This window comes from Nocardiopsis sp. NPDC006198 (assembly GCF_040613895.1).
Lineage (GTDB): Bacteria > Actinomycetota > Actinomycetes > Streptosporangiales > Streptosporangiaceae > Nocardiopsis > Nocardiopsis tropica.
On sequence record NZ_JBEXSY010000037.1, the window covers coordinates 1 to 57,671 of the forward strand.

Genomic DNA, 57,671 nt, shown 5'->3' on the forward strand with positions numbered 1-57,671 from the left:
GGCGGCGGTGAGATCAGGGCCGAGATCGCCGCGATGACCCTCAAGGACAACGGCCTCGTCGCGGCGCTGGAAGCCGCCCTCGACCACCCCCGTTGCTTCTGCCGCTGCGAAGGTCTCTCGGTCACAGGAAAGAAGTGATCGTGATGGAGCCCTCCCGCTGGTCACGGGCAGTGACCATCGCTGCTGTGCTGATGCTCGCGGGCATCGCCGCGGTGGTGTCCTACTCCCACATGTACGAACTCGCTCTACGCCACGGCGAACCCCCGTGGAGAGCAGCCCTGTTCCCGCTCTCGGTGGACGGCATGATCGTCGGCGCCTCCATGACGCTGCTCAGCGACGCCCGCTACGGACGCAAGGGCGGTCTGCTGCCATGGGGTTTGTTGATCACCGGCTCGGCCGCCTCCTTGGCGGCGAACGTGGCGGTCGCCGACCCCACGATGTGGTCGCGGATCATCCATGCCTGGCCCTCGTTCGCACTGATCGGTGCGTACGAGTTGCTCATGAGGGAGTTCCGCACGGCCGCGCGCACCGTACGCAGTGTGTCCGCAGACGATGAGCAGGATTCGAGGGGGGAGTTGGACCCTTCTCAGGGAGCCGCTCTGCACCTTGTGGATGCGTCGGGGCACAAGAAGGTTCCTCAACCCCACTCACCGTTCCAGGCCCGAGCGTGGGCGTGGGCTGAAGAGTGGGAACAGGAGCACGGAGAGCTGCCCGACGGGAAGAAGATCGGTGAACGCTTCGGTCGAAAGGAACGCTGGGGTCGTCTGGTGAAGGAACGCGGTCTCTATGAGCGTGGGTCCTCTTCACGGAGGACCGTCAAGGAAGTCACGGAGACCGGCGGCCACGTGTGCAAGCGCCACACCGAAGTGGCCTTGTTGCAGTGAAAAGGGGCGGTAATCTCCGGCCTATCTCTGCTGCTGGCAAGGGCCGGTAGCTGTGAAGGCTTTTTCGGGTGTGAACTGACCGGGGTGGGACAGGGCGAGTTCGGCCTCCCACCGGCCCTCAGGGACTACCCCGCAGGCGCGGGGACGAGTTTACGTGGTGTACCTGCGTACGGGGGAGCCCGGGACGGGCCTTGACCCTGGATCTTGGACACACTCTCCTTGGCGCTAAACACCAGGCGGTCCCACGCCGTTCCGGCCGATCCGCGACCGAGGGAGCAGTGGTAATCGCGTTCCCACTGGTCGGTGATCAATTCCAACACCCCGTCCGGTAGGGCGTCATCGGGCTCGGCATCGATTCCGATAGATCGAGCCCGCTCGACGGAGGCCACGGCTGCCGCCGAGTAGCCGTCCGTGTGCGTCGTTGAGCCGACCACGGAATCCGGCCATGGCGGGGCGCCTCCGACGCCGGGGACCATAGGCGGCCGGTCCAGCCAGAAGGGCGCAAGGGCTCTGCGAACACACGCGCGCGCCGTGGTGAACTCCCTCCGGCGTACCGTGACCGCTCGGCTGAGGTAGGCGCGTTCTTCGTCGAACAGGGCTTCGTCCACGTGCACCGTGGTCTCCACCCATTGCACGAACTCAGGAATGATGCCGATGGCGATCGCCGCCGTGTGCGGATCCGGCGGCTGCCGCACGCCACCACGCCTGCCCGCTGGGCGGCAGCAGGTGGACCGGGTCGTAGTAGGGAAACGCCTCCGTTTCATCCTGATCACTGCCAGTCGGCCCGAAGGACGTTTTCCAGTAGGAAATCCCGCGTTCCTCGTCGTAAAGGCTCACCTGGTGCACCCACTTCTTTCCTGCGTACGGCACATCACAGATCAACCGAGGGGTGGCAAATCCGGGCAGGTGACCCATGATGGCCTCTTGGATCTCGATGGCCCTCGACAACGTGGTTCGCCAGTGCTCCGCGTTCGGGATCATGTCGCACAGGTAGAAGTAGTAGGGCATAACCTGCAGGTTGTCGAGCAGGCCGTAGCAGAGGTCCAGCACGTCTTCGGTGGTGTCATTCACCCCCGCCATCAGCACGCCTTGATTGCGCACATCGCGGACTCCCAGCGACAAGAGCTCGGCCACGGCTTCGGCAGCCAAGGGGCTCATGGCATTGCCATGGTTGACGTGGGTGTGGACCGCGAGCATCGTGTCACGCTCACGCGCGGCCTGAGCCAGGCGGGACATGGTCTGCCTGGCCTTGTCGGTGAGCCAGTGTTGGGGCATGTCGACAACCGCCTTGCTGGCCAGCCGGATGTCGCGCACGTGCGGGATCCTGACCAAGTCGGCGACGAACGACTCGAGCCGCGGCCACGGCACGTTGGCCACGTCACCGCCCGACACCACTACATCACGGACCTGAGGGTGCTCGGCGATGTGGGACAGCATCTCCTGCCATCGCTGACCGGGGCGGACGATCATCCGGCGCTTGTCGACCTGCGGGGTGGACTGACCCACGAGGTCCATCCGCGTGCAGTGCCCGCAGTACTGCGGGCAGGTGCTCGTCAGCTCCGCCAACACCTTGGTCGGGTACCGATGGGTGAGGCCCTCAACCACCCACATCTCTGCCTCGTGCAGGGAGTCTCGCTCCGCCATCGGGTGCGAGCGCCACGGCCCGGTGAGCCGATCGCTGGCAATCGGCAGCATGTAACGCCGTCGTGGATCCACCTGCCAGGCATCGGCGCCCGGCAGGTCGTCGGGAGCGAATGAGTTGATCACATGAGGCGGCAGCAGCAGCGACATCGTGGCGTGGTCGCGTTGGTCACGAACCAGGTCCTCCAGGAAAGTTTCGCCCAACCTGCCACCAGTCACCTCCTCCAGGTCCGCCGGACTCTTGACGCAGTTCCGACGCTGCCACTTCACATCGCGCCATTCCGCCTCGGTCACGTGTCGCCAAGCAGGGAAACGGCGCCAGTCTGGATCCACCACAGGTCGCTGCTGGTAGCGGTAGTCGGATGCACTCATTGAGCCCCCCAGGGCTCCGGCGCATTTCCCGCCACCCGAGGGTGCACCAACAGTCGCGGTTCTGACGTCGCCGGACCCATCTGCGGTACCGCGTTGTACCGTTGGCGAAGGAGTGGGTGTCGCGTGGTCTGCTCGTGAACGGCCACGCTCTGTACCTCGGGAATCAAGCTCCCCAAAGAACTCACGAGTGCGCGTGGCACACCGAGGAGTGACCCGCTGGCCATCTCGGGCGGAAACAGATCTGCCAGCACGATGTGGCGGGGGCCGTCACCGACCGTCATTCCTTTGGCCAGCCCCACCGTCTCGACGAAGGTCTCTAGGTCAGGAAGGAACTGTGCCACGCTGGCCAAGAGCGCCACCGTGCGATCCCTGAGCAGCTCTGGGACTATCTCGAGGATGCTCGTCACCTCACCGACAGCCGCAATTCCTTGGTCGGCAAAGTGGTCCCGGGTGCGGCGGACACACTCATATGAGGGATCGACGCAAACCACCGAGGAGGCCAGGTTGGCCACCCTCGCGGCGAGAGTCCCCGGTCCGCATCCCAAGTCGATCAGTCGGAGCTCGCGATCGTTTGTCAGCAGTTCCAGCAGACCCCAGACGGTCCGGTGGTAGTCGTCCATGTCCGTCATGCTGGAGTCCTCGCCGCCACGGACGACGAAGCTGTTGGCCACAAGCGGGTCCTCCTCCAGTGCCAATTGTTCGAAGAGGTCAATGACGTTGTCAGCTGACCCAACCATCGTCGCGCGCGGTTCGGCACACACCACCTCGATCGACCGCTCGCTGCGCAACTGCACCGCTTGAGCGACCTCGAGGGCACTTCCGTCGCAGCCGATGTGCCGGATGCGGAGCTGTTCGATCAGGGAGACGAGCCGGTCTAGCGGCCACCGTGGGTCCAGCGGAACGTACTGGGCACCGGCACGGAGGGTTGCCAACAGAGAGCGTAACTCACCACAGACCGATCGATGATCAGGGCCACCCGATCGCCTGTACGCACGCCAGCCGAACGCAGCAGGGCCGCAGTCTCGTCCGACCACCCGTCCAGGTCGGCGTAACTCCGCGTCTCGCCGTGCTGGTTCCGCAGGGCCACGGACGTCGGCCGAGTCCATTCCAGTGCGAACGCGTTCTACAACGCTGCCGAAAGCTGTGGCATCACCGCCCCCGGCCCCAGCACGGTGAACGGGCAGTCGATCGTCAGGCGTGTGGTGCCCTGGTGCGGTGAGGGCACTGCCTTGGGCTCGCCGGTGGTTCCGGAGGTGAAGAAGACCATCGCCGGATCCAGGACCGAGTAGGCGGCGCCCAGCTTCAGCAGTGCGAGCAAAACGCCGATCAGCGTCGGCGAACGTGCGATGACGACCGGGACCACCTGGCCGGGCTGAACACCCTGTTCCGCCAGCGCGTCGGCTAAGGAATCCGACTACCTGTCGAGGTCGGCATAAGTCAGGGTCGCATCACCGGTGACGACGGCCGGTGCGTCCGGCCGCAGCCCGGTCCAATATCGGAAACGTCCGTGTTATCAGGCCTGATTCGTCAGGAGGTGCGTCGATGATTTCCTCGCCATCATGGCACTGAGCCAGGAAAACTGGATTATTTAGCACGCGGTCACCGGTTGATTATATGTTAGTGTGTGGCACGTCGGCGGTTCGATCTCAATCACAGACTCAGACGATGGCCGAGAGACTGGATGAGCTTGTTAATATGCGGAGTCAAGGCGTCCCACGACGGCGGCGTTGCTGTGATCGAAGATGGCCGACTGACGTTCAGCGTCGAAATGGAGAAGCTGGCGAACGGTCGCCGGTACAGCCCCCTCGGCGATTTGCGGCAGGTGGAACGAATCCTTTTCGGCCGAGGGCATCGCGCTCGCCGACGTCGACCGTTTCGAGGTCAACGGCTGATGGACACCTGGGGCGGCAGGCAGCACCGCGATCGACGACCAGCCGGTGGACACCGCGGTCGCGCCGAGACCGGTCCGCGTGCGCTCGGGAACCGCAGCATCCTGGCCCCGGCGACGAGCGCGAGCATGAAGGACCGACTCCACGAGATCAAGGATCGCGCGCCCTACCGGCCGGTGGCTCCACTGAGCCTGTCCAGTCGCGCCGCCGAGGTCGTCACCCCGGGATGTGATGATCGCTACATGCTGTTCGAGCACCGGGTTCGGCCCGAGTGGCGGGACCGCGTGCCCGCCGTGGTCCACCTCGACGGCACCGCCCGGCTGCAGACCATCGACGAACGCAGCGGTTCGGCCTCGGCGCGGCGCATCCTCGCCGTCTACGAGCACTTCGGCGGCATTCCGATCTTGCGCAACACCAGCGCGAATCTGAACGACCGGGGTTTCTTCCCGGACGTCGCTTCGGCCGCCGAGTGGGGACGCACCCGGTACATCTGGTCCGACGGCCTGTGCTCACGAACTCCGCACCGGCGGGCAGCGGCCGATGAACCGTCACCGGCAGGAAGGAACATGTATGGAGTCCTTGGAAGCGGAAGCCGCCTAGGCGGGCTCGGTCGAGTTGGCGCGCAGCCGGCTGATCACACTGTTTACCGAGGAGCTCCGGCTGCCGGAGGCGGACGTCGACCCGGCGGCCGAATCTGGCACAACCGTGCGTACTCGATCGGGCCGGACGATCGAACGTTGCACACGGCGAGTCTGGACTTCGACGCCGCGGTGTGGGAGATCTGGCCGTACCTGGCGGCCGCGGCCACCGTCGTCGCGTGCCCCGACGAGGACCGCGTGGTCGCGGACTTCGCTGCCGAGCAACTCGCCGACCAGCGCTGCACCATCGCCTTCCTGGCCACGCCGCTGGCGGAGGAGGTGATCCGGCTGGCCCCCGGTCTGCCCGAGTTGCGATTCCTGCTCACCGGCGGTGACACGTTGCGGCTGCCCGCGCCAGTCACCGGTCCGTGGCGTCTGGTGAATCACTACGGTCCAACCGTGACCACGGTCGTGACCACGGCGCACACCGTCGTCGACGTCACGGCTGGCGCGATTCCGCCGATCGGGCGAGCGATCCACGGGGTGCGCATCGTGCTGCTGGGCGCCGACCTGCGGCCGGTGCGGGCGGGCACGGAGGGCGAGATTTTCGTCGGGGGGCGCGGGCTGGCGCTGGGCTACCTAGGTGATCCGGAACTGACCGCCGCGCGATTCGTCGCGGTGCCCGGCCGGTCCGGGCGCTGGTACCGGACCGGCGATCTGGCGGTGAGCGAATCCGGCGTCCTGACCTTCCGCGGACGCGTGGACCTGGAGCAACTGAAGGTTCGCGGGGTCCGGATCGAGGCCGCCGAGATCGAGGCCGCGCTCATGGCCTGCCCCGGGGTCGACGTCGCGGCCGTCACCATGCTCGGCACAGGCGCGGACGGCCTTCTGGTGGCGGCGGTGGCGACGGCCCGGCCGCCCGTTTTGGCCCAGCTGCGCGCGTTTCTCGCCGCCCGACTGCCGACCGCCGCGATCCCCAACTGCTTCGTCTTCGTCGACCGGTTACCGCTCACCGGCAACGGCAACGGCAAGATCGACCGTCGGCTGGTCATGCAGCTCGCGTCGGCGTCAAACCCCGACGAGATCGAATCGGAGAGAGTGTGGTGCGCGAGATGAACGCCGAGCCCGTTACCACGGCGGCCCTGTGCCGGCTGTTCGCAAAGGTCCTCAACCTCGACTCCATTCGACCGGACACGGATTTCTACATGGCCGGCGGGCACAGCCTCGCCGCGTTGGAACTGGCGGTGGCCATCGAGGCGGAGTCCGGGCTGCGGGTCGGGGTGGTGGACATCCTGGATTGTCCGACGCCGCAAGCGCTGGCGGCACGGCTGGGCCTGCCCGGCCGCGGCACGGCGGCAGCTGCCCCACCCGCGTCGGCGGGCGCGGTCGTGGGCGGGCTTGGCCACGAAGGGCGCTGGTTGTGGCTGGAGCGGCAACGCACCGGGCTGCTCTCGGACGCCTACAGCGTGTCCTGCCTCCTCGACGGGCACGGAGACGTGGATCCTGACGGCTTCGCACGCGCGGTGGCGGTGGCGGTACGGCAGCACCCGGCGCTGTGCTGCGTGATCCGCGAGGTTGACGGCGAGCCCCGGGTGGACATGGTCGAACCGCGCGGCTTCTTCGACGTGCTCCGCTCGCCGGAACACGACATCGAGCGACTGGCCGCCGTGGCGTTCGACCCCGCCGTCGGGCCGCTGCTGCGGATTCGGCTGCTGCTCGGGTCCGGGCCGAGCTGGCAGGTGCTGATCGTCGCGGACCACCTCGTGTGCGACGGGCGGAGCCTGGAGATCCTGGCGCGCGACATCGTCGATGCTTACGGCGCCACGGCGCGCGATTACCCCGACGCCCCGATCCCCGACGCGGTCGCGGCGCCGGCAGCGCCCGCGCGCGTCACCGAATCCGCGCGGAAAGCCGCTCTAGACTACTGGCTGGACCGCCTCACGCCCCCGCCCCCGACCCTTCCCCTGCCGGTCGCGGCCCCGCGCGAGGGACCGGTCGGTTCCGCCTCCGCGCTGGTCACGCGGGACGTGCCCGCCGCGGCCGTGCTGGCGCTGGCCAAGGCCGGGCACCCATCGTTGTTCGTGCCCGCCGCCGCCGCCGTGGTGCGGACCCTCACGAACCTGGCTGGGCTGCGCGATGTCTGCGTCGGAACGGCCGTCGACCGGCGCGCGCGCACCGGCACCGAGGGCGTGGTCGGATGCCTGGTCACGACGGTCCCGGTCCGGGTGCGGGTCCCGGTGGCGAACCACCCGGACGCGCTCATGGCGGCCGTGTCGGCTGCGGCCGCCGAGGCGGTCGACCACTGCGATGTGTCGTTCGACGAAATCGTGGCGGCTGTGAACCCGCCGCGCCCACCCGGCCGCACGCCACTGTTCGACGTCTGGGTCGCCGTGTTCCCGCCTGTGGACGCCCCGTCGGCCGGTCCGGGCGGCATCGCGTTGCACGGGAGTTCGCTTCCGGTGCGCAGCGCCGTCTTCGAGTTGTCCTTCCAGTTCGTGCGGCACGCCGCGGGCATGCGGCTCGCCCTGCTCTACGACGCCACGCGCTATGACCAGGACACCGTCGATCGGATCGCGGACCGCACCGTGGCGGCGATGGTCGCGATCACCGACGGCGTCGAGGCCGACGGTGACGGTGCGGCGCTGGAACCCGCGCCAACGCTGTTCTCCGGATTCAGGCTGGAGGCGTAGCCGATGGCCAGGGCCATCTTCGAACGAGTCGCCGCACTGCCCGCACCGGAACGGGACCGATTCCTACGACGCGCGCTGAGAGATCCGGCGACCCGGCGACAGCTGGCGCTGTCCCCGGCGCAGCGGCGGCTCTGGCTTCTGCACCGCTTCGCCCCACACAGCGCGGTCTACAACGTGCCTGCCGTCTTCCGCTTCCGCGCCGCGATCGACAGCGAGGCGCTGCGGCGCGCGCTCACCGATGTCTGCCAACGCCACGAGGTGCTGCGCTCGCGCTTCCTGGAGATCGACGGGGAGCCGGTCGCGCTACTTGCGGAGGCAGGGCCCGACTTCAGGGCGGTGGCCCGGCCGTCGGCCGACGCGGCCCATGACGGGACCTACAACCGGCTCGTCGCGGAGGAGGTCCGACGACCGTTCGAGCTGGCGACGGAGCCACCGGTTCGCGGGCTCGTGATCACCGCGGCCGCGGACGATCACCTGGTCGTCGTCACCATGCAGCACATCGTGACCGACGCCCGGTCGCTGGCGATCGTACTGGCCGAGCTGTCCTCCTGTTATGACGCCCAGCTCGCCGGGCGGCCGACGGCACTGCCGCAACCCCAGCTTCAGTACGCCGACCACACCGCATGGCTCGCGGACCCGGCGCGACGAGGCCGGCTGGACGCCGACCTCGAGCACTGGCTGGCCGCCCTGTCTGGCGCACCGGCCGAGCTCGACATACCCCTGGACTTTGAGCGCCCGGCCACGCAGACGCTGCGTGGCGGCACGGTCTCGGCAACGATCCCGGCCGGCTCCGTCCGACGCCTGCTGGAGATTGCTAGGCAGCACGGCGCGAGCCCGTTCATGGCCTTCGCGGCGGTCTACGCAGTGCTGCTGGGGCAGTACAGCGGGCAGGACGACATCCTGATCGGCTTTCCCGAGGCCGGCCGGAGTGGATCGGCGTCGGAGTTGGTCGGGATGTTCGTGAACACGGTCGTCCTGCGGTCGGATCTGGCCGGCGACCCCTCGTTCGACAGCGTGCTGGAGCAGACCCGCGGCGCGGTGCTTGCGGCGCGTGAGCACGCGTCGGTCCCCCTGGAGACCGTGGTGCGAGCCTTCGGCGCCGCCGGGGTTCGGGATCGCAACCCCCTGTTCCAGGCGTTCTTCGCCTACCACCCCGACGACCAGAGCACGTTCGAGCTCGGCGGGGCCACGGGGGTGCCGTGGCCCACCGAGGTGGCCACCGCGGCCTTCGACCTCGACCTCGCGGTCGAGGCCATGCCGAACGGTTCGGCGCGGGTCACGCTCACCTACGCCACCGACCTGTTCGCCCGGGTCACCGGCGAACGCATGCTTGGCCACCTCGGGCGAATCATCGAGGCGGTGACGAGGGACGCGACGGCCCCCGTCAGCGCGGTCCTCGTTCCGGACGCGGCCGAGCGCGCCGCGCTCGCCACACCGGCCCGACCGCCGCTGCCGCCGACAGCCGACTGCCTGCACGACTTCGCCGATCGCGGTATCCGCGAACACCCCGACGCCGTCGCGGTGACCCATGCAGGCCACCGGGTCACCTATCGGGAACTGGACGAGCGGGCGAACCGGCTGGCCTGGCGGCTGCGCGCGCTCGGCGTGCGGCCGGACACCCGGGTGGCGCTGTGCCTGCCGCGCGATCACCGGGTGCTGTGGGTGATGCTGGGCATCCTGCGTTCCGGCGGAGCCTACGTGCCGCTGGATCCGACACTGCCTGCCGAACGGCTGCGATTTCAGGCGACGGACTCCGGCGCCCGGATCGTTGTCACCGACCAGGTCGGGTTGGCGCTGCTCGGCAGCTTGCCCGGGTCCGCAGTCTGCCTGGACGAACCTGCGGAAGCGCTCGCGCTGGCCGGGTGCCCTGCCACGGCGCTCCCACCGGCCGCTGGCCCCGGGAACCTGGCCTACGTGCTCTACACGTCCGGATCGACCGGACAGCCCAAGGCCGTCGCCGTCGAGCACGGGAGCGTCGTCGGCCTGATGGAGTTCTACCGCACGGTGTTGCGGCCCGGTGACCTGGCCGCGGTGTTGGGCTGCACGCCGATCGGGTTCGACGCGACGATCCTGGAGTACTTCGCGACCATGTTCTTCGGCGGCACCGTCCACATGGTCGAATCCGTGTTCGACCGCGCCTCGTTGCCCGATCCCGAGGCCATCACCCTGATCCAGATCGCACCGAGCCTGCTCGCCCGGCTGCTCGACCACGGCCCGTTGCCCGCCAAGCTGGCTCTGGTGCTCATCGGCGGCGAGCCGTTGTCTGCCGCGCTGCCGGAACGCATCCACGCCGCCCGGCCGACCGCGCGCGTGTTCAACATCTACGGCGTCACCGAATGCACCGTCGACGCCACGTGGGCGCTGATCTCGCCTGGCGAGCATCGGCGCGGTCTCGGTGACCCGTTGCCGGGCATGCGTTGCCACATCCTGGACCGTCGGGGCAACCCGGTCCCGGCGGGCGCCCGGGGAGAGCTGTTCCTCGCCGGTCCGGCCGTCGCCCGCGGCTATGTGAACCGCGACGACCTGACCCGGGAGCGGTTCGTGCCGGACCCGTTCCACCCCGGCGGGCGGATGTACCGCACCGGCGACCTGGCCCGGTTCCGAGACGATGGCCAGTTCGAGTATCTAGGTCGCGTCGACCGCCAAGTGAAGATCCACGGCTCGCGGGTCGAGCCCGCCGAAATTGAGGCTGCACTGACCGCGCACCAGGCGGTCGCCGCGGCGGCCGTCGTCGCGCGGCCGACCGGCGACGGGGACAGGCAGCTGGTGGCCTACATCGCGGTGGGCGACGGGGGGTCGGTGCCCTCGGACCTGAGAACTCGCCTTGCCGCACGGCTTCCGCGCCACATGGTGCCCTCGGCCATGGTTGCGTTGGCCGCGCTTCCGTTGAACCCGAACGGAAAACTCGACATCTCGGCCTTGCCCCCGGCTCAGGCGGCGGCCCCGCCCCCGGCCGACCGGCCGGCGCAGCCGCGCGACGACGTCGAGCACATGATCGCCCGCATCTGGACCGACGTCCTCGGGCGGACGGTGGGCGTGCACGACGACTTCTTTGCCGTCGGCGGAGAGTCCATGGCGGCGATGCGGGTCATAGCGCGCATCCGCGAGGCTTTCGGGGCGGACATGCCCGCCGACACGCTGTTCCAGTTCCCGACCGTCGCCGAACTCGCCGATGCCGTCGTGACCGGGAATAGCAGCCCCACGGGCGTGCGCGTGCTGCGCCGACACGGCACCCGTCCGCCGCTGATCCTGGTCCACTCGGCCGACGCCGGGGTCATGCCGTTGGTCGACCTGGTCCGGGGGCTCGGTGACGATCGGCCGGTCTACGGGCTCGAACCGGTCGGGCTGTACGACGACGACGCGCCGCTTCGTTCGGTCCACGACATGGCCGACCTGTACTGGAAACGGCTCACCGACAGCGGCGTCGTGGGCCCGGTCGTGCTGGTGGGGTGGTCCATGGGCGGCGCGATCGCCTACGAGATGGGGCGCCGAGCTCCTGCGGCGGATGGGCACCGGATCATCGTAATCGACACCCTGTTCGGCGACGAGGGACACCCCGAGTGCGCGGCCGACCAGGCCGTCGTCAAGAGCCGCTACATGCTGCTCGCGGCGTGGTCGGCCGCGCGGCACGACGAGGCGCACGACGAGCAGCGACTGGCGGCCGAGGGCCTGGACCCGAAGGAACTAGCCGACGGCCGCGCCCCCGCGGAGCACCTGCTGGAGTGGGCCCGCCGCAACGGCCTGGCCGACGCCGCGAGCACCGCGGCCGGCCTCGACCGCGGCGCCCGCGTGCTGGCCGCCAACCTGCATGCCCTCGACAACTACGTGCCCGAATCGGCCGGCGTGCCGACCCTGTTCCTGGCGTCGGAGTCGGACGGGCACGGCCGGGCCGACCCGCTCGTGCCGCTCCTGGGCGATCTGCTGACGGTCCGGATCGTGCCCGGCGACCACCGCACAATGCTCAAACCGCCCCGTGTGGCGGCCGCCGTGGCAGCCGCCACCGAGTGGTTGAGCTAGGACCGGCCCGATCGCCACTACCCCGAAGGGAAAAGTCTGTCGTGTCGATGGTTTCTCTGCACAACGAGTGGGACCCGCTGGAGGAGATGATTGTCGGCATCGCCGACAACGCCAGAATCCCGGGGGCCGACCCCGGCCTGTTCGCCGTCGATTACGCCGACATATACGACAGCCCGGACGAGGTGCCCAGCGGCCCCTACGACGCCCGAGTCATCGAGGAGACCGCGGAGGATCTCCAGATCTTCGCCGACTTCCTGACCGCCAACGGCGTCATGGTCCGCCGACCGTCTCCCACCGACCACGCGGCCCGATTCGGCACCCCCGACTGGACGGCCGACGGCGAGTCCAACCTGTGCCCACGCGACGTACTCCTGACGGTCGGCGACACGATCATCGAAGTCCCCATGGTACTGCGAACGCGCTACTTAGAGCCGTTCGCCTACAAAGAACTGCTGCTCGAGTACTTCACGTCCGGAGCCAACTGGATCTCAGCCCCCAAGCCTCGGCTGGCCGACGGGACGTACCGGCTGCGTCCCCCGGACGGGCGGATCCTAGGCGAATTGGAGCCGCTGTTCGATGCGGCCAATGTGCTGCGCGCCGGCCGCGACCTGCTGTACCTGGTGTCGTCCAGCGGCAACCGGCTCGGGGCCGAATGGCTACAGCGCGTGCTCGGCGACGAGTACACCGTGCACCCACTCGAGGGCGTGTACGGCGGCACCCACATCGACACGACCGTCGCCCTGATCGGCCCCGGCCGCATGGTGCTCAACTCCGCGCGGGTACGGCCCGATCAGCTGCCGCAGCCCTTCAAGAAGTGGAACATCATTTGGTGCCCGCCTCTGCCGGACAACGATCCGGATGCGCCTTGGCTGCGGGCGTCGACCGCGATCGGCATGAACCTCGTCATGGTCAACCCCGGCCTCGCGATCGTCGACGCAAACCACCGACCGTTGATCGCCGAACTTGAACGGAACGGCATTGACGTCGCCCCGTTGCGGTTGCGCCACTCGCGCCGTCTCAGCGGCGGATTCCACTGCGTCTCACTGGATGTGCGACGCAGGGGCGTACTGGAGGACTACGGGGCATGACGTCCGTGAGTGGCTACGACACTTCGTCGGAGTCCCCGGCGCTCTGGAACTCGTCGAGCATCCGCGCCAGCGCGTCGGGGTCTTGGGCCGCCGCGACCGGCGGGGCGTCGCGCGTCGACGCCACTGACTTCCCTCGCGCCGCGAGCACCTGTTCGGCGACGGCACGGACCGTAGCGGTGGCGAAGAAGTCGTCCACGCCGATCACTGCACCTAGCCGGTCCTCGATCTCCTCAAGCACCGACAGGGCGAGCAGGCTGTGCCCGCCAAGAAGGAAGAAGTCGTCGTCCACCGCCACCGGGCGGCCGCCAAGGGCTTCGCGGAACACCTCGGTGACGGCCACCTCGACCGGATCGCCGCCGTCGTGGTCGGCGGAAGCCAGCGCTCGCCGGTCAACTGTCCCGCTCGGCAACGCCCCATGAACGTCGGCCGCCACCCGGCCTGCGAACTCCAGCACCCCGTCCGGTCGCCACCACCCCAGGTCGCCGGTGTCGTACTCACGGTCGAACGGCACCGACGGTTCGGCCGCGAACGTTGCGGCGGTAAGGTCGGGCCTGCCGAGATACCCGTCGGCAAGGCCGTGCCCGGACAGTCGGATCGCGCCGACGAAGCCGGGCGGCAGCTCCTGCCCGGTCGCGGTGACCACGCGCACGACGGTGTTGGGCAGCGGCGAGCCGATCGGGAACCCGGGGCTGCGATCGGCGTCGTGATGGTCGAACACGGTCGCGCCCACGGAGTTCTCCGCGGGGCCGTACTCGTTGACCAGGCGCACGCCGGGCAGCACCGCCCGGTGCCGCGCGACCAGACCGGCCGACATCGGCTCACCGGCCACGGTGACCAGCCGCAGCAAGTTCGCGACCGGCCCCATATCGTCCAGCAGCGATCGATACACGCTGGGCAGGACGGTGAACTGGCTGACGCGATGGCTGGCCACCAGGTCGGCGAGCTCGGCAGGCGTGGTCCCGGCCAGGTCGGCAAGGACCAGTCGGCCGCCGACCGAGAGGACAGGGAACAGGTCGGATATCGAGCTATTGGAGGCATGTGACGGGATCTGCAGCAGCGTGACCTCGCCGTCCAACCCGTTGTGCGCGATCTTCCATCGCACATAGCCAGCAACGGCGCGGTGCCGTACCACGACGCCCTTGGCCGTGTCGGTGGATCCAGAGGTGTACAGGACGTAGGCGATGTCGTCGGCCTTGGGCCCTGACGGCGGGACCGCTGCCCGCGGAGCCGAGCTGTCGTCCGCCGGGTCGATGACGACCAACCCGGGCCGCGCGGCGGCCATGCCTGCGCCGAGATCCCGGTCGGACAGCACGACGTCGACACCCGCGTCCGCCAGGATGGCGGCGGTCCGTGCGACCGGGGCGTGTGGGTCCAGCGGCACGTACGCGGCGCGCGCCCGCAGGACGCCGAGGATCGCCGGGAGCGCGTGGATGCTCTTGCCGGTGTGGACGCCGACCAGCCCGCCCGGCTCCACGCCGAGCGCCACCAACCGCGCCGCGATGCCCCCCGCAGCCTCCCACAGCCTGCCGTAGGTCAGAGACCGGTGGCCTGCCACGACGGCTTGGCGGTCGGGATCGGCCGCCGCGACCGCCGCGATGGGCGCGGTCAGCGTGGTGTCGCACGCCTGCGACGTGTAGCGGCCGTGACCGTGCCCACGCGCGGCCGCCAGGTCCTCCGGCGTGCCTGGGGCCGCCTCCGCAAGCGGCCGCCGGGGTTGTTCGAACGTTGTGAGAACGGCGGTCACCGAGTGGAGCAGGACGTGGAGGAACCACGGTTCGGCCAGGTTGGCGGGGGCGTCGGCCACGAGCTCCCGCCGTTCGTTGTCCGGCGCGCCCAGCGTCACCCGCAGCGCCGCGACGGCGCCCGCGCCCTCGCCGACCCGCCGGGAACCGACCAGCAACGCACCGGCGAGGTCGGTGCGGACCCTACCGCCACCGCCGGCGGCGGCGCGCAGCGCGCCGTCCAGCCGGACGACCAACTGCGCCGGTGTCGTCGCGTCGTCGAGTTCCACTGCCACGGCCACCGGTCCGGTCGGACCAACGACGGCCAGGCTGACCTCGTCCGTGTACTCCGCCAAGCCCACGGTCCAGGCGACGGCCGCGGCCAGGACAACGAGCTCCTCCAGTGGTCGGTCGCCGGAGATAGCGGCGAGCGCGCGCCGCGCCCGTTGCGTCAGCGGCACCGTGGCCCGTGCGGGGACATCGGCGACCGAGGTCGTGAGCCGGGGCCGCAGCGCGGTCGGGGTCATTGGCTGATTTCCGTATTCACCTGGAGTTCGACTCCCCTCTGCTTTTTACGCACGGCCCGAGCCTATCCGTGACACCTTGCGTTGTCCATGGCCTGATCGCGGCCCGCATAATACAGGTATGCCCGCGCCCGAGACGCTGCCGTTCCCGCACGCCGACAGCATTTGCCCGGTCGAGGTGCCGGGGTCGTTCACAAATCATGATGGCGCCGCCGATAAGTCCGGCGGTTCGGGTCGGTACCGTGCCGAGCGACCGCCGACCCGCGGTTTGCGGGTGAGCTGGGCACATGGTCCCACCGACTTCCGCCGAGTCGTCAGACCCCGGCTCCTCGAAATGGATTCTTCGGTCGGCGCCGAGGGCCGCCGGGGCTCTTACAGTGTACTTTCTACCCCATGCGGGTGGCGCCGCCTCGGCATTTCGCAGTTGGCGAGCCGACCTTCCGGACTGGATCGACGTCGCGGCCGTCCGCCTGCCCAGCCACGAGAATCGCGTGGGAGAACCGCCGGAGTTCACCGTCGAGGACGTCACGGACGCAACTCCCCGACGAGGCGCTCGCGACGTGGTTGACAACGCTGGGCGGCGTACCGGACGGGGTGCTGGCCGACGAGCAGTTCCGGTTGGTGCTCCTGCGCACCTTGCGGTCGGACTGCGCGTGGCTGGAGCGGTGGGTCCACCGGGCCGTTCCGAGCGCGCCGCTATCCCGGCGGGCACTTCTACCTGGAGTCCCAGCGCATCGCCGTGGCCGTCTTCCCGTGCGCTGGAACGCGGGACTGCCGCTGTGTTACGTTGTCTCGCGGAAAGTAAAAGCCATCCTGGCTCTGCGGTCATGGGGCCCGGTATTAGCGTTGGTGGCAAAAGTCGAGCCGTGGGTGCAGACCATACTGTCCGTCAAGCCAGGGCATGCCGAAGAACTAGTTTTTATACGACGAGTATTTCCGGTAATCTGACACAAGGATGCATCGATGGATTCAGGTGGCCTAGCGTCGGTGTCAAGCCGCCCGTTGCCCGCTGTCGGAGATGTAAATGTCCGATCGTCTTCGGGTTTTCTGTTGTGGTTGATGCGCATGCAGACGAAGCTCGTCGGGCTCGGTATCTTCTGGGGATGCGTGTGGATGGCCAGTCTTGGCCTTACCCCGTTGGCCCTTGGTTACGGTATCGATGCGATATCCAGCCTGAACACCCAGGGTGTGCTGGGGTGGGCAGGCGTCATTGTCGGTTTGGGTCTGCTCGCCACCTTGGGCAGTCTGCTGCGGCACCGGTGCGAGACCATCGGCAAGCTCGAAGCCAATTACCTGGTGGTCCGGCTCGTGGCCAGGCAGGCGACGCGGCTGGGTGCGCGACTGTCCGACCGGGTGGCGGTCGGCGAGGTGGCGGCGGTTGGCACGGCTGACGTCTCCCGGATCGGCGCGTTGCCCCGTGCCATGGCGGGGGGTATAGGCAGCGCGGTGACGATCCTCATGGTGGCGGTGGTGCTGCTGTCCACTTCGGTTCCGCTGGGACTGGTGGTACTGATCGGCGCACCGGCGCTGTTGATCTTCACCGGCCCGCTGTTGAGCCCGCTGCACCGGCGGGTGGGGCACTACCGGGATCTGCAGGGGACACTCACCGTGCGGGCCAATGACATCGTCGCGGGTCTGCGTGTGCTGCGCGGGATCGGCGGTGAGGAGATGTTCAGCCAGCGGTACCGGTTCGATTCCCAGCGTGTCCGCCGTGCGGGCGTGCGGGTCGCCAGATTGGAATCGCTGCTGCCCGCCGCGCAGGTGGTCCTGCCGGGCATTCTGGTCGTTGCGGTGGTCTGGATCGGCGGGCGACTGGCCGTCGACGGTGCGATCACCGGTGGTGATCTGGTGGCGGCCTACGGGTACGCGGCCTTCCTGCAGATCCCGATGCGGATCGTCACCGCGGACCTGCAGGTGTTGGTCGGCGCCAACGTCGCGGCGCGGCACGTGGTGCAGCTGCTGGCGCTCGAACCGGACCCCACCGCGGGCACCGAACGGGTCCCGCTTTCCGAGGACCTGACCCTGCACGACCGGATGTCCGGACTGACGGTCCACCACGGCAGGCTGACCGCCGTCGTCTCGCGTTCGCCGGAGGAGGCTGCCGAACTGGCCGCCCGCCTCGGCCGGTACACCGGCGAGGCGGTGACGCTGGGCGAGACACCCCTGGAGGTGCTGCCCGTCGAGCAGGTACGGCAGCTGATCCTGGTCGTGGACGACAGCCAGACTCTGTTCACCGGCATGCTGCGCGATGAGTTCGATGGCCTGCCGGACCATGAGCTGACCGAGGTGTTGCGCGCCGCTCACGCCCAGGACATCCTGAGCGCGCTTCCGGACGGTCTGCGCACCATGGTCACCGAGCGAGGTACGGCATTCTCCGGCGGCGAGCAGCAGCGGCTGCGCCTGGCCAGGGCACTCGCCGCCGAGCCGGAGATTCTCGTCCTGGTCGAACCGACCAGCGCCGTGGACGCCAACACCGAGGCGGTCATCGCCGAGGGCATTCGCCGGATACGTGCGGGGCGGACCACCGTGGTCATGAGCACCAGCCCGCTGGTGCTCGACCGTGCCGATGACGTCGCCTACGTCGACAACGGCAGGGTGGTCGCCACCGGGACACACTCGCAGTTGTTGGCCGGCACTCCGGGATACGCCGAGACCGTGACGAGGGACGTGACATGAGCCTGCCCGTGGCCGACGCCGTGACGGTCCGCCGTTACGTCCGAGGGCTGATCCGCAGCGAGAAAGCCCTGGTGGCCCGCATCACCTTCTGGTTCGTCCTGGCCACCGCCTGCGGCCTGGCGGTGCCCGCCCTGGTGGGAAGCGTGGTGGACGCGGTCAGCCGGGCTTCCGCGACGACCACCCGCCTGGATCTCACCGTGGTGGTGATCATCTGCTTGCTCCTGCTGCAGGGCTTGCTGATCCGACACGCCCGCTTCCTTGGCGCGCAACTGGGCGAGAAGGTGCTCGCACGCATCAGGGAGGAGTTCATCACCAAGGTGCTGTCCCTTCCGCTGTCCGCCACCGAGAAGGCCGGTACCGGAGACCTGCTCAGCCGCAGCACCAACGACGTCCAGTTACTGTCCCACGCTGTGCGGATTGCGGCCCCCACGATCCTCGTAGCGAGCCTGTCGGTGGTACTCACCCTGGGTGCGATCCTGATCACGAGCCCGCTCATGATCCTGCCTTGCCTGATCGCCGCGCCGGTGGTCGTGTGCGCGACCCGCTGGTATCTGCGCCGGTCTCGGCCCGCCTATCTGTCCGTGGCGGCCAGCAATTCAGCACTGACCCAGGGCCTGATCGAAACCGTGACCTCCGTCCGGACCGTGGAGGCGCTGGGCCTCGCCGACCGCCGGATCCGCCGTACCGACACCGACGTGACCCGGTCGAACGCCGCTGAGCGCAGCACGCTGTTCCTACGCAGTGTGTGGTACTCGCTGATGGACTTCGGCTACATCCTGCCGGTCGCCCTGAGCGTCCTGTTCGGCGGACTGTGCTACCTCAACGGCTGGTTGTCGCTTGGCCAAGTCGTCACGGCCGTCCTATACAGCAGGGCCATCATCGATCCGCTCGACGAACTGGTGACCTGGCTCGACGAACTACAGGTCGGGGACGCCTCGCTGGCACGGCTGATCGGCGTGCACGACGCTGTCACCCCGTCCGGGCTCACCGACGGACCCCGCACGGACGACAACACCATCGTCGCGACCGACGTCAGCTTCGCCTACCGGCAGGGTCACGACGTCCTCCAGAACGTCAGTCTGCGCGTCAGGCCGGGTGAACGGGTCGCGATCGTCGGCCCGTCGGGTGCGGGCAAGTCGACGTTCGGCAAGATCCTCGCCGGGATCCACGTACCCCGAAGCGGCTCGGTCGACGTGGGCGGGACCGCACTGCACGACCTGCCACTTGACCAACTTCGACGCCACGTCGCCCTGGTGACCCAGGAACACTACGTGTTCACCGGAACCATCCTCGACAACGTCACACTGGCCAAGGACGACATCACCACCGAAGCCGCGACCACCGCCCTGGACGCCGTGAACGCCATGACCTGGGTCCGCGACCTCCCCGACGGCCTCGTCACCGTGGTGGGCTCGGGTGGTGTTCCGATCTCCCCCGGCCGTGCGCAGCAACTCGCGCTCGCCCGACTGGTCCTCGCAAACCCGCACACCCTGGTACTCGACGAGGCCACCTCACTCATGGACCCCGGCGCCGCCCGGCAACTGGAACGTTCACTCGCTGCCGTACTCAAGGGCCGCACCGTCATCGCCATCGCCCACCGGCTCCACACGGCGCACGACGCGGACACCGTGGTCGTCATGGACGACGGGCGGATCACCGAACAAGGCAGCCACGACGAACTCGTCGCCGCGGGAGGCGCCTACGCGCGCCTCTGGGACTCCTGGCACAGCCACGCCGCCGACGCGGCACTGGTCCAAGATCGTGTCTCCGGCCACGACACGCCTGGCTGAGCTGACCCGGCGGCGACTCACCTGAACCAACGCCGGAAACGTCCGATTTAGCGACGTCCGGCAGAGTGGTGCACGGATCTCGGTGAGCGTGTCGCTGCTGAAGTGGGTGACGGCCATCGGGTGATCCTTCGAGTGATCTCTCACAACCGACTCGAAGAAGGACATCAACGATGACCGTCAGGTCTTCGTCAACACGCTGTTATCGGCCGAGCCGACGCGGTCTGCGGTGCCGAGTACGGTGTCGCCTCGCCCGAGTGGGTCAACCGGCGCAACGGTTGCCGGCACCGCAAGATCCTCGGCATCCACGTCACCACCAGCGAGGACAGCGCCGGTTGGCTTGCGTTCTTCCGCGACTTCACCGCTCGCGGCCTGTCCGGGGTCAAACTGGTCAACTCTGACTCCCACCGCGGCCTCACCGCCGCGATCGAGGCGCCCCTGCCCGGCGCGGCCTGGCAACGCTGCCGCACGCACTACGCCGCCAACCTCATGTCGGCGACACCGAAGAACTTGTGGGGATGGGCCAAAGCGCTGCTGCACTTGATCTACGACCAGCCCGACACCGAGTCAGTGCACGCCCAGTTCGACCGCGTAGTCGACACGCTGACCGAGAAGCTCCCCACGGTCGCCGACCACCTCGAACAAGCTCGCGCCGACATCCTCGCCTTCACCGCGTTCCCCAAGGAGATCTGGCGCCAGATCTGGTCGAACAACCCCAACGAGCGCCTCAACCGCGAGATCCGCCGCCGCACCGACGTCGTCGGGATCTTCTCCGACCGGCCCTCGATCATCCGCCTCGTTGGCGCTGTCCTGGCCGAACAACCCGCCGAATGGGCCGAAGGGCGCCGCTACCGCGGACTCGACGTCCTGGCCCAATCCCAGACCGTCGCCGCAGCCGAGCAGGAGGTGACCGACGAGCTCACCCTGCAGGCGATAACGGCCTTAACTGGGACAACGAGGGATCAGACCCCCATACGCCATCTCACTGGACTTAACCGTCGATTTTTCTTGGTGAAAACAGGACCATTATGAGACAATGATTTTGCAATGAAGTGTTGCCAGGGGGACGGGAGCAGTGTCCGTGACGTCGCCCGGGTAGGCAGTTCAGGATCCGGAGTGAACCCGGGACATGCGCCTGATTTCGCTGATCCTATTACCCATCCAGGAAGGGAGAAGGGCTGGTGAAGTCAGTGCCCACCCGAGTGCTCGATGTCGACGCGGTCGCGGCCATCGTCGCGGATGTCGGCCTGGAAACGCTCTATGACCTGGCCATCGAGCGGCTCACCACAGTGCTCGCCACCGAGACGCCCTCGCACGTCGAGATGAAGGAACGGGACGGTTTCACCCTGACCTGGCCCCAGCTCGGGCTCCTGGAATGGATGCCGGCCGTGCGGCACGGGACGACGGTGTCAGTCAAGCTGGTCGGTTACAACCCGCACAACCCGACAAAGTTCCAGCTACCGACAATTATGTCCACATTATACGCATTTGATTACGAATCGGGTCATCTCCGGACGATCATGGATGGCACGTTCGCCACCGCGGTCAGAACGGGCGCCGCTTCGGTGGTGGCCAGCCGGATTCTGGCCCACTCGGACAGCAGCGTTCTCGGGCTTGTCGGCTGCGGGGTCCAGGCCGTGACCCAGTTGCACGCGTTGGCACGGGCCTTCCCCCTCGCCGAGGTCCTGGTCCACGACCCGCTCCCGCACGCCGAGGCCAGTTTCGCCGCAAGGGCCAGGTTCCCGAGCGGTGTGATCCGGGCGGCTCCGCTCGCGGAGGTGGAGCGGCAGGCCGACATCCTGTGCACGATGACGTCGGTCATGCCGGGGCAAGGCCCCGTCATCGACGGAACCGCAATGAAGCCGTTCGCTCACATCAACGCCGTGGGCTCGGACATGCCGGGCAAGACTGAGCTTCCCCAATCGCTGCTGCGCGACTCGGTCGTCTGCCCGGACAAGACCGAACAGGCGCTGGCCGAGGGCGAATGCCAGCAGCTCGACCTGGCCGAGATAGGACCGCCCCTGCCGAACCTGCTGCAGGACCCGGGGAGGTACGCCAGCCTCAAGAAGGTTCGGACCGTCTACGACTCGACCGGCCTCGCGCTGCAGGACCTGGCCATGGTCGAACTGTTCGAGGAACTCGCCGGGCAAGCACGGGCAGGTCACGACATCAACCTCGAGGCGAGCGCGGGCGACCCCTACGATCCGTACTCCTTCCTGCCCTCTGATGCCGTGCGGTTCATTCCGGCACTGCGTCAGGTGTGATGCACATGGAGCATCGCCATGGGCCAGTGGTGGACATCGGGGCGACCACCGTTCTGGAGTTCATCGATCGTGAACGCGCCGCGCACCCGCACGCGCCCGCGGTCCATGAACAGGGCCGGGTGGTCAGCTACGCGGAACTGGACCAGCTCGCCGACACCGTCATGGGCCGCCTGATCGGCAAGCACGGGATCGGGCCCTCGGACACGGTGGCGATCGCCGGGCGGGCCGGCATCGAGTTCACCGCGGCGGTCTTGGGCACGCTCCGCGCGGGCGCCGCGTACCTGCCGATAGACATCACCTATCCCCGGCAACGCATCGAGCAGATCGTTCGCGCAGGCGACGCCGGGCTGATCGCGTTCACCCAGGGCGTGGATCTCCTCCTGGAACGCGACGCGCCCCGGTCCGGGAGCACCACGCTGGAAAGCCTGCTGGCGGCGCCGGACGAGGTCGAGTCGGCTCCTGTCCGGCCAGCCATGGGTCCTGCTGATCCCGCGTACGTCATCTTCACGTCGGGGTCGACCGGTGAGCCCAAGGGAATCGTGCAGACGCACCGCTGCCTGGCCAACTTCGTCGCCTGGCAGGTCGCGGAATCCGGATTGGGCAGGGGCCGGCGGGTACTGCAGTCGGCTCCGCTCAGTTTCGACGTCTCGGTGCAGGAAATGTTCTACACGCTCGCTTCCGGCGGCTGCCTGTACGTACCCGACAAAGATGTGAAAAGCGACGTGCGTGCACTGGTCGACTTCATCATCGAGGCGCGAATCGAAGTAGTGGACTTCCCCCAGTCACTGATCGAAACGATAATGTTGCTACCCACGAACTTCCGGCACGCTCCCGCGCTGCGTCACATCGTGAGCGCGGGCGAGGTCGTACGCATCACGCCCGCGCTGGAGGAGCTGCTCGAGCAGCGGCCCGAACTCACCATCCACAATCATTACGGACCGGCCGAGAACCACATGGTGGCGAGCCATTCGATCAGTAGCCCCAGGGGGAACATCGAGTCGCTGCCGCCAGTCGGGTCGCTGATCTGGAACACGTACGTTCACATTCTCGACGAGAGCGGACGCCCGGTCGCCGACGGTGAGATCGGGGAGGTCTACATCGGTGGTGACGGCGTGGCCAGGGGCTACACCGATCCGGTTCTGACCCGTTCCGCCTTCGTCCCGGACCCGTTCCGTCCTGGCTCCCGGCTGTACCGGACCAAAGACCGTGGCAGCTGGCGGCCCGACGGCATCGTGGAACTGCACGGTCGGATGGACGACCTCATCAAGATCCGCGGCTACTCGGTGGAACCACGGGAGGTAGAAGCACACGTCACCCGGCTGCCCGGGGTCCGGTCCGGCGCGGTGTTCGGCGTGCGTCGTCCCGGCGGCGCCATGGAACTACAGGCCGCGGTGGTCGGCGAACCGCGGTCCACGGTGGAGCTGCGCCGCTCGCTGCTGGCGGTCCTACCGGACTACATGGTGCCGGTCCGATGGTGGTTGGTTGAGGACTTCCCGTTCTCTCCCAACGGAAAGCTCAACCGTGGGGCGCTGCCGGGCCCGGCCGCCCGGCCACTGCCGGCAGTGCGGTGCTAGGCCATCGCGGTGCTCGGCTGTGGAGCGAACGCGGCTCATCACGCACGTTGTCATGAACCCATGCGCTTCGGCGCGCTGAATGGCGCAAGGTGGTTGTGAGAATTGCTCGATGTCAATGTTGTCAGCGAAGCATGGATCGCTCGACTGTCGGACGTGCGCGGTGTGCCGTTGTCAGACACCAGCGACCCGACAGCCGAACGCGTGGCGGAATACCGCCTGACTCCTGAGGAGACCGCCCGGATCGATGCGCTGACCGGCCGCGACCCTGTGGGTCTGCAGCTGGTGGCGGTGGCGGCCACCCGGCTGTTCCTGTCCGTTCTCGACGAACACCCACAGCACGCGATTCTGCTCCCCGCCCCGTCGGGCACGGGCGGCGAAGTGGCGCTGGCCGCTCCGCTCGACCTTTCCGCACCGGTGGCCGATTTCCTCACCGCTCTGCACGAAGAGCTCGAGTCCTCGGCCGCACTGTCCTGGACTGATCGGTCGGTGATCACCCGACGACTGGAACTCGCCGGGCTCCCGAACGCCGGCGCGCTGTCGCAGATCGCCGTCGTGTGCGAGGAGCTGCACGGGAGCCTGCTGGCACCGGTGGCCCTGCGGCTGACGGTGCGACGGGCCGACAGCGGCTTGGTGGTCCACGCTGACGGCACCGGCGGACGACCGCCGCGAGAGGCCCACGCCGCGGCCCGCTGCGTAGCCGCGGCGATGGCGGCCATCTCGGCACAGCCGCAGACCTCCGCGGGCACGATCGACGTACTGGGTCCCGAACAACGGTCCGAGTTGGAATCGTGGTCGGGACTGCCCTGCGTGGCAGAATTCCCGGCGGCCACACTGATCACACTGACCGATGTGGCGGCCGTGCGCGCGCCCGACCGGGACGCCATCGCCGACGGCACCGTGTCCTGGAGCCATCGGCAACTGCGGCAGCGGTCCGCCAGGGCGGCGGCGTTGCTCACTGCCAGGCATGGCATCGCCGCGGGCTCCAGGGTGGCGCTGTTGCTGCCCCGAGGACCCGAACTGGTCCTGGCGGTCCTCGCGGTCCTGCGTACCGGCGCATCCTGCGTGCCACTCGATCCGTCGCATCCGCCTACTCGGCTCGCTCGTCAGTTGAACCTCAGCCAGGTCGCCTGTGTCATCTCCGACCGGAACGACCTGCCCGTAGGCGCGGACCTGCCGGTGGTGCTGACCGGCGAGCTCGCTGACGCACCCGACGCGGCGACGCCACAACCCGGACCCGGACCCGACGACGAGGCCGCCGTGTTCTTCACGTCCGGGTCCACCGGACTTCCCCGACCGGTGGCGCTGACGCATCGTCAGTACGCCCACAAGGCACTCAGTTCGGGGCAGCTCGTCGGCTTCGCCGACGACACCCGGTGCGCGATGCTCTCGGCGGTGACCTCCGACGGATTCTTCTACGAGATCTTCACCACGCTCGTCGCCGGTGGTTGTGTGGTGCCGGTCGGAGCGCCGCAGGCACTGTCTCCCCACGAGTTCTGGTCGCTCCTGCGCGAGCGCCGCGTCAACACGTTCCTCTGCGTTCCCTCGTTGCTCGCGGTCATGGCCGAGGGTCTGTCCGAAGTCAGCGAGCAGGGGATACGCCTGTGTCTGCTCGGCGGCGACGAAATTCCCCCCGGACTACTGCCCCGGTTGGCAGCGAGCCTGCGCGTGCGGACGTTCGGGAATCTGTACGGGCCCACGGAGAGCACCATCGAGGCCCTGACGTTTCTGTGCTCCGGCGAACGGCTCGACGAACTGACGACGGTGCCGATAGGACGGCCCTCCCCGGGATACGGCGTCGTGGTCGTCACCGAACGAGGGGACTACGCGCCGGTCGGCGTATCAGGTGAGATCTACGTGCTCGGTCCGGCCGTGGCCGAAGGGTATCTCGACGAGGCACCGACCGGTCCCGGTCGGTTCTACGAGCTCGACTCCCAGCCGGGTGTCCGGGCATTCCGCACCGGCGACTTCGGTCGTTGGAACGCTCGTGGGGAACTCGAGTTCCTCGGCCGCCGCGACCGGCAGATCAAAATACACGGCAATCGGCTGGAACTCGGTGAGATCGAGGCCGCCCTGAGCACGATCCCGGAGATCTCGGCCGCCGTGGTGATCCCCGTCGTCACCGCTGACGAACCGCCGGTCCTCGTCGCGGCGTACACCGCGAAGCAGGAACTTCCGCCACCGCGTGTCCGTGAGGCGCTCACCGCGGTCCTCCCGGCCTACATGGTGCCGAGCAAGGTGCTGCAGTTGGCCGACATACCGCTCACGTCGCACGGCAAGGTGGATCGCGCGGCGATCCTCGTAGACGTCGCTACCGCTGATGGCGGAACCTGGGAGCCGACCGACGAGGTGGAACGCCTCGTCTTCGACGTCTGGTCACAGGTCCTTGGTGCGCCACCCACCAGCGCGGATCTGGACTTGTTTGCCGCGGGTGGCCACAGTCTCACCGCCGCCCTGCTGGCGGCCAGGCTGAGCGGACACACAAGCGGCGCGATGACGATCACTGTGCGGCAGGTGTTCGCCGTGCCCACACCGGCGGGGATCTCGGAGGTCCTGCGTGATTCGGCCGAGCGGCCAAGCCACCTGCCGGGCATGATCTCGCCGTGGCCCGCGTGGCCGGAGCCGCTGCCGGCCAGCAACGCCCAGTTGCGAATGTGGTTCATCGAGCAGTACGACGAAGGCGACCGGCGTCCCTACAACATGGTGGAGGCCTTCCGGCTGCACGACGAGCACACCGAAGCCGCCTTGGCCGCGGCGGTAGACCAGTTGCTTCTGCGGCACCAGGCCCTGCGAACGGTGCTCAGAGGCGACGGTGCCGACATGGTCCAGGTGGTGCTCGACCCGCAGCAGGTCACGGGCGAACTGCGCACGGTTGCGGTGCCGCCAGGTGCGATGGACGAGATGTTGCCGCAGGTGGTCGCCGCGGAGCAGCGCTGGAAAGTTAACATGAACGACGGCCCGATGCTCCACGCGATCTGGTTGAAGGAGGACGGGGCGCAAGGCGGCATCCTGGTCATCTCCGTGCACCACAGCGTGTGTGACGGCTGGTCTTTTGCCGTCGTTGTGCGCGATCTGCTCGGGTTTCTCAGCCCGGCGGGCGGCGAGCAGAGCGATCCGGTACAGTACGGGCAGTACCTCCAGGCGCGACGAAGCCTGGGCGACACGGCGGCACGGGACGCGGAGAGCCTCGCGTTCTGGCGCCACACGCTCGCGGAGCTGCCCAACCTGGACCTCCCGTTGGATCGCCCACGGCCGACGATACGCAACTCCGCCGCTCGCGTGGTGCGGCTGTCGGTAGACGAGGACACCGCGGGAGAGCTGCAGCGGATGTGCAAGGCTTTCGGCGCTACGCCGTTCATGGCTATGGTCGCCGTGATCAGGGTGCTGCTGCTGCGGCTGTGCGGAGCCGCCGACGCACCGATCGGCACCACGGTCGCGGGCAGGGACGATCCCAGGCTTGCCGATTCGGTCGGCATGTTCGTCAACACGGTCGTGCTGCGGACCCCGGTGGACCCGGAACGCGGCTTCCGTGATCTGTTGACCGCCGTGGCGCACCACGCAGCACTGTTACGCGAGCACGAGGAGTATCCCTTCGATTCGCTGGTCGAAGGACTTGCGATCGAGCGCACGCCGAGCCGCCACCCTCTCTTCGACGTGTTCATCGAACCCGTCTTTCCCCTCGTCTCGCCGCTGGACGCCGACACGTCCGCACGGGTCGAGCACGTTCAGCTCGACAACACCGTGAGCGGCTTCGACCTGGCCTTCAGCGTCGAGACGCTGCAGACCGGCCAGCCGTTCCAGATCTCCATCACCTATCGCGAGGACGTGCTGGAGCACCAGACCGTGAGGCGCATGGCCGCTCAGCTTCGCCGCCTGCTAGTCGGCCTGCTGGCTGATCCCGAAGCGCCGGTGGGCTCCGTAGCGATCCTGCCTGACGACCAGCACGACGAACTGCTCGCCACCGCGATGGGCGAGCAGGTGGACCGGCCGTCCGCTGGCACGCTGCTGGATCTTGTGACGCGCCAGGTCGAGCGTGACCCGGACGCCCGAGCCGTCGTCTCCGGCGAACGGGTTCTCAGTTACGCGGAGCTGGACCGACTCAGCAACAACCTGGCCGCCCGGCTCGCGGCGGCCACGGGTGCGGGCCCCGGCCATGTCGTGGGAATCGTCGACGAACGTGACGAGTGGTTGGCGATCGGACTCCTCGCCATTTTGAAGACGGGTGCCGCATTCCTTGCCCTGGACCCGGAACAGCCTGCGGCTCGGTTGTCCCAACTGGTGTCCAGCAGCAGGGCAACGGCGGTACTGGCGCACCAGGGGGTCGCCGATTCGTTGGACGCCCTGGGCCACACCGTGCTCACGCTGGACGAGAACGCGGCGCTCGCTTCCGATCAGCCCACACCAGCGGTGGATGCTCAATCGGACGACCTGGCCTACGTCGTCTACACCTCGGGCTCCACCGGGACCCCGAAGGGGGTGATGATCGAGCACGGCGCGATTCTCAACACGATTCAGTTCCGCATCGACTACTACGGACTCGGCCCGAGCAGCACGGTCTTGCAGGTTTCTCCCGTTCACTGCGACTCGGGAATCAGTGACGTCTTCAGCGCACTGGGCTCCGGTGCGTCGCTTGTGGTCGCCACCAGGGAAGATCTCCTCAGCCCCGAGCAAGTCGCCGAACTCGTCGTGCGGGAACAGGTGACTCACGCGGTCATGGTTCCCAGCCTGTACGAGCTCATGACCGACTACGTCGTCGGCGCTCTGCGGAGGCTCCAGCAGTTGGTGCTCTGCGGAGAGCGGGTCACAGAGACCCTCACCGCCCGGCACAACCGCCTGCTTCCCACGACCGAGCTGTACAACGAATACGGTCCCGCGGAAGACGCCGTTCTCACGACCATCCACCGGTTGGACGTCACGGTCGGCCGCGTGTCGATCGGCCGACCGCTGCCGAACAAGTGGGTGGACCTGCTCGACGAACGCGGGGAACTCGTTCCACTCGGCGGGACGGGCGAAATCTGTGTGGGCGGAGCGGGCTTGGCCCGAGGCTACTGGGACGCTCCCGACCTGACGGCTCACCGTTTCACCGTGAGCCCGGTCAGGCCGGGCGTTCGGATGTACCGCACCGGTGACCTGGCCCGCTGGCTGCCGGACGGCACACTCCAGTACCTGGGCCGCAAGGACGACCAAGTCAAGATTCGCGGGAACCGAGTCGAACCCGACGAAATCGCCGCCGTGGTGGGAAAGGCCCCGGGCGTACGAGCCGCGGCCGTGGTCTCGGCAACAGGTCCGGATACGCCGATCCGCTTGGTGGCATACGTCGTAGGGGCGACCGACGTGCCCGGCCTCCGGGCGTTCCTGTCGGCACGGCTGCCCGCATTCATGCTCCCGGACAGCTACCTCATGCTGGCGGCGCTGCCCCGCACCGCCAACGGGAAGCTGGACCGCCGGGCACTGCCCGCACCCGCTGACGACCAAGCGAAACCTGGAACGCAACCGTTCACCGTGGCGGAGCAGCGGATCGCCGAGGTGTGGTCCGCGATCCTCGGTCGGCCGGTGGATGATCTGGACGCCCGCCTGTTCGACCTTGGCGGACACAGTCTGACCGCCGCCCGCATCGCGACCGAACTGGGCACCTCCGTCCGTACGGTCTTCGCCAACCAGACCGTCCGCAAGCTGGCGGTCGCGTTGGCCCCGGAGACGTCGACCCGGCCGGTGTCCGACGGCGCGCCGGTCCGGGACGCGTCGAAGCCGGTTCCGCTCGCGCGGGCGCAGCGCCGCGTGTGGCTGACGTCGACCCGGATGTCACCGGATGTCTTCGTCAACACCGACCTCGTGCGACTGGGCAGGCGGATCGACGCCGCGACCCTGCGTCGTGCCCTGGTGGCGGTCGTAAACCGCCAGGAGATGCTGCGGGCCCAGGTGCGGGCGGAAGGCACGACGGCCGAGTTGGTCGTGCTGGACCAGGAAGCCGTCGCCATGCCCTTGTCGGTCGTGGAGTTGCCCGACGCGAGCCCGGACGGCCCGGAAGTGGCGGCGGCGATCCGGTCGGCGCGTGCGGTCTCCTTCGCGTTGGACCGCGCGCCCCTATTCGCGATGCGCCTGATCACCGGTCCGGTCGGCGGCGACCTGCTCACGGTGACGGCGCACCACCTGGTCTACGACGGGGCGAGCACCCAGATCCTGCTCGACGACCTGGTGACCGCCTACGAACTGGCGCTCACCGGCGAGCGACCGGTGCTGCCCCCGCTGCGCTACACCTATCGGGACTGGGTCGCCGAGGAGGAGAGCTGGCTCGACGGGGCCGAGGCTCGGGAACAGGAACGGTTCTGGCGCGAGCGACTCGACGGCGTCGTGGAATCCCCGGATCCGGTGGACACGCGTCGCCGGGGCACCAAGCGCGGCCGGACCGGGGTGGCCGACCGGACACTGTCCGCCGACGTGCTGAAGCGGGCACCCGCGACTCCGTACGCCATCGTGGTCACGGCGTTCGCGGCGACGCTGCGGCGCAGGACGCACGCCGAGGACCTGGCCATCGGGTGCGCGACCAGCCTGCGGCACCGACCGGAAGCTGACGCTATCGTCGGCTTCCTCGCTAACGTCGTACCCGTGCGGCTGGAGATGCGCCAGTCCGACGCCAAGCTCGGCGACCTGCTTCGCCACGTCCAGGAGCGGATCACCGAGGCCTATGCCCACTCCCGGCTCCCGTTCGACGTGATCGCCGAGAAGCTGCCGCTGCCTGCGCGTCCCGGCCGCAGCGTCCTGCTCGACCTCGGCGTGAGCTGGGGGAACGCGATGGTGCACAGCACCGACTACGTCATCGAGGACGTGGAGCCATCGCAGGTCACGGCGACCAGCGATCTATGGCTCTACGGAAGCCTGGACGCGGACAGTCTGCACCTGCAACTTCGCTATGACGACAACCTGGTGCATGCCTCGGAAGCCGAGTCGCTCATCGATCAGATCGCTCAGTTCGTAGGCGATGTGGCGTCCGGCGCGGCGATTCCACTGGCTGACGACGCCGAGTCAGAAACGCGGGACGGGAGGGATTCCTGGGGTGAAACCACCTTCGAATTCGAGTAGCCGGCAGATCGAGCCGCCTTTCGAGCTGAACCTGGTCGACCCGAGGCTTTATTCGGATGGCGATCCGCACGAGGTGTGGCGATGGCTGCGGACGAACGATCCCGTGCGCTGGCATCCGGCTGGCGAACTGCCAGGATTCTGGATTCTGACAACCTACGATGACGTCCTCGCCGTATATCACGACCCGGTTGCCTTCAGCTCGGAAAAAGGCATCCTGTTGCGCCCCGAGGAATACGGTTCCGACCCTGGGGGCGGGCGTACGCTGGCGCTCACCGATCCGCCGCGTCACCGGCAACTCAGGGGTCTGGTACACGACCGGTTCGTACTTCGTTCCGTGCGATCCCTCGAAGCGGAGATTCGGGGCATCGCGCGTGACGTCGTGCTGCAGGCGCTCGAGCGTGAGCGGTGTGACTTCGTGACCGATGTCGCGGCCCGGATACCGCTGTACGTCATCTGCACCATGATGGGCGTTCCCCGCGAGGATTGGGAACATCTCCTCGCACTCACGACCCTCGCTTTTGGCGGGCCCGATGCCGAGACGCGCAGTCTCGCGCACATGGATATTCTGCAGTACTTCACTGCTCTCGTCGCGGAACGCGGCAAAAAACCCGCCGACGATCTGGTGAGCGCACTGGCGACCGCGGAGATCGACGGCAGAAAACTCACCCCGGACGAGGTTCTCCTCAACTGTGACAACCTCCTCGTGGGCGGGACCGAAAACACCCGCATCGCCGCTGCCGGCGGTATGGAAGCCCTGATCCAGCATCCGGATCAGTGGCAGAGGGTGTCCGAGGACCCCGAGTTGCTGCCGTCTGCGGTGGAGGAGGTACTGCGCTGGACCTCCACTGCCACCCACATCATGCGTACCGCCACCCGGCCGACCGTCATCCGCGACCGGCAGATCGACGCAGGCGAGCGGATCACCCTGTGGAACCCGTCCGCCAACCGGGACGAGAACGTCTTCCCTGACCCGGATCGTTTTGATGTCGGCAGGCGACCGAACCGGCATATCACGCTGGGGACAGGCGAACACTTCTGCCTCGGCGGTACCCTTGCCCGCGCTGAACTCCGGTTTCTCTATGAGGAACTGCTGACGGCCACCCGGCAGATCGAGCTCGACGGCGTGCCGACACGGTTGAATTCCATCGTCGTCAACGGTCTTGAGCGGATGCCTGTGCGGATGATCCCCCGGTAGCACCGAGGAAAGCCCGAAGCCTCGCCCGATCGAGCTTGCCAGACGCGGTCAACGGCATGCCAGGCAGGGTCACGAGCTGACCGGGAACCATGTGGACAGGCAGTTGGGCGGCACAGTGGTCGAGCAGTTCCTGATGCAACTGTTCGCTCGCGTTCACCGAATCTGCGGTGACGATGTAGGCCACCAGCAGACTCTCCCTTGGCAACGCGTCCTCCACAGCCGCGACCGCGTCCACCACGTGCGCATGACTTCTGAGGACCGCCTCGACCTCACCCAGTTCGATGCGGAAGCCACGGAGGTTCACCTGACGGTCGTCGCGACCGAGGTACTCGTAGGAACCGTCCGGACGTTGCCTGGCCAGATCGCCGGTCCGGTACCAGACCCGCTCGACCCCGTCGAGGTCGAGCCGCCGGAAGCGCTCGGCAGTGAGCTCTGGCCGACCCAGGTACGCGCCGGCGACTCCGGCCCCGGCGACCTGGATCTCCCCCACGTCGCCGACCGGAACCTCGACGCCGCGGGCGTCGAGCAGAGCGAGCTTGAGATGGCGCAGGGGCCGGCCGATCCAGGTGCCACCGGTGTCCTCCGCCACGTGTTCGGCCTTGAGCCGCCCATACGTGACGTGCACCGTGGTCTCGGTTATTCCGTACATGTTGACGAGTGCCTCGGCGTCGGGCCGCAGTTGCATCCAGCGACGTACCGAGACTCGGTCCAGTGGCTCGCCGCCGAAGATGACGTAACGCAGCGCTAGTTCGACTGCGGTGCGCTCATACGCTCTCACCAGGTGCTTGAAGAAGCTCGGCACCTGGTTGAGCACGGTGATCCGCTCGTGGGCGAGCAGGTCGAGGAAGGCTGCCGGGTTGCGGGCGGCCTTCGCGGGCACGATGACGAGTCGGCCACCGAACAGCAGCGCTCCCCACATCTCCCAGACGGCGAAGTCGAAGCAATCACTGAAGAAGTGCGACCACGCATCGTCCGGGCCGAACGCGAACGGGCCATTGATGCAGGCGCTGAACAGCGCGAGTACCGCGCTCTCCGGGACCGGCACACCCTTGGGAACGCCAGTGGAGCCGGAGGTGTAGATCACGTAGGCCGGAGTGTCTGCCAGGCGCGTGGCGGGCGGTTCGAGTTGCCCGGCGCCGGGCACGCGGTGGACACGGGAAAGCTCCCCCGGCAGCAGCCCAGCGGCAGTCTCATCCGTGATGACCGTCCTGATCCCACTGTCCTCGGTCATGAATCGAAGACGCTCACGCGGATAGGCTGGGTCAAGTGGGACGTAGCCGCAACCGTGGCTCAGCACAGCGAGAATCGCGGCCACTACCTCCCAGCCACGCGAGAGGCCGATTCCGACGAGCTCGCCGGCTTGGACGCCACATTCCCGAAGCCCGTAACGGTACTCGGCGGCGGCCCGGTTGAGTTGGGCATAGCTGATCTGCTCGGGCCCGTCCGTTATCGCTACAGCGTGCGGAGTGCGTGCTGCGTGCGCGGCGAAGGTCCGGTAGAGCGACTCGATTTCGGGTAACCTCTCCAACCTGTCGATCACCAGGTGAAATCTTCGCGCCACGCTCGCTTCTCGAGGCAGAAGACGCGGAAATCCCGGGCTAGGGCGACGAGCTCTTCGGTGCCGCTTCGGGCGGCGGCGCGCTCGAACCAGGTGAAGACGTCAGCGGCATCGGAATCGCGTTCGAAATGAGTGACCGCCAGAGCGCGGAAGATCGGTTTCGCAGATTCGCGAGTCATTGATCCCCAGGTATCCACGAGCTCGGCGATCTCCTGTTCGGAGATGGGCGGGCGCTGCATGATGCGGACGTCTTCGGTTGCGGGCATCGCGTGGTGTATGTCGCGTTTGGGGTCGAAGCCGTCACCCGCGAAGTCGAGGCACAACGAGAGCCGGGCAGCGCCAGGAGCGCTGTAGGCCGAGTGCGGGTCGCTCGTGTGGATCTGCCAGACCTCACCCGCGCGCAGGTGATAGACGGTGCCGTTTTCCGAATGCAGCGACCCCTCGCTCGTGCGCAGCGGCACCTGGAGGCGAACGCCGGGTCGATCGAATTCCAAGAAGTCCCGATGAGGGGCCAGGATGCCGTCCCGCAAACCGAATATCCGGACCCACTGGAGGGCGGTGATGGTAAAATGCTTACGCACGAAAGCCATGATCCCCGGCAACCGGTCACCGAGGTCGGTCGTGGTCAGCCCACCCGAATGCGGACGGAATGCGCTGTCGTTCTGCGCGCCAGACTCGTTGGCGAGAACATAACTTACCCACTCACCGAAGGTAAAGGAATTGTATTCGGCGGGAGCGGTCTCTGCGTCGATCAACGCCAGCTCGCCCGCAAGGTCCGGCACGTCCAATGGAAGCACTGCGATTCGCCGCGATTTAAGCACACCAGAAATAATACACGACTCACCGACTATCGGCTAGTACTCCAGTCTCCAGTTGTAGGTCCGGTTTGTCATAGTTTCTGAAGTACCTGTCTGCGGTAATGGCACTGACGGGCGTTCGCTCGGTGGGAACGTCTGAACGACGTGTTCGCCGACGCGGTCGCGGTGGACGCCCTGGTTCGGCACGGCCGCCCTGAGACGGCAACGCACGGAATGCCGCCCGGCACCACATTCTTCCTCCACCCCTCCCGGACACCCCTGGACCAGGTCGACCTGAGCGCTGACACCGATGCCGCACCGGACGGATGCACGCCATGGGCATGCCACGGCTCTGCCACCGGCGGTACAGCGGAGGGAGGCGGCACCCGATGACCGCAACCCTGCCGCCGAACCAGCTCGCCGCCCCTCGCTCCACCACGGCGACGATCGGTTCCCTGTGCACCGGCTACGCCGGGCTCGACATGGGCGTGGCCGCGGCGCTGAACGGCAATGCCCGACTGCTCTGGACAGCCGACAACGACCCCCACGTCACCCGGTTGCTCACGCACCGGCTCCCTGACGCTCCCAATCTCGGGAACCTGGCGGCGGTGCGCTGGACGGCGGTGGAGCCGCCCCAGGTGCTCACCGCAGGGTTCCTCTGCCAGGACGTCAGCGCAGCCGGCCGAGGAGCCGGAATCGAGAAAGGAACACGCTCTGGTGTCTGGCACCACGTCATGGACGCCGTTCGCCACCTACGACCCCGCCTGCTCGTGCTGGAGAACGTGGCCGCCCTGCGCTGGAAAGGCCGAGGACTCGACCGCGTACTCGCGGACCTGGCCCGCGCGGGGTATGACGCGAGCTGGTGTTGCGTACGCGCTTCCGAAGTCGGTGCGTGTCACCGCCGCGAACGCGTCTTCGTTATTGCCCACCCCGTGCGCCAGCGACGGCCACCGGGGATCCTCCGACCCGTGTCGGCGCACGCGGCAGAAGCGGCAGGTCCGCCTCGGCGATGTGCTGTGCCACCCACCCCACATCCCCGCGTACGCACGCACCCGCGCTGCGCACACCACGGGCCGCACCCGCACCCCCGAGCGTCTGCTGCCGACTCCTTTGGCCACCGACGGCACCAAAGGCAGTCCTCGGCAGAGGGATTCACACGGGCGCCCCACACTGCCCTCCGCGGCCATCGGTACCCACACCGACGACCCCACCCCGAAGCCGCAGTTCCGGCGGTGCCGTTCGCGTACGCATGGGGCGAGTACGAACCCGCCGTCCGGCGGTGGGAGAAGGTGCTCGGCAGAGCGGCACCCCCGCCCACCGAACTCGGCACCCGGGGACAGCCCCGGCTGAGTGCCGCACTGGTCGAGTGGATGATGGGCCTGCCCCCAGGCTGGGTCACCGATCCCGCCCTCGCACTGCCGCGCGCCGCTCAGCTCCAGGCGCTCGGCAACGGGGTGGTGCCGCAGCAGGCGTGCGCTGCCGTCCGGCACCTGCTCGCTGAAGCCGCCCTCACCGGTGAAGAGCCGGACGGGGAGGGCCGTCGGTGAACCGGGACATCTCCACTCCGGACGGCATGCCGCGCAAGGGGAGCGGCACCGGACGGCAAGACGCAGATCGCAGCCGCAACAGCGCTCCCACGCAGGTGAAACGCGATTACCGTTCAGGTTCCGATGAGCGTGGTCGGCAGGAGCTGGAGGTCTTCACTCCTGCGGAGGCCGCCGAGCTGCTCAAGGTTCCCGAGTCCTGGCTGCGCAAGCGCGCTTCGGCTCGGCGGGTGCCCTGCACCTTCATCGGCAAGCACCTGCGCTTCAGCTCCAGCGACCTTGAGCAGATCATCCGCGAAGGCCACCGCGACCCCGTCACCGGCCCCTCACGCGCTCGTCGCACCACCTGAAACACACCGAGAAGGGGAGTACGCATGGCGTACGCAGAACGCCGGGGCAGGACCTGGCGTGTGAAGTACAAGAAACCCAACGGCGCCTGGGCGTCGGAGTCGGGGTTCGCGACCAAGGAAGCAGCCCTGGCCTGGGGACGCGACCAGGAGACCGACATCCGCCGGCACACCTGGATCGACCCAGCCCAGGCCGAGGTCCGCTTCGGGAACTTCGCCGAGGAGGTCTTCGACGCAGCCCGGCTGGCGGGCAACACCAGGGCCAAGTACCGCTCCTACCTGGATTGCCACATCCTGCCGCAGTGGGAGGACTGGCCCCTGGGCGCGGTCTTCAACGACTACCTGGAGATCGAGCGCTGGGTGAGGGACCTGCACGAGGAGCTGGCCGAGCCCTCGGTGGCGTCGGTCTTCGCCTACTTCTCCCGGCTGCTGGAGGTTGCGGTCAAGGCCCGCAAGATCCCCGCCAACCCCGCCCGCGGCGTCCGGGTGACCAGCGGCGAGTACGAGGCCGATCGGCAGGTGGCCACCCCGGCCCAGTTCCTGCGCGCGGCCCTGCGGCTGCACGAGACCTTCGGCAGGGCGGGGTTCGTGCTGGCACTGATGAACGGCTACACCGGCGCCCGCTGGTCGGAACTGGTCGCTCTGAGACCGCACGACTACGACGAGATCAACCACGCCGTCCCGGTGCGCACACCGCTGCGCGAGGTCGGCGGGAAGCTGGAGACGGCCCCGAGTCCCAAGACCCCGGCGGGCAAGCGGTGGATCCAGCTCCCGCCGTTCCTGGACGCCCTCTACACGGAGCTGATCGAGGACTGCGCCGAGGACTACCTCTTCAGCGGTCCCCGGGGCGGTCTGTTGCGCCGGGGCAACTTCCGGGCCCGGTTCTGGCGTCCGGCCTGGGACGGCGACCCCCGCAGCGGCGAGGCCTGGTGGCGGCGTCCGCTGCTGCCGGGCCTGACGTTCAACGAGGGCCGCCACACCCACCGCACCTGGTTGGCCGAGGACGAGATCCCGGAGGTTGCCCGTGCGGCTCGGCTGGGGCACCGGGTGCCGGGGATGGCCCGGGTCTACGAGCACGTCACGCCGGAGATGAAGCGGCGTGTACTCAGCGTGCTCGAGAACCGGTGGCGGGGGAGCGTGACGGCTCTCACGATACGGGAGCGGGAGTGGCTCTTCGCTGTGGCGCCGACGCTCGAAGAGCACTACCGTGGAAACAGCGAAAGCGGGCTCCCAGAGGAACCCGCTTCGAAGACGATCTCCCAGATATCTCCCAGTCTGGGCTGACCGGTCTTCACCAACATGTCAGATAAACCCTCTGACCTGCGGTGATGCTGGTGGGCGATACAGGACTCGAACCTGTGACCTCTACCGTGTCGAGGTAGCGCTCTAACCAACTGAGCTAATCGCCCTCATCGGGGGATGAGGTACTGCGCACTGCGAGGCGGAGACGGGAATCGAACCCGTGTGCAGGGATTTGCAGTCCCTTGCCTCAACCACTCGGCCACTCCGCCAGGAAACGACATGGGGAACGTCGAGTGACACCCATGCGGGCCTCTCCGAGCGGACGACGGGATTCGAACCCGCGACCCTCACCTTGGCAAGGTGATGCTCTACCAGCTGAGCCACGTCCGCATGTGCGCCGGGCTGACGACCCGGCACCGGTACCGCTCCACCATCCGGAAATGGTGGAGCCGAACCGTTCGCGAGCGGACGACGGGATTCGAACCCGCGACCCTCACCTTGGCAAGGTGATGCTCTACCAGCTGAGCCACGTCCGCGCGGCGAGTGGTGGCGACCTCCGAGGTCTCCCTCGTGCGTCCCCCTCGCTGCGTTAAGAACTCTAGCGGATTCCCGGCCAAGCGCGAAATCGGATTCGGCGGGGCGCACGCGGGAACGCGCCCGCGCCCTGCCGTGGCAGGCCCTGCGGACGACCTGCCGCGGCGGCAGGAGTCAGTTCTCCACGTGTGCGGGCGTGGAGGGCATGTCGGGGCGGGGAGGCGCGGACAGGTACTGGCCGACCCGTTCGATGACCTTGTTCATCTCGTAGGCGATCAGGCCCACGTCGCTGTCGGAGTCGGACATCAGCGCCATGCACGCGCCCTCGCCCGCCGCGGCGACGAAGAGGAAGGCGCGGTCCATCTCGATGATGCTCTGGCGGATGTCGCCGGCGGAGAACTGCTTGCTCGCACCGCCCGCGAGGCTGTGCAGCCCCGAGGCGATGGCCGACAGGTGCTCGGCGGCGGGGCGGTCCAGGCCGCTGGAGGTGGCCATGAGGAGTCCGTCGGTGGACAGGACGATGGCGTGCTGTGTTCCGGAGGCGCGCGTGAGGAGGTCGTCCAGCAGCCAGCTGAGTTCTCCGCGGGCGGTGCTCGGTGGGGTCATGTCTCTCTTTGCTCTGTCGGTTGTCGGGGCGTGACGGGACACGCGCACCGGGGGTGCGGCAGGATCGGCCGGGAGGGAGAGTTCTGATCAGCTGCGACCGGTCCCGCATAAGCGTTGCCCAGATGATAGTCATTCGTAACTTATCTGTCCGGCCGACACGGTGGGTACCGGGTGGGCCGCGCTCCGAACCGAGGCGTGTGACCAGTCGCGATGGGCGGGTTCGGGCGGGTCCGTGACCGGACCGGAGGCCGGTGCCGGTCACTTCCCTTGCCAACCCGGAGGGGCGGCGGGTAGGGAGGTCCCGGGGCTCGGGGGCCTCCGAGGTGGGAGTATCGGGAAGACACCGGCCCGACCTGGGCACTTGAGAACTTGGGGGTTGGAATGAGGGTGTGGATCGCGGGTGCGGGGTACGGCCGCGGCGCCGTCGTCGACGAGAGCGAGGCGCGCATCCCCGCGCTCGACCACGGGATCACCGTGGGGGACGGGGTGTTCGAGACGGTCCGGTCCCGGAACGGCCGCCCGTTCGCGCTCACCCGCCACCTGCGGAGGCTGGCCCGCTCCGCCGCCGGCCTGGGGATGGCCGAGCCGGACCTGGAGCTGATCGCCGACGGCGTCGGCCTGGCCGTGGCCGCCAACCCCGAGCTGACCGACGCCCGTGTGCGCATCACCGTGACCGACGGCGCGGGGCCGCTGGGCTCGGACCGCTCGCCGGGCGAGCAGACCGTCATCGTGGCGCTGGGCCCCTTCCCGGGGATCCCGCCGCACACGGACGTGGCGCTGGCCCCCTGGCCGCGCAACGAGTTCGGCGCCCTGGCGGGCCTCAAGACCACCTCCTACGCGGACAACGTGCGGGCCCTGGCCCACGCCAAGGAGAGGGGCGCGAGCGAGGCGGTCTTCCGCAACGTGAGCGGGAACCTCTGCGAGGGCACCGGCAGCAACGTCTTCGTGGTGCTCGACGGGGTCCTGGTCACCCCGCCCCTGTCGGCGGGGCCGCTGGCGGGCATCACCCGGGAGCTGGTTCTGGAGTGGTTCGGCGGGGAGGAGGCCGACGTGCCCATGGAGCGCCTGCCGGACGTCTCCGAGGCGTTCCTGACATCCACCGGGCGCGACGTCCAGCCGATCCTGCACATCGACGGCAGGCAGGTCTCTCCCGGGGTCGGCCCGGTGACGGCCAAGGCCATGGCGGTGTTCGCGGAGCGCTCCGCCGCCGACCTCGACCCGTGACGGGCGGCGGGCCGGACCGGGGGCGGTACGGCGGGCCCTGCGCCCCCTGAGGCGGGGCTCCGGCACGACGGAGGGGCGGCGCTCCGTGCGCCGCCCCTCCGTCGTGTCAGGGGTTCCTGGGTCCCGTACGGGGCCTCAGGAGTGGAGGTGCTGCTGGATCTCCTCGTCGAGGTCCACGAACTGCGCCTCCTGGCCCGCGGGCACGATCTCGTAGGTCCTGTGCAGGAACTCCGCCAGCGGGGAGACCTGGGTGTCGAACTCCGCCTGGCCGAAGGGCGAGGAGAGCGCGATGCTCACGCTGCGCTCGCCGCTCTCGTCCTTGGAGGGCCACACGCGCACGTCGCCCTCGCCCACGGGGCGCACGATGCCGACGGTGAGGAGTTCGCGCGCGAAGATCCACTCGACGGGGTTGTCCTCGCCGGTGTGGAACGCGACCCGGATCGCGTAGGGGTCGTCCGAGCTGTAGTCCAGCCGCGCGACCAGCGGAACCGAGGTGCGTTCGGGAACCACGAGCCGCAGGCCCAGCTCGGCGGTGGCAGTGGTGTCGCTACTGTTCATGTTCGCCAAACCTTTTCTCGTCCGGCCCTGCTCGTTGCGGCGCGGGTCGGTTGCCGTCTCACCCGCTCCAACGCGGCTTCCCGCGGAACATGACGTGAGTACGGAGACTTTCTTGGTCGGATGGGACCGGAGGTCTCGCTGCCCGCCCAGCGGGCCCAGCTCGCCGCAACGCGGCTCCACGATCCTTCGTCACTGTAATGACCAGGAGAAACCAAAGATTTCCCCATGTCGGGTGGTCCGCGTCACGCGGAGGTAATGTCGCGGCGGTACTCGACGGGGCCACGGGGGCGGGAACTCCTTCTCAGGGCGGGAATCACCACCGACAGAAGACACTCCCACGAACCCGCCGGTAGTAACGTGTGACCTCTGTCACAGGTTGGTGGGTCCGCCGGGTGGGCCGTGTGCGTCGAGCACCCCCGAACATGCGCTAAAGTTTTTCTTGTCCGGCCGAGAGGGCGGGCAGCGCAGCAGTTCAGGGCGATTAGCTCAGTTGGCTAGAGCGCGTCGTTCACACCGACGAGGTCACTGGTTCGAGTCCAGTATCGCCCACAGCAGGGGAGGGCCGGATCCGCTTCACGCGGATCCGGCCCTCCCTCTTTTCGTCGTGTCCGTATCACGGGCGGGGCAAGGGCCCGCGCCCGGCGGCGGACCCGCGCCTATTCGTGCGGCGGGGTGCAGGGCAGCGCGCGCCGCCGCCTCCGGTCCCGCCGCTCCCGGAAGCGGCGGAAGGCCTCGTCCCTGAGGCGCATCCCCAGCTGCTCGGCGCGCAGGAACCACACGCGCGCGGGGCGCACGAGCCTCTGGGCCCACCGGAACTCGGTGCTGAAGATGACCAGCCCCAGGATGACCGACGCCAGCCCCGGGCCGGGGATCACCATCATCAGGAGCCCGGCGAGGACCACCAGCGTGCCGACCGTGCCGACGAGGATGCGCCAGGGCAGGTGCAGCGCCGGGTGGGTGTGCATACGTCTGCGGAAGAGGCGGAGCCTGGCCCGCAGCCGTCGCCACCGCCTCGCGTGGGCACGGCGGGAGGGGGATGTCTCCGGGGCCGGTGGGCCGGTCGGTGGGCTCGGTGACATGCGCTCACAGTATTCGGTCGCAGAGACTGGGTGTATTCGGGTCCGCGGTGGCCGGTGGTCGGATGTCTGCTGATTCTCACCGATCTCGAACCCCGGATCAATGGTCTTTGGTATGGCTGTGGACAGCTTCCTGAAAGGTGACGTTCTTTGACAGAACGTCTTCCCGGGGGGAGAGGATTCCCTTCTGTCACCGTTCCCCCGGGATGTGGTGGCACCGGGCGGCCTGGGCGGACACGGCCGAATTCCCCGACCGAATCACCGGGGGCGGAGCCGCTCCGGGGTGCGCCTCCGGGGCCGCGCGGCGGCCCGGGAAGAGGGCGCGCGGGCCCCGGGCGCACGCCGTCGGACCTGTGGACGGCCGGGGCGGAGCCACCCCGGAGCCGATAGCATCGGGGGGAAAACGCCTGGCCGCCCCACGGGGCGGTCGGTACGCGTTAGACCGCGATCCACGTCCTTAGGAGTCACCGTGTCCGCCGCGCCTGAGCTGCACATCACCCTCGCCGGAACCCCGCGTGCGGTGGCGGCCACCACTACGGCGGGGCAGGCACTGGAGGCCGACGGCAGGACCGTCGTCGCGGCGCTCGTCAACGGCGAGCCGCGCGACCTGGACCGGGAGCTGCACGAGGGCGACGTCGTCGAGCCGATCGCGATCGACTCCGACGAGGGCCGGGCGATCCTGCGCCACTCCACCGCGCACATCCTCGCGCAGGCGGTCCAGGAGCTCTTCCCGGAGGCCCGGCTGGGCATCGGCCCGCCCGTCGAGAACGGCTTCTACTACGACTTCGACGTCGCCGAGCCGTTCACCCCCGCCGATCTCAAGGCCATCGAGAAGAAGATGCAGCAGATCATCAAGCAGGGGCAGCGCTTCGACCGCCGCGTCGTCACCGAGGAGGGCGCGCGGGCCGAGCTGGCCACCGAGCCCTACAAGCTGGAGCTGATCGGCCTCAAGGGCGGCGCCACGGAGGCCGCCGAGGGCGCCGGGGTCGAGGTGGGGGCCGGCGAGCTCACCATCTACGACAACGTCCACCCGCGCACCGGCGAGCAGTGCTGGAAGGACCTGTGCCGCGGGCCGCACCTGCCCACCACCAGGGCCGTCCCCGCGTTCAAGCTCATGCGCACCGCCGCCGCCTACTGGCGCGGCAAGGAGACCAACCCGCAGCTCCAGCGCGTCTACGGCACCGCCTGGGAGACCAAGGAAGCCCTCAAGGACTACCTGACCTTCCTGGAGGAGGCCGAGAAGCGGGACCACCGCAAGCTCGGCGCGGAGCTGGACCTGTTCTCCATCCCGGACGAGATCGGCTCCGGCCTCGCCGTCTTCCACCCCCGGGGCGGCATCATCCGCCGGGTGATGGAGGACTACTCGCGCAAGCGGCACGAGGAGAGCGGCTACGAGTTCGTCTACTCCCCGCACGCCACCAAGAGCACCCTGTTCGAGAAGTCGGGGCACCTGGACTGGTACGCGGACGGCATGTACCCCCCCATGAAGCTCGACGGCGGCCAGGACTACTACCTGAAGCCGATGAACTGCCCGATGCACAACCTGATCTTCGACGCGCGCGGGCGCTCCTACCGGGAGCTGCCGCTGCGCCTGTTCGAGTTCGGCACCGTGTACCGGTACGAGAAGTCGGGCGTGGTGCACGGCCTGACCCGGGCCCGGGGCTTCACCCAGGACGACGCCCACATCTACTGCACCGAGGAGCAGATGGCGGACGAGCTCGACTCGCTGCTGACCTTCGTGCTGGAGCTGCTGCGCGACTACGGCCTGGACGACTTCTACCTGGAGCTGTCCACCAAGGACCCGGAGAAGTACATCGGGGACGACGCGGTCTGGGACACGGCCACCGCCACCCTGCGCGAGGCCGCCGAGAAGCAGGGGCTCGAACTGGTCATGGACCCGGGGGGCGCCGCCTTCTACGGCCCCAAGATCTCGGTCCAGGCCAAGGACGCCATCGGCCGCACCTGGCAGATGTCCACGATCCAGCTGGACTTCAACCTGCCCGAGCGCTTCGACCTGGAGTACACCGCCCCGGACGGCTCCCGCCGGCGGCCGGTGATGATCCACCGCGCCCTGTTCGGCTCCATCGAGCGGTTCTTCGCCGTCCTGCTGGAGCACTACGCGGGCGCCTTCCCCGCCTGGCTGGCCCCGGTGCAGGCGGTGGGCATCCCCATCGCGGACGAGCACGTGCCCTACCTCCAGGAGGTCGCGGCCAAGCTGCGCGCCGAGGGCATCCGCGTCGAGGTGGACGCCGGGGACGACCGCATGCAGAAGAAGATCCGCAACGCCCAGAAGCAGAAGGTGCCCTTCATGCTGCTGGCCGGAGACGAGGACATCAGCAAGGGCGCGGTGTCCTTCCGCTTCCGGGACGGCTCGCAGAACAACGGCGTGCCGGTCGACGAGGCCGTGGCCGAGATCGTCGCCGCCGTCCGCGAGCGCCGGTAGGGCGCCGCCGCGCCGCCGGGAAGAGGTCCCGGACGGCGCCGGACGCGCACGGCAGAGCGCCCACCCGGTCCTCCGGGTGGGCGCTTCCCCGTTCCGCCGGTCGCCGCGGCGACGGGGTCAGCGCTGCTCTCGCGGCGCCGTGGACTCGTCGTCGTCGCGGAAGAGGTCCGCGCGGGAGATGCGCGCGGTCGCGTTGGGGTCCGGGGCGTTCTGCTCCTCCTCGTCGTCGCGGAAGAGGTCCGCGCGCGAGATGCGGTGCGTCGAGTTGGGGTCGCTCATGAGGGTTGCTACTCCTAATTGCTTCGGGGCACAGCGGATCTTATCCGTCTCCTGCGGGGGAGTCCGCCTGCTCAGGTTCGGGTGCAGGGAGCCGTGACCCCGGTCAGGGGCCCGCGGGGTGCCGCTTCCACGCCTCCGCGGGGATGCGCTCCACCATGTCGATCAGGTAGTCGGCGGCGGTGAGGGACCGGTCGGGGTCCAGGCGCATGGCGGCCCAGGTGAGGACGTAGTCGCCGCTGAAGCGTACCGGCAGCGACCGCGACCGCGGATCCGAGAGCAGCCACGCGGTCATGGCGCGGTCGAGGACGGCCCGGGCGAACCCGGTGTCGCCGACGGCGTGGAAGGCCCTGTCGAAGGCGTCGTCGGACGGCGTGAGGCGGTCCCTGCGGCGGATCTCCAGCTCGGCGTTGGGGCCGGGGGTGCGGACCGCGACGATTCGGTAGGCCTGGCGGCCCCCGGCCGCGCCGTGCCTCGGCTTGTGGGTGTGCTCGAAGATGACGACCGGGTGCCGGCCGCGGCGCCCGGAGAGGACGTGCTGGACGCGCGGGTGGGGGCCGTTGGTGGAACGCGGCAGGACCGCTTCGCCCAGCGGGGCCGGCTGGTGCTCGGCGTAGGTCCACCCGTGCTCGCGGGCCCAGACGCGGAGCTCCGCGACGCGTTCCTTGCGAAAGTGCGCGGCGACCGCGATCGCGCCGGCCGACACCACGACGACGACCAGAGCGATCACAGGCAGGGCGCCTTCCATCCGGTGTCTCCTCCGGCTGGGGAACGTGGGGCGGCCGAGGACCCGAGGGGCCCGCTGCGGCGGGCCGGGCCTTCCGGGCCCGGAAAGCAAGGGGCCCGCTCTGGCCGTACGGGTCCATTCTGTGCTCATTGCTGTTACTTGTCACCCCTTGGCGTTGTTCCCCGGTGACCCGCGGAGTTCACGTACCCGTGGAGCTGTCCCCATACCCTCCCGAAACATGCGGAGCACCGCCGAAAGTACATGCGAGACCCCGGCCGCGACCTGCGCGAAAGCTCGCGTCCGCCGCGTCCGCGGACATTCCCGGGGCCCGGCCGGCGCACTTTCTCCGAATTCGACAGAACTGCCGGTGATTCAATAGGCACTCAGGGTGAGAATTGTCCGGAACCGGTCACGGGGCCGGTCCGTGAAGCGCGGCCCGAAACGCCGTTCCCCGGGGAGCGGCACGGTCCGCCGGGCGCGCGGCGTCCGGAGGATCCGGGGCCGTGCCGGTCCCCGCGGCTCCGGGACGGACCCCGGCGCGGGCCCGGGCCGTGCCGGTCCCGCGGCGGGTCCCCGGCGGTCGCGCCGCGGGGCGCCGGAGCCGCCGTCCCGGCCCGCGCGCCCCCGCGCGACACTCCCGCCGTGCCGTCGCGGACACGCGCCCGTTTTGTGGCACACCTCGCATGGAGCCGGGGCCGTGCAGGGGGACCACGGGCACTTTTTGTGGGGTTCCCACAACACAGCAGATCCGCCATGGGCGATTCGGGACATTGCTGTACCCGGTGGCGATCGAGCAAGGTATAGATAGGTGGAGGCGACGCTCCGGGCTTTGGAGGTCGCCTTCTGTGCGTGGGTACTTGGGAGGCTCAACCGGTGTTCAGTCGTGTCGCCATCGTCAACCGTGGAGAGGCCGCGATGCGCCTCATCCACGCAGTTCGGGATCTTTCCGCGGAGATCGGGACGCGGATCGAGACGGTCGCCCTCTACACCGACGCCGACCGCAACGCGACCTTCGTCCGCGAGGCGGACATCGCCCACTCGCTGGGCCCGGCCTCGGCGCGCCCCTACCTCGACCACGCCGTCCTGGAGCGGGCCCTGGTCGAGACCGGGGCCGACGCCGCCTGGGTCGGCTGGGGCTTCGTCGCCGAGGACCCGGCCTTCGCGGAGCTGTGCGAGAAGATCGGCGTCACCTTCGTCGGGCCGAGCGCGGAGGCGATGCGCAGGCTCGGTGACAAGATCGGCGCCAAGCTCATCGCCGAGGAGGTCGGCGTCCCCGTCGCCCCCTGGAGCCGCGGCGAGGTCGCGACGCTGGAGGACGCCCTGCGCGCCGGCGACGAGATCGGCTACCCGCTGATGCTCAAGGCGACCGCGGGCGGCGGCGGGCGGGGCATCCGCATGGTCGCCTCGGGCGAGGACCTGGCCGAGGCCTACGAGCGCACCAGCCAGGAGGCGCTGCGCGCCTTCGGCTCCGGCGTCGTCTTCCTGGAGCGCCTGGTCACCGGCGCCCGGCACGTCGAGGTCCAGGTCATCGCCGACGGCCAGGGCACCGCGTGGGCGCTGGGCGTCCGCGACTGCTCGGTGCAGCGGCGCAACCAGAAGGTCATCGAGGAGTCCGCCTCCCCCGTCCTGGGCCCGGAGCAGACCGCGGAGCTCAAGGCCTCCGCCGAACGCCTCGCCGTGGCCGTCGGCTACCGGGGCGCCTGCACCGTGGAGTTCCTCTACCACCCGGGCGAGAAGCTGTTCGCGTTCCTGGAGGTCAACACCCGGCTCCAGGTCGAGCACCCGATCACCGAGATCACCACCGGCACCGACCTGGTCCGGCTGCAGCTGCAGGTGGCGAGCGGGGAGCGGCTGGAAGGCGTCCAGCCCGCAGAGACCGGACACGCCGTCGAGGCCCGCCTCAACGCCGAGGACCCCGACCGCGACTTCGCTCCCGCCCCCGGCCGCATCGCCCGCCTGATCCTGCCCGCCGGGCCCGGCATCCGCGTCGACACCGGTGTCAGCGAGGGCGACACCATCCCGGCCGACTTCGACTCGATGATCGCGAAGATCATCGCCTACGGCCGCGACCGCGAGCAGGCGCTGGCCCGCCTGCGCCGCGCGATGGCCGAGACCACCGTCATCATCGACGGCGGCGCGACCAACAAGGGCTTCGTCGTCGACCTGCTCGACCAGCCCGAGGTGATCGACGCCAGCGCCGACACCGGCTGGATCGACAGGGTGCGCGCCGAGGGCCGCCTGACCAGCCACCGGCACGCCGCCGTCGCCCTGGCGGCCGCCGCGATCGAGGCCTACCAGGACGAGGAGGACGTCAGCCGCCGGCGGCTGCTGTCCAGCGCCCACGGCGGCCGTCCGCAGGTGCAGCACGAGAGCGGCCGCCCGCTGGACCTCAAGCTCCGCGGGGTGGGCTACCGCGTCGCCGTCGCCCGCGTCGGCCAGAGGCGCTTCCGCGTCGGGCTCTCCGGCGGCGGCGACGTGCACCCGGCGGACGTCGAGGTCGAGCGCTTCGACGAGCACAGCGGCCGCATCGTCGTCAACGGCCGCCGCTTCCGGCTGGTGACGGCCACCCACGGGCCGATCCACCTGGTGGAGGTCGACGGGGTCACCCACCGGATCAGCCGCGACGAGGGCGGCGTCGTGCGCTCGCCCGCGCCCGCGCTGGTCGTGTCGACGCCCCTGGCCGTCGGTGACGAGGTCGAGCAAGGCGCGCCCATCCTGGTGCTGGAGAGCATGAAGATGGAGACGGTGCTGCGCGCACCGTTCCGCGCCCGGGTGCGCGAGTGCCCGGTGGCGGTGGGCAGCCAGGTCGAGTCCGGCGCCCCGCTGATGCGCCTGGAGCCCCTCGCGGACGAGGGCGCGGAGGACGGCGCCGCGGCCACCGCCGAGACCGCCGAGATCGAGCTCCCCGCGGAGCCCGAGGCGGTGTCCGCGGCCGAGCGGGTCGAGCGCGGACTCCAGGACCTGCGCAGCCTGCTGCTCGGCTTCGACGTGGACCCCCACGACCGCCGGCGCGTGCTGTCGGACTACCTGGCCGCGCGGGCCGAGCTGGGCGGGCGGCCGGTCGAGGGCGAGCTGGACCTGATCACGGTGTTCGCCGACCTGTCCGAGCTGAGCCGCAACAAGCCGGCCGGTGACACCGAGACCGAGCCGCGCAGCCCCGTGCACAGCCCGCGCGAGTTCTTCCACAGCTACCTCCAGAGCCTGGACGTCGAGCGGGCCGGGCTCCCCGAGAGCTTCCGGACCAAGCTCCGCACGGTCCTCGCCCACTACGGCATCACCGACCTCGACCGCACGCCCGAGCTGGAGGCCGCGGTCTTCCGGATCTGCCTGGCGCTCCACCGGATGCCGACCGACGTCGCGGTCGTGTCGGAGCTGCTGCGCCGGTGGCTGGCCGGGCCACTGCCCCTGGAGGCGCTGGGCGAGCGGGCCGGACGCGCCCTGGAACACCTCGTCGAGGCCACGCAGGTGCGCTTCCCCGCGGTGTCCGACCTCGCCCGCGGCGTGGTGTTCCGCTGGTTCGCCCAGCCGCTGCTGCGCCGCAACCGCGCCGAGGTCTACGCCTCCGTGCGCGACGGGCTGCGCTACCTGGACCGCAACCCGGACGCGCCGGACCGCGCGGAGCGGATCCAGACCATGGTGGCCAGCGCCGAACCGCTGGTCAGGCTGATCGGCCAGCGGATCGGGCGGCCCGGCCGCGACCACGCGCCGCTGCTGGAGGTCCTGACCCGCCGCTACTACGGCAACCGGGGGCTGTCCGACGTCGTGGTCCGGGAGGCCGCGGGCTGCCGGTTCGTCACCGCCGACCACACCGGCCACGACGGGGCGACGCGCCTGGTGACCACCGCGGTCGACATCGCCTCCCTGCCCGACGCCGTCGGGGCGGTCGGCGGCTTCGCCGACGCCGCCGCCGGGCGCGGCCTGGTGGCCGACCTCTACGTCACGTGGGACGGCCAGCCGGACGCCGACGAGATGGCGGTGCGGCTCGGACGGATCCTCGCCGAGCACCCGCTCCCCGAGGGCGTCCGCCGGATCACCACCACCGTCGCGGGCACCAGCGGCGCGGTGATGCACCACCACTTCACCTTCCGGCCCGGCGACGACGGCCTCACCGAGGACCGGCTGATCCGCGGGCTGCACCCGCAGATCGCCCGCCGCCTCCAGCTGCAGCGGCTGCGCGAGTTCGACCTCACGCGCCTGCCGTCGGCCGACGAGGAGATCTACCTCTTCAAGGCCGTGGCGCGCGGCAACCCGGCCGACGAGCGCCTCATCGCGATGGGGCAGGTCCGCGACCTGACGCCGCTGCGCGACGCCGACGGCCGCCTCGTCGCACTGCCCGTGGTGGAGGACACGATCGCGGGCTGCCTGGACGCGATCCGCAACATCCGGGCGCAGGGGCCGCAGAACCGGCGCTTCGACACCAACCGGATCATGATGTACGTCTGGCCGGCGACCGAGCTGACCCCCGAGGAGCTCGACACGCTGGTCCAGCGCATCCTGCCCACCACGGAGGGGGCCGGACTGGAGGAGGTCCAGTTCGTCGCCCGCCAGCGCACCGCCGAGGGCGAGCTGACCGAGGTCGCCGTGCGGATCACCCTCGACCCGGGCCACGGCGCGCGCATGCACGTCGACAAGCCCTCGACCGAACCGGTGCCGCCGCTGGACGACTACCGCCAGAAGGTGCTGCGCGCGGCCCGCCGCGGCACCACCTACCCGTACGAGCTGACCGGCCTGCTCGCCGGCCCGGAGGGCCGCTTCGTCGAGCACGACCTCGACGAGCACGGCGTTCTCGCGCCGGTGGACCGGCCCAGGGGAGGGAACACCGCGGCGATCGTCGCGGGCGTCGTCACGACGCCCACCGCGCGGCACCCCGAGGGCGTCACCCGCGTCGTGCTGCTCGGTGACCCCACCAAGGCGCTGGGCGCGCTGTCGGAGCCGGAGTGCAGGCGGGTCATCGCCGCGATCGACCTGGCCGAGCGGATGCGGGTCCCCCTGGAGTGGTTCGCGCTTTCCGCGGGCGCGCGCATCTCGATGTCCTCGGGAACCGAGAACATGGACTGGGTCGCGGCCGCCCTGAAGCGGATCGTCACCTACACCCAGGACGGCGGCGAGATCAACATCGTGGTCGCGGGCATCAACGTCGGCGCGCAGCCGTACTGGAACGCCGAGGCGACGATGCTCATGCACACCAAGGGCATCCTCGTGATGACGCCGGACTCGGCGATGGTGCTCACCGGCAAGCAGTCGCTGGACTTCTCCGGCGGCGTGTCGGCCGAGGACAACTTCGGCATCGGCGGCTACGACCGCGTGATGGGGCCGAACGGCCAGGCCCAGTACTGGGCGCCCAACCTGCCGGCCGCCCGGGACGTGCTGATGGCGCACTACGACCACACCTACGTGGTCCCGGGGGAGGGGGCGCCGCGCAAGGCGGACACGGTCGACCCGGTCGACCGCGACGTCTCGGACTTCCCGCACGAGATCGACGGCAGCGACTTCACCACGGTCGGCCAGATCTTCTCCGTCGAGCACAACCCGGACCGCAAGAAGCCGTTCGACATCCGCACGGTGATGCGCGCCCTCTCCGACCAGGACCACCTGGCGCTGGAGCGCTGGGCGGGGATGGCCGACGCCGACACGTCGGCGGTCCAGGACGTGCACATCGGCGGCTGGCCGGTCTGCCTGATCGGTATCGAGTCGCGGTCGGTGGCACGGCGCGGCTTCCCGCCCACCGACGGGCCGGACACCTACACCGCGGGCACGCTGTTCCCGCGGTCGTCGAAGAAGACCGCGCGGGCGATCAACGCGGCCTCCGGCAACCGGCCGCTGGTCGTGCTGGCCAACCTGTCCGGGTTCGACGGTTCCCCGGAGTCGATGCGCAACCTCCAGCTGGAGTACGGCGCCGAGATCGGCCGGGCGATCGTGAACTTCGACGGGCCCATCGTGTTCTGCGTGATCTCCCGCTACCACGGCGGCGCGTTCGTGGTGTTCTCCAAGGCGCTCAACCCGAACATGACGGTGCTGGCGCTGGAGGGCTCCTACGCCTCCGTGCTCGGCGGCGCCCCCGCGGCGGCCGTGGTGTTCTCCGGCGAGGTGAACAAGCGGACGGCGAACGACCCGAGGGTGACGGAGCTGCACGCCCGGGTCTCGGCGGCCGACGCCGCCGAGCGGGCGGCGCTGAGCGCCCGTCTGGCCGAGGTGCAGTCCGCGGTCCGGGCGGAGAAGGTCGGTGAGGTCGCCGCGGAGTTCGACGCGGTGCACAGCATCCAGCGCGCCGTCGAGGTCGGCTCGGTGGACGCGATCATCAGCGCCGCCGAACTGCGGCCGAGGATCATCGAGGCCATCGAGCACGGCATGAAGCGCTGACGTGCCGAGGGGCCGGCCGTGCGGGGGCACGGCCGGCCCCGGCGTTCCCGGGGCCGGGAGGGCTCAGGGCCAGGTGACGACCACCCGGGTGTGGCGCTTGTCGATGACGAACCCGTCCGGGAGCGCCCGGTCGGGGGTGCCGGCCGGGTGGACGGTGAGGACCGGGCCCGGACCGGACCGGTGGTCGCGGTCCCAGTCCCGTATCCGTCCCGCGAGCCGGGCCGCGAGGTCCCCGGCACGGCGCCCGTGCGCGTGGACGACGAACTCCGAACGCCCCGTCCCGGCGCCCGCGTGCCCGGGCGCGCCCAGGTAGGCGAAACCGCCGTCCTCCGCCAGGGCGGGAGTGCCCGTGGTCCAGGCGGGACGGACCAGGCCGCGGGCGACGGCCTGCGGCGTGGCGGTGAGCAGGCAGAAGCCCGGAAGGGCGGTGGCCAGCCACAGGTCCGGTCCGGTGAAGGGGTCGGCGGGGCCGGGTGCGACCCCCGAGCGCAGGTCCACCCGCGGGGAGGCCGCCGCGTCCGCCAGGGCCGCCGCGTCGGGAGCCGGACCGTCCTCGACGAGCAGGCCCACCTCGTCGCCGTGCAGCGGCACGCGGAGCACGGCGCTCTCGCCCGCCCCCTGCATCGGCACGAACCCGCACGGTTCATCGGACCGGCTCACGAGGTGGCCGTCGTCCGGTTCCAGGGCGAGGGAGCGGGTGAGGCCGCGCAGGCGGAGCGGTGCGACGATCCGGCCGCCCCGGGCCAGCTGTCCGGGCCACGCGGGCGGGATGTCCCAGGTCCCGACGGTGACGACGATCCGGTCGAAGGGCGCGCGGTCGGGGAGGCCGAACTCGCCGTCCGCGAGGACGACGTCCACCCGGCCGTGGCCCGCCCCGTCCAGCGCGGAGCGGGCCCGGGCGGTGACGCCGGGGTCGATGTCGACGGTGGTGACCGAGCCCGCGGGGCCGACCAGTTCGCTGAGCAGGGCGGCGTTGTAGCCGCCCGAGCCGATCTCCAGGACGCGGTGGCCCGGTTCGACCCGGAGCTGGTCGAGCATCGTGGCGACCATGGCCGGCTGGGAGACCGAGCTCGTGGGGAGCCCCGCGGAGTCCGTCCTGGTGACGACGGGGATGTCGGCGTAGGCCCGCTCCAGGGACCGGCCGGGGAGGAAGAGGTGGCGGGGCACCGTCCGCAGGGCGGCCTCGACCCGGGGCGACAGGGGGCGGCCGAGCCGCGCGCTCCGGGCCGCGATCTCGTCCACCAGGGCCTCGCGCAGGCGTTCGGGGGTGTTCGCGTCGTCGTCCACCGGGTCCTCCTCCGCGGCCGGGGCGAGGGGCTGGACTCCCATGATGGCACCTCCTCCGCGACCGGCCCCGGACCTCCCGGGCACGGGCGGCCGGGCACGGCGGCGGCCGGGGAGGCGCCGGGGTCCGCCCCGCGGTGACGGGCCGGGCGTCAGATCACGGGCGCGTCGACCTGTGCCCGCGGGGCGGGGCGACGGGGCGCGGGCCGCGGGGGGAGGCCGGCGGGGGAGGACAGCGCCGGGTCGCGGGCGAGGATCTGGCCGTGCAGCCGTTCCAGCTCGGGGCTCGGGTCCACCCCCAGCTCCTCCACCAGGCGGGCGCGCATGGTCCGGTACGCGGCGAGCGCCTCGGCGCAGCGGCCGTCGCGGTACAGGGCCGTCATCTGGAGGCCCCAGAGGCGTTCGTGCAGCGGGTGGGAGCCGATCACCGGGTACAGCCGCGCGAGGACCTCGGTGTGCCGCCCCTGGGAGAGGTGGATGTCCATGAGGGTCTCGAAGCAGGTGAGCCGCTGTTCGTCCAGGTGCGTGTGGGTGAGCGCCAGGTCACCGTCGAGCGGCGTGTCCTGGAGGGTGGCGCCGCGCCACAGGCCGAGCGCCTCCTCCAGGGTCCGCGCGGCCTCGGCCGGCCGCCCCTCCTCGAGCGTGCGCAGCCCCCTCCGGAGCATGGCGGCGAAGACGGCGGAGTCCAGCTCGTGCTCCCCGACCCGGATGCGGTAGCCCTCCCCGCTGGTCTCGATGCGGTCGATCCGCTGCCGCAGCTGCGAGACGTAGGTCTTGAGGTTGCCCCGGGCGGAACGGGGCGGATCTTCGCCCCAGACGTTGTTGATCAACTGCACGCAGGGGACCGCCGTATTCGCGCGCACGAGGAGGGCGGCGAGGAGTTGCCGGTGCTTTTTGCGGTTGATCGGTATGGAATTACCGGAATCGTCCATGACTTCGAGCGGACCGAGCAATCTGAAGTCCATGAGTATCTCTGATCGTCGTCGTTCCGGCGCGCCGCCATGAAACAGGACTGTCGGCCGGAGTGCCGATTCTTCTCACGTTCTGACCCGCCCGGTGGTGCGCAAACAGGCCATGTCCGATGGTGTGCGAAGAGTAACACGGGGTCACGATCGGCAGCCGTGAATGGCCGGTCCCGGCCGTCCGGGCCTCGAATCCTACGGCATTCGGACTGTCCGTAAAAGAGCTCCGCGGGCCGGGTGGAGAAATGAATCCGGAGTGAACCCCCGGTGTACCCGCCGGTGGTTGTCTGTCGATTGCCATCCAGGCGCACACCGAGAAAGGAACCGAACATGGTCAGCATGATCGCGTCGCTGGGCGATCGAATACTCCGGTCGGTCGTTCCGCAGGTCAGGGTCGAGGCGGCCGCCTGCGGTCCGTGGAGGGACTCGCACTGCAACCGCTGCGGCTTCTTCTGGACCAACAAGGTCCAGTACCAGAAGCGCACGTGCGGCAGCGAGACCCAGGTGCGCGAGCTGGACTGCGGCACCTGCTAGTCGGGCCGCCCCGTCCGGGGCGCCGACCCGGTGGCGGGGCCCTGCTCCGCCACCCCCGTCCGGTGCGCAACGAGGAGGTACGTCGTGGTCTTCGTGGTCGTCGCAGTGGCCCTGGTCGGCGCACTGGGGATCCTGAACCTGTTGTTGGCGATCGGGGTGGTGCGCAGGCTGCGGGAGCACACCGCACTGCTGGAGGGGCGTCCGGGGGCGGCCGACGACGACCTCCCCGCGTCGGCGGCCCCCGTCGGGACCCGGGTCGGCGCGTTCCGGGCGCGCTCCACCCTGGGCTCCGAACTCGTCTTCGAGGAGACGGCCGTCCCCCTCCTGGTGGCCGTCCTGTCCCCCGACTGCTCCCCGTGCCGTGAACGCCTGCCCCTCGTCCTCGACCACGCCGCCCGGCATCCGGGCGAGCGTGTCCTCGCCGTGGTGATCGACGAGGGCGGGCTCGAGGCCGAGATGGTCGCCCTGCTGGAGCCGGCCGTGCCGGTGGTGGTCGAACCCTGGGACGGTGGGCTGCCCCGCCTCCTCGACGTCCGGGGGACCCCCTGCTTCGTGACGGTGGTCGGGGGCGTGGTGGCGGCCACCAGCGTCTTCGCGCCCCGGCCCGGCGGCGTGGCCCTCGGCCCGGCGGCCGGGTGAGCGATGGAGGACACGCACGGGCGGCACGGGAACGGCTGGCGCCAGGTCGCCGCGGGCCTTCCCCCCGCCGTCCGGCTCGTGTGGGGTGCGGGCCGCTGGTGGGCGCTCGGCCTGACGGCGCTGGCCGTGACGGCGGGCGCGGTACCGGTCGCCAACGCCTGGCTCATGCGCACGGTGCTCAACGACCTCGCCGTGGGCGCGGCGCCGGCGGCCGTCCTCGCCGCGGCCGCCGCGCTGGCGGTCCTCGGAGTCGCGACGGCCGTGACCACGGCGCTGCAGGTGTACGCCGAGGACGAGCTGGGCCGCAGGGTCGGCCTCCACGCGGACGACCGCCTGTTCACGGCCGTCAACCGGCTCCCCGGCCTCGGGCGGTTCGAGGACCCGGCCTTCCTCGACCGCCTGCGGCTGGCGGCCGACAACGGGGGGCAGACCCCGGCGCAGGTCCTCCAGGCCGCTCTAGGCCTGGTCGCCGGGCTCGTGACGGTCCTCGGCTTCGTCGGCTCCCTCGTGGTGATCCACCCGGTGCTGGCCGGGGTCGTCCTCCTCGGGACCCTGCCCGCGCTGTGGGGGCAGCTCGGGCTGTCGCGCAGACGGGCCGCCATGATCTGGAGGCTGGGCCCGGTCGAGCGCAGGGAGCTGTTCTACCGCGATCTGATGTCGAGCGCCGAGGCCGCGAAGGAGATCCGCCTCTTCGGGCTCGGCGACATGCTCCGCGGGCGCATGCTGACCGAACGGCGCAGGGCCAACGACGAGAACCGGCGCATGGACCGGCGCGACATGTCCGTCCAGGTCGCCGCCGGGCTCCTGTCCGCCCTGATCTCCGGCGGGGGGCTGGTGTGGGTGGTCCTCCGGGCGGACGCCGGCTCGGGGGCCGTGGGGGACGTGGCGCTGTACATCGCCGCGGTCGGCGCGGTGCAGCAGGGGATGGCGGGCATGATCTCGCTCCTGGCCCAGGCCCACCAGCGCCTGCTCCTGTTCACCCACTACCGCGACGTCGTCGCGGTCGAACCGGACCTGGCCGCCGGGACGGGCGGGGTCGGCCCGCTGACCGGCCGTATCGAGCTGCGCGACGTGTGGTTCCGCTACACCCCCGACCAGCCCTGGGTCCTGCGGGGCGTGGACCTGGACATCCCGGCGGGGACGGCCCTGGGCCTGGTGGGGCTCAACGGGTCGGGCAAGAGCACCCTCGTCAAGCTGCTGTGCCGGTTCTACGACCCCGACCGCGGCACCATCGCCTGGGACGGGACCGACATCCGCGACGTCGACCCCGCTGTCCTGCGCGAGCGGATCGGCGCCGTGTTCCAGGACTACATGACCTATGACATGACCGCCGCCGAGAACATCGGGCTGGGCGACCGGTCCCGGGCCGGGGACCGTGCGGCGATCGAGGCCGCGGCCCGCCGAGCGGGAGTCCACGACGCGGTCGCCGCCCTCCCCCACGGGTACGACACGCTCATCACCCGGATCTTCTACCAGGGGGACGGGAGCGAGCAGGGGGTCGACCTCTCCGGCGGGCAGCAGCAGCGGATCGCGATCGCCCGCGCCCTGCTCCGCGAGGAGCGGGACCTGCTCATCCTCGACGAGCCCAGCGCCGGGCTGGACGCGGAGGCCGAGTACGAACTGCACACGCGGCTCAGGGAGCAGCGCCGGGGCCGCACCAGCCTCCTGGTCTCCCACCGGCTCGGCGCCCTGCGCGACGCGGACCGCATCGTCGTGCTCGACGGCGGGACGATCGCCGAGTCGGGGACGCACGGGGAGCTGATGGCGGCGGACGGCGTGTACGCCCGGCTGTTCTCGATCCAGGCCGAGGGGTACCGCCGGGACGAGGGCGATCGCGAGGACGAGAGGCGTCGCCGGGACGAGGAGGCCCCGTGCTGACCGCGATCGGCGCGGCGGTCGCGCTCGCCCTCCCGGCCGCTGCGCTGGGGGCGCTCCTGTGGGTCCGCGCCAGGGTCTTCGTCGCGGTGGTGTCGGGGGAGAGCATGCTTCCCACGCTCCGCCACGGGGACCGGATGCTCTCCGCGCGTACGAACAGGGGCACGGTGATCGCCCCGCGCCAACTCGTGGTCCTGAGCGATCCGCAGACCCCGGTGATCCGTGACGAGCGCAACCGGCGCAGGCCCAACTACCTGGTCAAACGGGTGGCGGCGGTGGCCGGTGATCCGCTGCCCCGAGGCGTCGCCGGCGACGAGGGGGGCGGGACCGTGCCGGAGGGCTGCGTGGTGGTCCTGGGCGACAACCCGGGCCGCAGCCTCGACTCGCGCGGGTTCGGCCCGGTCCCGGTGAGCCGCGTCGTCGGAACCGTACTGCGCCGGTTGGAGGGATGACGCCGATGCCGTGGGACCACCTGCTGCCCGGCGCGGCGGCCCTGCTCGCGACGGTCTTCGCCGTCTCGGCGTTCGGCAAGGCCCGGGACCCCCGCGGCTTCGCCGCGTCGCTGGAACCGCTGCGACCGGTCCCCGCAGGGGTGCTGCCCCTCGCGACGTGGTCCGTCCCCGCCGCGGAGGCCGCCGTGGTCGCGGCCTTCGGGGGCTGGGCGTTGGGGGCCGAACAGCTGGGCCGGGTCGCCTTCGCAGGCTCGTTCGCCCTGCTGTGCGTGTTCACGGTGGTGATCGTGTCGTCCCTCCGGCGCGGGCCGTCGGCGCGCTGCCACTGCTTCGGGAGGCCGGGGGCGGACTACGCGCCGCGCCACGTGGCGCGCAACGCCGTGCTGGGCGCCGTCGCCGCGGCGGGGGCGCTGGCCCCGGGCCCGGCGGCGGCGCCCGAGCCGGCCGGTGTGCTGCTGGCCGTTCTGGCGGGGGGCGTCGTCGGGGTCCTCGTCGTCGTCATGGACGACATCGTGGACCTGTTCGCCCCGGCCGCCCGGCCGCGCCGCGGGTAGCGGCCGGCCGGGCGCCCGCGCGTCGCACCGGCACCACTTCCGGTCGGTCCGGGGGGTGTTTTTTGGAGGCTTTCGGGTCGGCGAGCGGCCGTCCGGGCCATC

The 57,671-nt window shown here is 69.8% G+C and carries 36 protein-coding genes, 5 tRNA genes and 4 pseudogenes; 26 read left to right on the top strand and 19 right to left on the bottom strand.

What is annotated here, in order from left to right; genetic code table 11:
* The first annotated feature begins 143 nt into the window (after positions 1-143).
* Positions 144-884 (top strand): DUF2637 domain-containing protein, encoded by a 741-nt coding sequence (locus ABZ234_RS22385; protein WP_355013350.1) that lies wholly within the window; start codon positions 144-146, stop codon positions 882-884.
* Between the two features lie 125 nt (positions 885-1,009).
* On the opposite strand, the gene ABZ234_RS22390 is transcribed toward ABZ234_RS22385, so the two are convergent.
* The 5 genes and pseudogenes from ABZ234_RS22390 to ABZ234_RS22410 form a co-directional block, all read right to left on the bottom strand.
* On the bottom strand, positions 1,010-1,579 hold the full coding sequence (locus ABZ234_RS22390) for a 4'-phosphopantetheinyl transferase superfamily protein (RefSeq protein WP_355013322.1): 570 nt from the start codon (positions 1,577-1,579) through the stop codon (positions 1,010-1,012).
* Positions 1,524-2,897, bottom strand: coding sequence for a lysine 2,3-aminomutase (locus ABZ234_RS22395; protein ID WP_355013323.1), 1,374 nt, complete (start codon positions 2,895-2,897; stop codon positions 1,524-1,526). Before ABZ234_RS22395 ends, ABZ234_RS22390 begins: the two co-directional genes overlap by 56 nt.
* The gene (locus ABZ234_RS22400; RefSeq protein WP_355013324.1) at positions 2,894-3,829 is read right to left on the bottom strand and encodes a methyltransferase domain-containing protein; all 936 of its coding nucleotides are present in this window, start codon (positions 3,827-3,829) and stop codon (positions 2,894-2,896) included. Before ABZ234_RS22400 ends, ABZ234_RS22395 begins: the two co-directional genes overlap by 4 nt.
* A 191-nt stretch (positions 3,830-4,020) precedes the next feature.
* A complete protein-coding gene (locus ABZ234_RS22405; protein ID WP_355013351.1) occupies positions 4,021-4,164 on the bottom strand; it encodes a hypothetical protein in 144 nt (47 codons plus the stop codon).
* A 12-nt stretch (positions 4,165-4,176) separates the two neighbouring features.
* Positions 4,177-4,296 (bottom strand): annotated as a pseudogene (locus ABZ234_RS22410) (hypothetical protein); the annotation flags it as partial.
* A gap of 282 nt (positions 4,297-4,578) precedes the next feature.
* Between ABZ234_RS22410 and ABZ234_RS22415 the strand changes: the two are divergent.
* Genes ABZ234_RS22415 through ABZ234_RS22430 form a run of 4 tightly spaced genes read left to right on the top strand, consistent with a single transcriptional unit; the run spans position 4,579 to position 13,159 of the window.
* Complete coding sequence (locus ABZ234_RS22415) at positions 4,579-6,480, top strand: carbamoyltransferase C-terminal domain-containing protein (protein WP_355013325.1); 1,902 nt, start codon at positions 4,579-4,581, stop codon at positions 6,478-6,480.
* Positions 6,477-8,054, top strand: coding sequence for a condensation domain-containing protein (locus tag ABZ234_RS22420; RefSeq protein ID WP_355013352.1), 1,578 nt, complete (start codon positions 6,477-6,479; stop codon positions 8,052-8,054). The genes ABZ234_RS22415 and ABZ234_RS22420 overlap by 4 nt, the downstream gene beginning before the upstream one ends.
* Positions 8,055-8,057: 3 nt before the next feature.
* The gene (locus ABZ234_RS22425) at positions 8,058-12,071 is read left to right on the top strand and encodes an amino acid adenylation domain-containing protein (protein WP_355013326.1); all 4,014 of its coding nucleotides are present in this window, start codon (positions 8,058-8,060) and stop codon (positions 12,069-12,071) included.
* Between the two features lie 41 nt (positions 12,072-12,112).
* Positions 12,113-13,159: a hypothetical protein gene (locus tag ABZ234_RS22430; RefSeq protein ID WP_355013327.1), complete on the top strand. Its 1,047-nt coding sequence runs from the start codon at positions 12,113-12,115 to the stop codon at positions 13,157-13,159.
* A gap of 13 nt (positions 13,160-13,172) precedes the next feature.
* Here ABZ234_RS22430 and ABZ234_RS22435 read toward each other — a convergent pair whose 3' ends face one another.
* The gene (locus tag ABZ234_RS22435) at positions 13,173-15,407 is read right to left on the bottom strand and encodes a non-ribosomal peptide synthetase (protein WP_355013328.1); all 2,235 of its coding nucleotides are present in this window, start codon (positions 15,405-15,407) and stop codon (positions 13,173-13,175) included.
* 284 nt (positions 15,408-15,691) lie between these two features.
* Between ABZ234_RS22435 and ABZ234_RS22440 the strand changes: the two are divergent.
* The 8 genes and pseudogenes from ABZ234_RS22440 to ABZ234_RS22475 form a co-directional block, all read left to right on the top strand.
* Positions 15,692-15,925: pseudogene (locus tag ABZ234_RS22440) on the top strand (thioesterase domain-containing protein); the annotation flags it as partial.
* 544 nt (positions 15,926-16,469) lie between these two features.
* Positions 16,470-18,080 (top strand): ABC transporter ATP-binding protein, encoded by a 1,611-nt coding sequence (locus tag ABZ234_RS22445; protein WP_355013329.1) that lies wholly within the window; start codon positions 16,470-16,472, stop codon positions 18,078-18,080.
* Complete coding sequence (locus ABZ234_RS22450) at positions 18,077-19,870, top strand: ABC transporter ATP-binding protein (RefSeq protein WP_355013330.1); 1,794 nt, start codon at positions 18,077-18,079, stop codon at positions 19,868-19,870. Before ABZ234_RS22445 ends, ABZ234_RS22450 begins: the two co-directional genes overlap by 4 nt.
* Positions 19,871-20,140: 270 nt before the next feature.
* Positions 20,141-20,749, top strand: a pseudogene (locus tag ABZ234_RS22455) (transposase); the annotation flags it as partial.
* 299 nt (positions 20,750-21,048) lie between these two features.
* Entirely contained in the window at positions 21,049-22,131 is a 1,083-nt protein-coding gene (locus ABZ234_RS22460) for an ornithine cyclodeaminase family protein (RefSeq protein WP_355013331.1), read from the top strand.
* Between the two features lie 5 nt (positions 22,132-22,136).
* Positions 22,137-23,705, top strand: coding sequence for an amino acid adenylation domain-containing protein (locus ABZ234_RS22465; RefSeq protein ID WP_355013332.1), 1,569 nt, complete (start codon positions 22,137-22,139; stop codon positions 23,703-23,705).
* Between the two features lie 102 nt (positions 23,706-23,807).
* Positions 23,808-30,782: an amino acid adenylation domain-containing protein gene (locus ABZ234_RS22470; protein WP_355013333.1), complete on the top strand. Its 6,975-nt coding sequence runs from the start codon at positions 23,808-23,810 to the stop codon at positions 30,780-30,782.
* A complete protein-coding gene (locus ABZ234_RS22475) occupies positions 30,757-31,977 on the top strand; it encodes a cytochrome P450 (RefSeq protein ID WP_355013334.1) in 1,221 nt (406 codons plus the stop codon). Before ABZ234_RS22470 ends, ABZ234_RS22475 begins: the two co-directional genes overlap by 26 nt.
* Here the strand turns inward: ABZ234_RS22475 and ABZ234_RS22480 are convergent.
* Positions 31,934-33,517 carry an amino acid adenylation domain-containing protein gene (locus ABZ234_RS22480; protein WP_355013335.1) on the bottom strand — a complete coding sequence of 528 codons (1,584 nt, stop codon included), beginning with the start codon at positions 33,515-33,517 and terminating at the stop codon, positions 31,934-31,936. The genes ABZ234_RS22475 and ABZ234_RS22480 overlap by 44 nt on opposite strands.
* Complete coding sequence (locus ABZ234_RS22485) at positions 33,514-34,356, bottom strand: putative nonproteinogenic amino acid hydroxylase (RefSeq protein WP_355013336.1); 843 nt, start codon at positions 34,354-34,356, stop codon at positions 33,514-33,516. Before ABZ234_RS22485 ends, ABZ234_RS22480 begins: the two co-directional genes overlap by 4 nt.
* A 365-nt stretch (positions 34,357-34,721) precedes the next feature.
* Between ABZ234_RS22485 and ABZ234_RS22490 the strand changes: the two are divergent.
* From ABZ234_RS22490 to ABZ234_RS22505, 4 genes and pseudogenes are all read left to right on the top strand, one after another.
* A pseudogene (locus tag ABZ234_RS22490) lies at positions 34,722-35,252 on the top strand (DNA cytosine methyltransferase); the annotation flags it as partial.
* Between the two features lie 312 nt (positions 35,253-35,564).
* Positions 35,565-35,879 carry a hypothetical protein gene (locus tag ABZ234_RS22495; protein ID WP_355013354.1) on the top strand — a complete coding sequence of 105 codons (315 nt, stop codon included), beginning with the start codon at positions 35,565-35,567 and terminating at the stop codon, positions 35,877-35,879.
* Positions 35,876-36,226, top strand: coding sequence for a helix-turn-helix domain-containing protein (locus ABZ234_RS22500; protein ID WP_355013337.1), 351 nt, complete (start codon positions 35,876-35,878; stop codon positions 36,224-36,226). The genes ABZ234_RS22495 and ABZ234_RS22500 overlap by 4 nt, the downstream gene beginning before the upstream one ends.
* A gap of 24 nt (positions 36,227-36,250) precedes the next feature.
* The gene (locus tag ABZ234_RS22505) at positions 36,251-37,507 is read left to right on the top strand and encodes a hypothetical protein (RefSeq protein WP_355013338.1); all 1,257 of its coding nucleotides are present in this window, start codon (positions 36,251-36,253) and stop codon (positions 37,505-37,507) included.
* A 48-nt stretch (positions 37,508-37,555) separates the two neighbouring features.
* On the opposite strand, the gene ABZ234_RS22510 is transcribed toward ABZ234_RS22505, so the two are convergent.
* From ABZ234_RS22510 to ABZ234_RS22530, 5 genes are all read right to left on the bottom strand, one after another.
* A tRNA-Val gene (locus ABZ234_RS22510) sits at positions 37,556-37,632 on the bottom strand.
* Positions 37,633-37,662: 30 nt separating this feature from the next.
* A tRNA-Cys gene (locus tag ABZ234_RS22515) sits at positions 37,663-37,734 on the bottom strand.
* A gap of 48 nt (positions 37,735-37,782) precedes the next feature.
* Positions 37,783-37,855 (bottom strand) — tRNA-Gly (locus tag ABZ234_RS22520).
* A gap of 73 nt (positions 37,856-37,928) precedes the next feature.
* A tRNA-Gly gene (locus ABZ234_RS22525) sits at positions 37,929-38,001 on the bottom strand.
* A 172-nt stretch (positions 38,002-38,173) separates the two neighbouring features.
* Positions 38,174-38,605, bottom strand: a complete 432-nt coding sequence (locus tag ABZ234_RS22530) for a roadblock/LC7 domain-containing protein (protein ID WP_267948760.1) — start codon at positions 38,603-38,605, stop codon at positions 38,174-38,176.
* 381 nt (positions 38,606-38,986) lie between these two features.
* Between ABZ234_RS22530 and ABZ234_RS22535 the strand changes: the two genes are divergently transcribed.
* Positions 38,987-39,829: an aminotransferase class IV gene (locus ABZ234_RS22535; protein ID WP_355013339.1), complete on the top strand. Its 843-nt coding sequence runs from the start codon at positions 38,987-38,989 to the stop codon at positions 39,827-39,829.
* A 135-nt stretch (positions 39,830-39,964) separates the two neighbouring features.
* Here ABZ234_RS22535 and ABZ234_RS22540 read toward each other — a convergent pair whose 3' ends face one another.
* Positions 39,965-40,387, bottom strand: coding sequence for an SsgA family sporulation/cell division regulator (locus tag ABZ234_RS22540; protein ID WP_267948762.1), 423 nt, complete (start codon positions 40,385-40,387; stop codon positions 39,965-39,967).
* 475 nt (positions 40,388-40,862) lie between these two features.
* Here ABZ234_RS22540 and ABZ234_RS22545 point away from each other — a divergent pair.
* Positions 40,863-40,936 (top strand) — tRNA-Val (locus ABZ234_RS22545).
* 107 nt (positions 40,937-41,043) lie between these two features.
* Here ABZ234_RS22545 and ABZ234_RS22550 read toward each other — a convergent pair.
* Positions 41,044-41,352, bottom strand: coding sequence for a PGPGW domain-containing protein (locus ABZ234_RS22550; protein ID WP_344184921.1), 309 nt, complete (start codon positions 41,350-41,352; stop codon positions 41,044-41,046).
* A 580-nt stretch (positions 41,353-41,932) separates the two neighbouring features.
* On the opposite strand from ABZ234_RS22550, the gene thrS reads away from it, so the two are divergent.
* A complete protein-coding gene (gene thrS, locus ABZ234_RS22555; RefSeq protein ID WP_355013340.1) occupies positions 41,933-43,906 on the top strand; it encodes a threonine--tRNA ligase in 1,974 nt (657 codons plus the stop codon).
* Positions 43,907-44,023: 117 nt separating this feature from the next.
* On the opposite strand, the gene ABZ234_RS22560 is transcribed toward thrS, so the two are convergent.
* Entirely contained in the window at positions 44,024-44,185 is a 162-nt protein-coding gene (locus ABZ234_RS22560) for a hypothetical protein (protein WP_267948765.1), read from the bottom strand.
* A gap of 103 nt (positions 44,186-44,288) precedes the next feature.
* On the bottom strand, positions 44,289-44,930 hold the full coding sequence (locus ABZ234_RS22565; RefSeq protein WP_267948766.1) for a hypothetical protein: 642 nt from the start codon (positions 44,928-44,930) through the stop codon (positions 44,289-44,291).
* An 852-nt stretch (positions 44,931-45,782) separates the two neighbouring features.
* Here ABZ234_RS22565 and ABZ234_RS22570 point away from each other — a divergent pair.
* On the top strand, positions 45,783-51,269 hold the full coding sequence (locus ABZ234_RS22570) for a carboxyl transferase domain-containing protein (protein ID WP_355013341.1): 5,487 nt from the start codon (positions 45,783-45,785) through the stop codon (positions 51,267-51,269).
* 63 nt (positions 51,270-51,332) lie between these two features.
* Here the strand turns inward: ABZ234_RS22570 and fxlM are convergent, their stop codons facing one another.
* A complete protein-coding gene (fxlM, locus tag ABZ234_RS22575) occupies positions 51,333-52,598 on the bottom strand; it encodes a methyltransferase, FxLD system (RefSeq protein WP_355013342.1) in 1,266 nt (421 codons plus the stop codon).
* A 107-nt stretch (positions 52,599-52,705) separates the two neighbouring features.
* A complete protein-coding gene (locus tag ABZ234_RS22580; protein WP_267948769.1) occupies positions 52,706-53,485 on the bottom strand; it encodes an AfsR/SARP family transcriptional regulator in 780 nt (259 codons plus the stop codon).
* A 360-nt stretch (positions 53,486-53,845) separates the two neighbouring features.
* On the opposite strand from ABZ234_RS22580, the gene ABZ234_RS22585 reads away from it, so the two are divergent.
* From ABZ234_RS22585 to ABZ234_RS22605, 5 genes are all read left to right on the top strand, one after another.
* Complete coding sequence (locus ABZ234_RS22585) at positions 53,846-54,049, top strand: hypothetical protein (protein ID WP_267948770.1); 204 nt, start codon at positions 53,846-53,848, stop codon at positions 54,047-54,049.
* 84 nt (positions 54,050-54,133) lie between these two features.
* Positions 54,134-54,688, top strand: a complete 555-nt coding sequence (locus ABZ234_RS22590; protein ID WP_355013343.1) for a hypothetical protein — start codon at positions 54,134-54,136, stop codon at positions 54,686-54,688.
* Positions 54,689-54,691: 3 nt separating this feature from the next.
* Positions 54,692-56,566, top strand: a complete 1,875-nt coding sequence (locus tag ABZ234_RS22595; protein ID WP_355013344.1) for an ABC transporter ATP-binding protein — start codon at positions 54,692-54,694, stop codon at positions 56,564-56,566.
* Positions 56,560-57,015, top strand: coding sequence for a S26 family signal peptidase (locus ABZ234_RS22600; protein ID WP_355013345.1), 456 nt, complete (start codon positions 56,560-56,562; stop codon positions 57,013-57,015). Before ABZ234_RS22595 ends, ABZ234_RS22600 begins: the two co-directional genes overlap by 7 nt.
* Before the next feature lie 5 nt (positions 57,016-57,020).
* Positions 57,021-57,569: a MauE/DoxX family redox-associated membrane protein gene (locus ABZ234_RS22605; protein ID WP_355013346.1), complete on the top strand. Its 549-nt coding sequence runs from the start codon at positions 57,021-57,023 to the stop codon at positions 57,567-57,569.
* Positions 57,570-57,671 lie beyond the last annotated feature (102 nt).

What these genes read in the sequence shown, in the direction of transcription:
- ABZ234_RS22405 (WP_355013351.1), bottom strand. Translation starts at nt 4,164, where the DNA reads ATGGTCTTCTTCACCTCCGGAACCACCGGCGAGCCCAAGGCAGTGCCC.
- ABZ234_RS22530 (WP_267948760.1), bottom strand. Translation starts at nt 38,605, where the DNA reads ATGACCCCACCGAGCACCGCCCGCGGAGAACTCAGCTGGCTGCTGGAC.
- ABZ234_RS22565 (WP_267948766.1), bottom strand. Translation starts at nt 44,930, where the DNA reads ATGGAAGGCGCCCTGCCTGTGATCGCTCTGGTCGTCGTCGTGGTGTCG.
- ABZ234_RS22385 (WP_355013350.1), top strand. Translation starts at nt 144, where the DNA reads ATGGAGCCCTCCCGCTGGTCACGGGCAGTGACCATCGCTGCTGTGCTG.
- ABZ234_RS22560 (WP_267948765.1), bottom strand. Translation starts at nt 44,185, where the DNA reads ATGAGCGACCCCAACTCGACGCACCGCATCTCGCGCGCGGACCTCTTC.
- ABZ234_RS22435 (WP_355013328.1), bottom strand. Translation starts at nt 15,407, where the DNA reads ATGACCCCGACCGCGCTGCGGCCCCGGCTCACGACCTCGGTCGCCGAT.
- fxlM (WP_355013342.1), bottom strand. Translation starts at nt 52,598, where the DNA reads ATGGGAGTCCAGCCCCTCGCCCCGGCCGCGGAGGAGGACCCGGTGGAC.
- ABZ234_RS22425 (WP_355013326.1), top strand. Translation starts at nt 8,058, where the DNA reads ATGGCCAGGGCCATCTTCGAACGAGTCGCCGCACTGCCCGCACCGGAA.
- ABZ234_RS22420 (WP_355013352.1), top strand. Translation starts at nt 6,477, where the DNA reads ATGAACGCCGAGCCCGTTACCACGGCGGCCCTGTGCCGGCTGTTCGCA.
- ABZ234_RS22595 (WP_355013344.1), top strand. Translation starts at nt 54,692, where the DNA reads ATGGAGGACACGCACGGGCGGCACGGGAACGGCTGGCGCCAGGTCGCC.
- ABZ234_RS22395 (WP_355013323.1), bottom strand. Translation starts at nt 2,897, where the DNA reads ATGAGTGCATCCGACTACCGCTACCAGCAGCGACCTGTGGTGGATCCA.
- ABZ234_RS22585 (WP_267948770.1), top strand. Translation starts at nt 53,846, where the DNA reads ATGGTCAGCATGATCGCGTCGCTGGGCGATCGAATACTCCGGTCGGTC.
- ABZ234_RS22450 (WP_355013330.1), top strand. Translation starts at nt 18,077, where the DNA reads ATGAGCCTGCCCGTGGCCGACGCCGTGACGGTCCGCCGTTACGTCCGA.
- ABZ234_RS22415 (WP_355013325.1), top strand. Translation starts at nt 4,579, where the DNA reads ATGAGCTTGTTAATATGCGGAGTCAAGGCGTCCCACGACGGCGGCGTT.
- ABZ234_RS22605 (WP_355013346.1), top strand. Translation starts at nt 57,021, where the DNA reads ATGCCGTGGGACCACCTGCTGCCCGGCGCGGCGGCCCTGCTCGCGACG.
- ABZ234_RS22535 (WP_355013339.1), top strand. Translation starts at nt 38,987, where the DNA reads ATGAGGGTGTGGATCGCGGGTGCGGGGTACGGCCGCGGCGCCGTCGTC.
- ABZ234_RS22445 (WP_355013329.1), top strand. Translation starts at nt 16,470, where the DNA reads ATGCAGACGAAGCTCGTCGGGCTCGGTATCTTCTGGGGATGCGTGTGG.
- ABZ234_RS22550 (WP_344184921.1), bottom strand. Translation starts at nt 41,352, where the DNA reads ATGCACACCCACCCGGCGCTGCACCTGCCCTGGCGCATCCTCGTCGGC.
- ABZ234_RS22505 (WP_355013338.1), top strand. Translation starts at nt 36,251, where the DNA reads ATGGCGTACGCAGAACGCCGGGGCAGGACCTGGCGTGTGAAGTACAAG.
- ABZ234_RS22465 (WP_355013332.1), top strand. Translation starts at nt 22,137, where the DNA reads ATGGAGCATCGCCATGGGCCAGTGGTGGACATCGGGGCGACCACCGTT.
- ABZ234_RS22580 (WP_267948769.1), bottom strand. Translation starts at nt 53,485, where the DNA reads ATGGACGATTCCGGTAATTCCATACCGATCAACCGCAAAAAGCACCGG.
- ABZ234_RS22540 (WP_267948762.1), bottom strand. Translation starts at nt 40,387, where the DNA reads ATGAACAGTAGCGACACCACTGCCACCGCCGAGCTGGGCCTGCGGCTC.